The 57,671-nt window shown below is 70.8% G+C and carries 48 protein-coding genes and 1 pseudogene (2 of these 49 running past the window's edge); 26 read left to right on the top strand and 23 right to left on the bottom strand.

What is annotated here, in order from left to right; all coding sequences use genetic code 11:
* The 3 genes from QM779_RS10790 to QM779_RS10780 all read right to left on the bottom strand — a co-directional run.
* On the bottom strand, window positions 1-1,065 hold the 5' portion of the coding sequence (locus QM779_RS10790) for an acetyl-CoA hydrolase/transferase family protein (RefSeq protein ID WP_428535028.1). It extends 447 nt beyond the left edge of the window; the window shows 1,065 of its 1,512 coding nt (coding positions 1-1,065); it begins with the start codon at window positions 1,063-1,065; the stop codon falls past the left edge of the window.
* A gap of 88 nt (window positions 1,066-1,153) precedes the next feature.
* The gene (locus QM779_RS10785; protein WP_428535026.1) at window positions 1,154-1,990 is read right to left on the bottom strand and encodes a D-hexose-6-phosphate mutarotase; all 837 of its coding nucleotides are present in this window, start codon (window positions 1,988-1,990) and stop codon (window positions 1,154-1,156) included.
* A 59-nt stretch (window positions 1,991-2,049) separates the two neighbouring features.
* Window positions 2,050-3,246, bottom strand: coding sequence for a DUF1015 family protein (locus QM779_RS10780; protein ID WP_428535024.1), 1,197 nt, complete (start codon window positions 3,244-3,246; stop codon window positions 2,050-2,052).
* Window positions 3,247-3,338: 92 nt separating this feature from the next.
* Between QM779_RS10780 and QM779_RS10775 the strand changes: the two genes are divergently transcribed.
* Window positions 3,339-5,171, top strand: a complete 1,833-nt coding sequence (locus tag QM779_RS10775; protein ID WP_428535022.1) for a DUF4012 domain-containing protein — start codon at window positions 3,339-3,341, stop codon at window positions 5,169-5,171.
* A gap of 100 nt (window positions 5,172-5,271) precedes the next feature.
* Here the strand turns inward: QM779_RS10775 and QM779_RS10770 are convergent, their stop codons facing one another.
* From QM779_RS10770 to QM779_RS10760, 3 genes are all read right to left on the bottom strand, one after another.
* Complete coding sequence (locus QM779_RS10770; RefSeq protein ID WP_428535020.1) at window positions 5,272-6,627, bottom strand: sugar transferase; 1,356 nt, start codon at window positions 6,625-6,627, stop codon at window positions 5,272-5,274.
* 328 nt (window positions 6,628-6,955) lie between these two features.
* Entirely contained in the window at window positions 6,956-7,993 is a 1,038-nt protein-coding gene (rfbB, locus tag QM779_RS10765; RefSeq protein WP_428535018.1) for a dTDP-glucose 4,6-dehydratase, read from the bottom strand.
* An 8-nt stretch (window positions 7,994-8,001) separates the two neighbouring features.
* Window positions 8,002-8,856: an SMP-30/gluconolactonase/LRE family protein gene (locus QM779_RS10760; RefSeq protein ID WP_428535016.1), complete on the bottom strand. Its 855-nt coding sequence runs from the start codon at window positions 8,854-8,856 to the stop codon at window positions 8,002-8,004.
* 219 nt (window positions 8,857-9,075) lie between these two features.
* Here QM779_RS10760 and ppdK point away from each other — a divergent pair, with 219 nt between their 5' ends.
* Window positions 9,076-11,703, top strand: a complete 2,628-nt coding sequence (gene ppdK, locus QM779_RS10755; protein WP_428535014.1) for a pyruvate, phosphate dikinase — start codon at window positions 9,076-9,078, stop codon at window positions 11,701-11,703.
* A 412-nt stretch (window positions 11,704-12,115) separates the two neighbouring features.
* The gene (locus QM779_RS10750; RefSeq protein ID WP_428535012.1) at window positions 12,116-13,006 is read left to right on the top strand and encodes a hypothetical protein; all 891 of its coding nucleotides are present in this window, start codon (window positions 12,116-12,118) and stop codon (window positions 13,004-13,006) included.
* Between the two features lie 219 nt (window positions 13,007-13,225).
* On the opposite strand, the gene deoC is transcribed toward QM779_RS10750, so the two are convergent.
* The 7 genes from deoC to QM779_RS10715 all read right to left on the bottom strand — a co-directional run bounded on the left by deoC (window position 13,226) and on the right by QM779_RS10715 (window position 25,786).
* The gene (deoC, locus tag QM779_RS10745; RefSeq protein WP_428535010.1) at window positions 13,226-13,897 is read right to left on the bottom strand and encodes a deoxyribose-phosphate aldolase; all 672 of its coding nucleotides are present in this window, start codon (window positions 13,895-13,897) and stop codon (window positions 13,226-13,228) included.
* Between the two features lie 60 nt (window positions 13,898-13,957).
* On the bottom strand, window positions 13,958-18,385 hold the full coding sequence (locus tag QM779_RS10740) for a PKD domain-containing protein (protein WP_428535008.1): 4,428 nt from the start codon (window positions 18,383-18,385) through the stop codon (window positions 13,958-13,960).
* A 325-nt stretch (window positions 18,386-18,710) separates the two neighbouring features.
* Window positions 18,711-19,673 carry a GlxA family transcriptional regulator gene (locus QM779_RS10735; RefSeq protein ID WP_428535006.1) on the bottom strand — a complete coding sequence of 321 codons (963 nt, stop codon included), beginning with the start codon at window positions 19,671-19,673 and terminating at the stop codon, window positions 18,711-18,713.
* Between the two features lie 268 nt (window positions 19,674-19,941).
* Window positions 19,942-21,159 (bottom strand): glycosyltransferase, encoded by a 1,218-nt coding sequence (locus QM779_RS10730; protein WP_428535004.1) that lies wholly within the window; start codon window positions 21,157-21,159, stop codon window positions 19,942-19,944.
* Window positions 21,160-21,169: 10 nt separating this feature from the next.
* Window positions 21,170-23,347, bottom strand: coding sequence for an ArnT family glycosyltransferase (locus QM779_RS10725; protein ID WP_428535002.1), 2,178 nt, complete (start codon window positions 23,345-23,347; stop codon window positions 21,170-21,172).
* Between the two features lie 253 nt (window positions 23,348-23,600).
* Window positions 23,601-25,049 (bottom strand): sensor histidine kinase, encoded by a 1,449-nt coding sequence (locus QM779_RS10720; protein ID WP_428535000.1) that lies wholly within the window; start codon window positions 25,047-25,049, stop codon window positions 23,601-23,603.
* Window positions 25,046-25,786 (bottom strand): response regulator transcription factor, encoded by a 741-nt coding sequence (locus tag QM779_RS10715; RefSeq protein ID WP_428534998.1) that lies wholly within the window; start codon window positions 25,784-25,786, stop codon window positions 25,046-25,048. The genes QM779_RS10720 and QM779_RS10715 overlap by 4 nt, the downstream gene beginning before the upstream one ends.
* A 137-nt stretch (window positions 25,787-25,923) precedes the next feature.
* Between QM779_RS10715 and QM779_RS10710 the strand changes: the two genes are divergently transcribed.
* The 3 genes from QM779_RS10710 to QM779_RS10700 are packed head-to-tail and all read left to right on the top strand — an operon-like array spanning window position 25,924 to window position 27,790.
* Window positions 25,924-26,586 carry a class E sortase gene (locus tag QM779_RS10710; protein ID WP_428534996.1) on the top strand — a complete coding sequence of 221 codons (663 nt, stop codon included), beginning with the start codon at window positions 25,924-25,926 and terminating at the stop codon, window positions 26,584-26,586.
* Window positions 26,586-26,750, top strand: a complete 165-nt coding sequence (locus QM779_RS10705; RefSeq protein WP_428534994.1) for a hypothetical protein — start codon at window positions 26,586-26,588, stop codon at window positions 26,748-26,750. The genes QM779_RS10710 and QM779_RS10705 overlap by 1 nt, the downstream gene beginning before the upstream one ends.
* Window positions 26,751-26,761: 11 nt before the next feature.
* Window positions 26,762-27,790 (top strand): YdcF family protein, encoded by a 1,029-nt coding sequence (locus QM779_RS10700; RefSeq protein WP_428534992.1) that lies wholly within the window; start codon window positions 26,762-26,764, stop codon window positions 27,788-27,790.
* On the opposite strand, the gene QM779_RS10695 is transcribed toward QM779_RS10700, so the two are convergent.
* On the bottom strand, window positions 27,781-28,062 hold the full coding sequence (locus tag QM779_RS10695) for an acylphosphatase (RefSeq protein ID WP_428534990.1): 282 nt from the start codon (window positions 28,060-28,062) through the stop codon (window positions 27,781-27,783). The genes QM779_RS10700 and QM779_RS10695 overlap by 10 nt on opposite strands.
* Before the next feature lie 113 nt (window positions 28,063-28,175).
* On the opposite strand from QM779_RS10695, the gene QM779_RS10690 reads away from it, so the two are divergent.
* Window positions 28,176-28,667 carry a phosphoribosyltransferase gene (locus QM779_RS10690; protein ID WP_428534988.1) on the top strand — a complete coding sequence of 164 codons (492 nt, stop codon included), beginning with the start codon at window positions 28,176-28,178 and terminating at the stop codon, window positions 28,665-28,667.
* A gap of 7 nt (window positions 28,668-28,674) precedes the next feature.
* Here QM779_RS10690 and QM779_RS10685 read toward each other — a convergent pair whose 3' ends face one another.
* Window positions 28,675-29,106, bottom strand: a complete 432-nt coding sequence (locus QM779_RS10685) for a YdeI/OmpD-associated family protein (protein WP_428534986.1) — start codon at window positions 29,104-29,106, stop codon at window positions 28,675-28,677.
* Window positions 29,107-29,597: 491 nt separating this feature from the next.
* Window positions 29,598-30,167, bottom strand: coding sequence for a dihydrofolate reductase family protein (locus tag QM779_RS10680; protein ID WP_428534984.1), 570 nt, complete (start codon window positions 30,165-30,167; stop codon window positions 29,598-29,600).
* A 193-nt stretch (window positions 30,168-30,360) separates the two neighbouring features.
* Here QM779_RS10680 and QM779_RS10675 point away from each other — a divergent pair, with 193 nt between their 5' ends.
* The 5 genes from QM779_RS10675 (at window position 30,361) to QM779_RS10655 (ending at window position 38,045) form a co-directional block, all read left to right on the top strand.
* Window positions 30,361-32,007 carry an amidohydrolase gene (locus QM779_RS10675; protein ID WP_428534982.1) on the top strand — a complete coding sequence of 549 codons (1,647 nt, stop codon included), beginning with the start codon at window positions 30,361-30,363 and terminating at the stop codon, window positions 32,005-32,007.
* Window positions 32,008-32,193: 186 nt separating this feature from the next.
* Window positions 32,194-33,594 carry an NAD(P)/FAD-dependent oxidoreductase gene (locus QM779_RS10670; protein WP_428534980.1) on the top strand — a complete coding sequence of 467 codons (1,401 nt, stop codon included), beginning with the start codon at window positions 32,194-32,196 and terminating at the stop codon, window positions 33,592-33,594.
* A 201-nt stretch (window positions 33,595-33,795) separates the two neighbouring features.
* Entirely contained in the window at window positions 33,796-35,283 is a 1,488-nt protein-coding gene (locus QM779_RS10665; protein WP_428534978.1) for a CoA-acylating methylmalonate-semialdehyde dehydrogenase, read from the top strand.
* A 9-nt stretch (window positions 35,284-35,292) separates the two neighbouring features.
* Window positions 35,293-36,678 (top strand): aspartate aminotransferase family protein, encoded by a 1,386-nt coding sequence (locus tag QM779_RS10660; protein ID WP_428534976.1) that lies wholly within the window; start codon window positions 35,293-35,295, stop codon window positions 36,676-36,678.
* Entirely contained in the window at window positions 36,678-38,045 is a 1,368-nt protein-coding gene (locus QM779_RS10655; RefSeq protein WP_428534974.1) for an NAD-dependent succinate-semialdehyde dehydrogenase, read from the top strand. The genes QM779_RS10660 and QM779_RS10655 overlap by 1 nt, the downstream gene beginning before the upstream one ends.
* Window positions 38,046-38,406: 361 nt before the next feature.
* On the opposite strand, the gene QM779_RS10650 is transcribed toward QM779_RS10655, so the two are convergent.
* From QM779_RS10650 to QM779_RS10640, 3 genes are all read right to left on the bottom strand, one after another.
* Complete coding sequence (locus tag QM779_RS10650) at window positions 38,407-39,813, bottom strand: protealysin inhibitor emfourin (RefSeq protein ID WP_428534972.1); 1,407 nt, start codon at window positions 39,811-39,813, stop codon at window positions 38,407-38,409.
* Between the two features lie 188 nt (window positions 39,814-40,001).
* Window positions 40,002-40,496 carry an aminoacyl-tRNA deacylase gene (locus QM779_RS10645; RefSeq protein WP_428534970.1) on the bottom strand — a complete coding sequence of 165 codons (495 nt, stop codon included), beginning with the start codon at window positions 40,494-40,496 and terminating at the stop codon, window positions 40,002-40,004.
* A 5-nt stretch (window positions 40,497-40,501) separates the two neighbouring features.
* Complete coding sequence (locus tag QM779_RS10640) at window positions 40,502-40,930, bottom strand: CBS domain-containing protein (protein ID WP_428534968.1); 429 nt, start codon at window positions 40,928-40,930, stop codon at window positions 40,502-40,504.
* Between the two features lie 81 nt (window positions 40,931-41,011).
* On the opposite strand from QM779_RS10640, the gene metB reads away from it, so the two are divergent.
* Window positions 41,012-42,169, top strand: a complete 1,158-nt coding sequence (metB, locus tag QM779_RS10635; protein WP_428534966.1) for a cystathionine gamma-synthase — start codon at window positions 41,012-41,014, stop codon at window positions 42,167-42,169.
* A gap of 155 nt (window positions 42,170-42,324) precedes the next feature.
* Here the strand turns inward: metB and QM779_RS10630 are convergent, their stop codons facing one another.
* Both QM779_RS10630 and QM779_RS10625 read right to left on the bottom strand, forming a co-directional pair.
* Entirely contained in the window at window positions 42,325-43,266 is a 942-nt protein-coding gene (locus tag QM779_RS10630) for a proline dehydrogenase family protein (protein WP_428534964.1), read from the bottom strand.
* Window positions 43,263-43,925 (bottom strand): HAD family hydrolase, encoded by a 663-nt coding sequence (locus QM779_RS10625; protein ID WP_428534962.1) that lies wholly within the window; start codon window positions 43,923-43,925, stop codon window positions 43,263-43,265. The genes QM779_RS10630 and QM779_RS10625 overlap by 4 nt, the downstream gene beginning before the upstream one ends.
* An 80-nt stretch (window positions 43,926-44,005) precedes the next feature.
* Between QM779_RS10625 and QM779_RS10620 the strand changes: the two genes are divergently transcribed.
* From QM779_RS10620 to QM779_RS10570, 11 genes and pseudogenes are all read left to right on the top strand, one after another.
* On the top strand, window positions 44,006-44,935 hold the full coding sequence (locus QM779_RS10620) for a hypothetical protein (RefSeq protein WP_428534960.1): 930 nt from the start codon (window positions 44,006-44,008) through the stop codon (window positions 44,933-44,935).
* 130 nt (window positions 44,936-45,065) lie between these two features.
* Entirely contained in the window at window positions 45,066-46,910 is a 1,845-nt protein-coding gene (gene dnaK / locus QM779_RS10615) for a molecular chaperone DnaK (RefSeq protein WP_428534958.1), read from the top strand.
* Window positions 46,907-47,509 (top strand): nucleotide exchange factor GrpE, encoded by a 603-nt coding sequence (locus tag QM779_RS10610; RefSeq protein WP_428534956.1) that lies wholly within the window; start codon window positions 46,907-46,909, stop codon window positions 47,507-47,509. Before dnaK ends, QM779_RS10610 begins: the two co-directional genes overlap by 4 nt.
* A 34-nt stretch (window positions 47,510-47,543) precedes the next feature.
* A complete protein-coding gene (dnaJ, locus tag QM779_RS10605) occupies window positions 47,544-48,683 on the top strand; it encodes a molecular chaperone DnaJ (RefSeq protein WP_428534954.1) in 1,140 nt (379 codons plus the stop codon).
* Window positions 48,683-49,123 carry a heat shock protein transcriptional repressor HspR gene (locus QM779_RS10600; protein WP_428534952.1) on the top strand — a complete coding sequence of 147 codons (441 nt, stop codon included), beginning with the start codon at window positions 48,683-48,685 and terminating at the stop codon, window positions 49,121-49,123. Before dnaJ ends, QM779_RS10600 begins: the two co-directional genes overlap by 1 nt.
* Window positions 49,124-49,634: 511 nt before the next feature.
* Entirely contained in the window at window positions 49,635-50,453 is an 819-nt protein-coding gene (locus QM779_RS10595) for a hydrolase (RefSeq protein ID WP_428534950.1), read from the top strand.
* Between the two features lie 165 nt (window positions 50,454-50,618).
* Window positions 50,619-51,689: an ABC transporter substrate-binding protein gene (locus tag QM779_RS10590; RefSeq protein WP_428534948.1), complete on the top strand. Its 1,071-nt coding sequence runs from the start codon at window positions 50,619-50,621 to the stop codon at window positions 51,687-51,689.
* Entirely contained in the window at window positions 51,686-52,477 is a 792-nt protein-coding gene (locus QM779_RS10585; RefSeq protein ID WP_428534946.1) for an ABC transporter ATP-binding protein, read from the top strand. Before QM779_RS10590 ends, QM779_RS10585 begins: the two co-directional genes overlap by 4 nt.
* The gene (locus QM779_RS10580) at window positions 52,474-53,379 is read left to right on the top strand and encodes an ABC transporter permease (RefSeq protein ID WP_428534944.1); all 906 of its coding nucleotides are present in this window, start codon (window positions 52,474-52,476) and stop codon (window positions 53,377-53,379) included. The genes QM779_RS10585 and QM779_RS10580 overlap by 4 nt, the downstream gene beginning before the upstream one ends.
* 10 nt (window positions 53,380-53,389) lie before the next feature.
* Window positions 53,390-53,638, top strand: a pseudogene (locus tag QM779_RS10575) (RrF2 family transcriptional regulator); the annotation flags it as partial.
* Window positions 53,639-53,720: 82 nt separating this feature from the next.
* Entirely contained in the window at window positions 53,721-53,846 is a 126-nt protein-coding gene (locus QM779_RS10570; RefSeq protein WP_428538513.1) for a hypothetical protein, read from the top strand.
* A gap of 40 nt (window positions 53,847-53,886) precedes the next feature.
* On the opposite strand, the gene QM779_RS10565 is transcribed toward QM779_RS10570, so the two are convergent.
* Window positions 53,887-54,561: a TetR/AcrR family transcriptional regulator gene (locus QM779_RS10565; protein ID WP_428534942.1), complete on the bottom strand. Its 675-nt coding sequence runs from the start codon at window positions 54,559-54,561 to the stop codon at window positions 53,887-53,889.
* Window positions 54,562-54,830: 269 nt separating this feature from the next.
* Entirely contained in the window at window positions 54,831-56,012 is a 1,182-nt protein-coding gene (locus QM779_RS10560; RefSeq protein WP_428534940.1) for a winged helix DNA-binding domain-containing protein, read from the bottom strand.
* Window positions 56,013-56,143: 131 nt separating this feature from the next.
* Here QM779_RS10560 and QM779_RS10555 point away from each other — a divergent pair, with 131 nt between their 5' ends.
* Window positions 56,144-57,361 carry a glycosyltransferase 87 family protein gene (locus tag QM779_RS10555; protein WP_428534938.1) on the top strand — a complete coding sequence of 406 codons (1,218 nt, stop codon included), beginning with the start codon at window positions 56,144-56,146 and terminating at the stop codon, window positions 57,359-57,361.
* A 56-nt stretch (window positions 57,362-57,417) separates the two neighbouring features.
* A protein-coding gene (locus QM779_RS10550) for a DUF4185 domain-containing protein (protein ID WP_428534936.1) crosses the window boundary here: on the top strand, window positions 57,418-57,671 show its 5' end (the start). 1,369 nt of this gene lie beyond the right edge of the window; the window shows 254 of its 1,623 coding nt (coding positions 1-254); it begins with the start codon at window positions 57,418-57,420; its stop codon lies beyond the right edge, outside the window.

The raw sequence follows: 57,671 nt of genomic DNA, 5'->3' as shown, positions 1-57,671 counted from the left end.
GCCGAGGCGGCGGATCATCTCCGGGTGGTTCGAGATCTCCTGCGGGCGCAGGATGATCCGCGAGCGGTAGTCCTTGGCGCGCTCGTTCATCCGGTGCGCGTACTCGGGGCTGAGCGAGAAGGCGGTGGCGGACGCGATCGTCATCTTGCCGGAGTCGATCAGGTCGACCATGCCGTCCTGGATCACCTCGGTGTACGAGGTCAGGTACTCGAACGGACCGTCCAGCAGGCCGGCGAGCACGGCGTTGGCGATGTTGCCCACGCCCGACTGCAGGGGCAGCAGGTTCTTCGGCAGCCGGTGCTGCTTGACCTCGTTGGCGAGGAAGTCGAGGAGGTTCTCCGCGATCGCCCGCGAGTCGTCGTCCAGCGGCTTGAACGGGGTGTTGCGGTCGGCGTCGTCGGTCTCGATGATCGCGACGATCTTCTTCGGGTCGACCCGGAAGTTCCGCTGGCCGATCCGGTCGCCGGGGTGGGTCAGCGGCACCGGCAGCCGGTTCGGGGGCAGCGCGGCCCGGTAGTAGATGTCGTGCATGCCCTCCAGGTCGCGGCTCTGCCAGCTGTTCACCTCGAGGATGATCTGCTCGGCCTCCTGCAGGTACGTCTTGTTGTTCCCGACTGAGGAGGACGGGACGAGCTCGCCGTCCTCGGCGATCGCGGTGACCTCGACGACGGCCATGTCGAGCTTGCCGAGGAAGCCCTCCCACACCATCGGCGCGAGGTGGGACAGGTGGATGTCGGAGTACTCCGAGATGCCGGCGTTGATCTTGGCCCGCATGATCGGGTCGGACTGGTACGGGGTGCGGAAGGAGACACCGTCCACCTCGGCCAGGGCGCCGTCCAGCTCCGGGGCGGTGGACGCGCCCGTCCACATGCCGATCATGAACTCGTCGCCGCGCTCGTGGGCCTCCTTGATCTGCGCGGCGAGTGCGATCGGCACTTCCTTGGGGTAACCGGCGCCGGTGAAGCCGGAGAAGCCGACGTTCATGCCGTGCTTGATCAGCTTCGCCGCCTCCTCCGCCGTGGTGACCTTGCTGCGGAAGGACGGGTTCTCGATGCGCGATGTCATGCCATCTCCTCGACGCTGATGCTGAACAACGGTCAGGCTACCGATTTCTACGTAGCGACGTCACCACGCGGGCGGTCGCGGTCATATGTCAGGCGATGTGCACGGTCTGCGTCAGGATGTGCAGTTCACCCGGCTCGAGGCTGATCGCCGCGTCCCGGACGTTGCCGGCCTCGACGCAGACGAAGCCGGTCCAGTAGCGGCCGACGTCCGCCAACGCGGAGCCCTTCACCGGACCCGGATTCCACACGACGGTGTTCGCCGACCCGTCCTTGGCGACGGTCAGCGTCCGCGCCCAGCCGGGATCGGTGACGACCGCTGAGCCGGTGTGGCGGTAGATCCGGTCCACCTCGTCGTCGAACCGCACCGTGCCGGTCTGGCGCACCTCGTCCGGCCCCGCGCCGTCCGCCTTGTCGAGGTACGCACACCCGTCGAGTCCTTCGACGCTGATCCGGGTCACGTCCGACACGGCGAGGTAGGTGTGCAGGGCCTCCTCGTAGGTGAAGGTGGCGGTCCCGGTGTTGGTGACGGTCAGCGAGGCCGTCAGCGCGTCATGGGTGAACGTGACGTCGACCACGGCCGAGAACGGCGCGCTGTCCAGGCCGGTCTCGTCGAGGGTGTGCCGCACCCGGAGCGTCCCGGTGCTCGAGAGCTCGTTGACGACGTCTCCTCGCCGCCACGCCGCCGTGCGGGCGAATCCGTGGGACGGCGACCGGTCGCCGGAGCTGCCGGAGCCGAACCAGGGGAACACGACGGGGACGCCGCCCCGCACGACGACGCCGGGCTCGAAGTCGGCCACGGGGCTCACCCAGAGGACGGTGTTCTGGCCGGGCGGGCTCCACGAGAGAACCTGGGCGCCGCTGTCGAGGACGGCGTAGTGGCCGCCCCTGTGGCGCAGTTCGATGCCGGGAAAGGGAACGTCGGGCATTCCGGAAGGCTAGCGCGCCCCGCGCTCCCGGGCATCCCCGGGTGGCCGGCCCTCCCGGATCAGGAGCGCGGGGTCGCTGCGGTGGGACGGACGAGCAGGCCGGTGCGCAGCTTCGGGGTGAAGAACGTGGACTTGGGCGGCATCAGGAGGCCCTCGCGCGCGGTCCGCTGGATCTCCTCCAGCGAGGTGGGCCGGATCAGGATCCCCGCCGTCACCTCTCCCGACCCCACCACCGAGAGCAGCTCGTCGAGGCCGTGCTGGTAGGTCACCTCGGCAGCGGAGTCGGCGAGCGCGTGCTCGAGGTACGCCCCGTCGAGCGCCCGGACGCCGTCGAAGGCGCCCGCCTTCGGCACCAGCCACTCGGCGGAACCGTCCGGGGCGACCAGGACGAGGCGACCGAGCCGGACCATCTCCGCGAGCAGGGCCGGCGTCGGGGCCGGGGCGGGCTCGAGGTCGAAGCTGCCGGCGAGGTCCGTCCGCAGCTGCTCGATGGTCGTGCCTGTGTAGACCCGGTGGATCGCCTCGATGCTGAGCTGGTCCGCGACCAGTTCGTTCACGAAGGTGAGGGTGAACTCGGCCTCGGTGTCGTCGCGGCCGGTGGCCGCGCGCACCTCGTCGCGGTAGGTGCGGGAGATTGAGTAGCGGTGGTGACCGTCGGCGATCAGGACGTCGTCGGCGGCGAGGACCTCCGTGATGGCCGCGATCCGCTGCGGGTCGCTGATGCGCTCCACGGTGTGCACGACGCCGTCGAAGCGGACCTCGCCGACCGGCTCACCGGGCTCGGCGAGCGCGGCGGTGAGCCCGCTCGCGAGCGAGAGGCCCCAGACCGGGGACAGGTTGGCGGCCGTCGCCCTGGTGAGGTCGAGGCGGTCGGTGACCGCCTTCGCCGTCGTCCGCTCGTGGGGCAGGACGCCGCCGGCGTCGACGTCGACCACCTCGAGCCCGCACAGGACGCCGACGATCGTCCGGGAGGTTCCGGTCGCGTCCGTGAACGCCATCCGGTAGATCGTGAGGGACGGTGCGGCGTCCTGGACGAGGACGCCGTCGGCCAGCCATTCGGCCAGCGTGCGCGCGGCCACCTCGTAGCGATCAGCGCCGCCGCTGGGCACGTCGACGTGCACGATGTTGTGCGCGTCCAGCGCCGCGAGGTCCGCCACGTCTGCCGGCGAGAGGACGTCGTACGGCGGGGCGATCACTTTCTGGAGGTCGGCGCCGGGAGCGTAGCGGACGGCTCGGAACGGGGCGATGCGCGGCATGCGCCAAAGCTATCGAACCCCGCCGCCCGGAGTCCTGCGCGGGGGGACGCGCCGCCGTCGGAACGGATTGGGTGCCCCGCTATCGTGGCGGCGTGAAGCGTAGGGGGACGTGGACCACTGTCGCCGTGGTCGTGGCCGTGGGAATCGGTGTCGGCTGGTGGGGGTACAGCCAGGCCCGCGAGTTCGCGTCCCTGGCCGGTGCGGGCAAGGCGGACGCGTCCGCGGCGCTGGCGAGCCTCCGGAAGGACGACCCGGCCGCGGCCACCGCGTCCTTCGAGAAGGCCGAGGCAGAGTTCGCGAGCGCGCGGGCACTGCTCGGACCCGAGTGGCTGCACGTGATCCCGCTACTCGGCCACCAACTCGCCGCCGCCGACGACCTCGCCACGATCGGCGCGGAGGGATCGTCCGCGGGGTCCGAACTGACCCGGCTGATGACGGAGGCGGGGGAGGTGACCGGCGACAACCGGCTCACCCGGCTCGTCGCGCTGGCCGGTCCCCGGCTGGAGTCGGCGCTCACCTCGCTGGCCGTGGTGTCCGACCGGCAGTCAGGGCTCTCCCCCGACGGGCTCGTGGCTCCCCTTGCCGACGCGGTCAGCCAGGTGCGAGAACTCGTGGCTCCGTACAGTGGCCTGCTCGGCCGCGCCCCCGCGCTCCTCGAACTCCAGCGCTACCTCTTCTCCGGAGACCACACGTTCCTCGTCGTCGCGCAGAACAGCTCCGAGCTGCGTCCCACGGGCGGCTTCATGGGCACGTTCGGCATGCTGCGGTTCGGTCCGGCAGGCTTCACGCTCGACTCGTTCTCCGACATCTACACCCTGCCCAGGGACACCCTCAACGAGCCACTGCCGGACGGCGGCCAGGTGAACGACAACCACTTCTACTTCCGGAACACCAACTGGTGGATGGACTTCCCCACCAGCACCACGATGATGCTGAAGTTCTGGGAGAACATGCAGCAGCCGAAGGTCGACGGGATCGTCGCCGTCGACATCCCCATGCTCCAGGCGCTGCTGAAGGTGTACGGCCCGGTCACCATTCCGGAGACCAGCACGCCGGTGACGGCGGAGAACGCGATGGCGCTGCTCAACATGGTCGTGCATTTCGAGCACAGCGGGCAGGACGATCGCTCCCTGAGGAAGCTCGCGATCGTCTCGCTCGTGGACAGCCTCTTCGGGCAGGTCTCGGCGCTGCCCGCCGACAAGGCGATCCCGACGCTCGAGGCGTTGGTGGGCGCCGCGAACGGGAAACACATCCAGGTGTACTTCACCGACACCGCCGCACAGGCGGCGATGGTGGACGCGGGGTGGTCCGGTGCGATCGCCCCGCCGGCAGGCACGACAGACCTCCTTGCCGTCAGCAACGGCGTGATCAAGCCGAGCAAGGCGAACTACGGCGTCACCAAGTCGCTCGCCTACCAGGTGGCGCTCGCCGAGGACGGCAGCGCCGACACCACGCTCACGCTCGGCTACACGAAGAGCGACGAGCTCCTCCTCGGCGTCCCGCAGCAGTGGCTGGCCAACTACGTGCGCGTGCATCGGCTCGCCGGCACCGTCGCCGACACGGACTCGGGGTTCGAGTCATTGGTGGACCGGACCGGCCTGCCGACGTTCGGCCAGTACTTCCGGCTCGACCCCGGCGAGTCGCACGAGGTGGCGCTGGACTCGGTCGTCCCGCGGGCCCTGGCAGCGGCGGACGCCTCCGGGCAACGCCACTACGGGTTGCTGGTGGCCAAACAGGCTGACCTGGTCGAGACGGAGGCGTCCGTCACGGTCTCAGCGCCGGCCGGTTGGAAGGTGGTCACGGCGTCGGCCCGGTTCCGGGTCTCGGGCACCGAGGTGCCCGTCGTCAGCACCGGTGCGGGCGTGACGGTGAACACGGCGCTCTCCGAGGACCTCCTGCTGGACGTCACCCTGGCCAGGAACTGACCGACGGGCCCGCTCGCACCGTTGAGGTGTCGAAGGGCCCGCCGGTCAGGAGAAGCACGGTGGTGCCGGGAGGGGATTTCGGACCAGCACCACCGGATGCTCAGTAGGCTCCCGAGGATCCCACGACGGCCCTGGCAGTCTTGGCCAGGATCATCAGGTCCTGCACCATCGACCAGTTGTCGACGTAGTACAGGTCGAGGCGGACCGTGTCGTCCCAGGACAGGTTGGACCGTCCCGAGACCTGCCACAGGCCCGTCAGACCCGGACGGACGTCGAGTCGGCGACGAGTGTCGGAGTCGTACTGAGCAACCTCAGCGGGCAGCGCCGGGCGGGGTCCGACCAGGCTCATGTCACCGCGGAGGGCGTTCCACAGCTGCGGGAGCTCATCGAGGGAGAACCGGCGAATGAACCGGCCCACCCGCGTGATCCGCGGATCGTGCGTCATCTTGAACAGGGGGCCAGCGCCCTCGTTCTGGGCCATCAGTGCCGCGAGACGTGCCTCGGCGTCGGTGCACATGCTGCGGAACTTCAAGCAGTCGAACTCCTCGCCCTTGAGCCCGACCCGGCGCTGGCGGAACATGACCGGGCCGCCGTCCTCCAGCTTGATCGCGAGCGCCACCAGCCCCATCACGGGGGCGGCGAGGAGCAGGATCACCGCGGAGCCGACCACGTCCCAGACGCGCTTGATCCAGCGCGCGGCCTCGATCGCCTGCGGGCGGTCGACGTCCACCAGCGGCAGGCCGGCGACCGGCCGGACGTCGAGCCGCTGGGCGCTGACGTCGGTGAGCGTCGGCACCATGATCATCTGGATGTCCTTCTCCTCCAGCTCCCACGCCATCCTCCGGAAGTCGGCGGGAGTGGCGAAGGAACCCTCGGCGAAGATCACGGTCGCGATGTCGTGCTCCTCGATCACGGCGACCGTCTCGGCCGTCGAGCCCAGGATCGGCAGGCCTCCGGGGGTGGCGGCCGAGCGATCACCGGTCACGGCACCCACGACCCGGTAGCCGAGCCACGACTCGCGGCGCAGGACCTTGGCGATGGCGTCCACGTGGCCGGCGTCCCCCGCGACCGCGACGGGTGTGAGCAGGGCGCCCCTGCGGTGGATGGCGTGCATGAGCTGGCGACGGGCGAAGCGGGACACGATGAGCGCAACGGTGCCGGCGGAGAACAGCAGCACGAAGAGCCCGCGCGGGAACTCGGCCTTGAGGAGGTAGCTGGTGATGCCGACGGTGCCGGCCATGGTGAAGGACGCCATCACCACGCGCTTGTACTCGATCACGCCGGCGCGCTGGTGCCGCAGCTGGTAGCTGCCGAAGCCCCACAGCAGGCCCAGCCAGACCAGCACGAGCAGTGGTCCGACCACCACCATGTGACCGCCGAGCTCGTCCCCGAAGGGCAGCATGCCGCGAGCAAACGTGGCGAGGACGAGAGCGAGAGTCAGCAGGACCCCGTCCATCGCGATCAGGATGGCGTGCTGAGCGGCGGGAGTCGCGGCGCGATGCCTGCGCGACCGTGCCCTGGAATCTGCGTTGCCTGCGAGTGCGTCAAGGTAAGCACTGAATGTGGTCATGATCCCCCCGGCTCTGACCAAAATCCCCCAACGACTGATCCCCCCCGGGTCAGCCGGTCCGACGCCTACTCCCCCAAGTGGTCTGCCAGACGACGTGAAGTTTGCCAGAAGGTGACACCCCTTGCCAACCCGTCTCACAGGCTTCGTACAGGTTCGCTCCGCACCGTGCACCCACGCGCCTCCACCGGACGTGCGGGCGGCGGGGGCGGCCGGGTCAGCCGTGGCGTCCGTGTGCCCTGTCGGCTGCCACCAGCGGACGCCACCAGGCCTCGTTGGCGCGGTACCACTCGATGGTGGTGGCGAGTCCCGAGGCGAAGTCGCGACGCTGCGGTTCCCAGCCCAGTTCGGTGCGGAGCTTGGTCGCATCGATGGCGTAGCGCAGGTCGTGGCCCGGCCGATCTGCGACGTGGTCGTAGGCGTCGTCCGGTTGGCCCATCAGCCTGAGGACGAGCTCGAGCACACTGCGGTTGTCCCGCTCCCCGTCCGCCCCGATCAGGTAGGTCTCGCCGAGCCGCCCCGCCGTGAGGATGGCGAGGACGGCTCGGTTGTGGTCGTCGACGTGGATCCAGTCGCGAACCTGGCGGCCGTCGCCGTAGAGCCGGGGACGGACGCCGTCGAGGATGCGGGTGATCTGGCGCGGGATGAACTTCTCCAGGTGCTGGTAGGGGCCGTAGTTGTTCGAGCAGTTGCTGATCGTCGCGCGGACACCGAACGAGCGCACCCAGGCCCGGACGAGGAGGTCCGAGCCGGCCTTGGTCGCCGAGTACGGGCTGGACGGGTTGTAGGGCGTGGTCTCGGTGAAGCGGGTCAGATCCGCCAGGGACAGCTCGCCGAAGACCTCGTCGGTGGAGACGTGGTGGAAGCGCCGGTCGTGGTTCCGGACAGCCTCCAGCAGGGTGAAGGTGCCGACGAGGTTGGTCTGGACGAACGGCGCCGGGTCGCGGAGCGAGGTGTCGTTGTGCGACTCGGCGGCGAAGTGCACCACGAGGTCGTGGTCGGCCACGATCCGGTCGACGAGGTCGGCGTCGCAGACGGACCCCTCGACGAGAGTGAGCCGGTTCGGGTCGAGTCCGGAGAGGGAACGGCGATGGCCCGCGTAGGTGAGGGAATCCAGGACGGTGACCGACCAGGCTGTGTCGGCGAGCAGGAGGCGCACGAAGTTGGCGCCGATGAAACCGGCACCACCCGTGACCAGCACCCTCGCCGGGTCGGTGCGGGAGAGGGTGGGCTGTCGGTAGTCGTGGGTCGCCACCGTCGCCCTCAGCCGGCGAAGCCCTGTGCAGGCAGCCCGGTCACGCCCGGGCGGACGGCGAACAGCGACCCGGCGTCCGGCTCCGCGTCCTCGGGCAGGTTCTCCCGTGAGGTGGTGACGTAGAGGGTGCCGAGGTCGGAGCCCCCGAAGGTGCAGGCCGTCACCTTCGATGCGCCGGGCACCTCCACCACGGCGTCCACCGCCCCGGACGGGTCGAGCCGCTGCACGCAGCCGCCGTCGTAGCGGGCCACCCACACCCCGCCCTCGGCGTCCACGCACAGCCCGTCGGGGACCCCCGCCCCCGCCCGGGAGAACTCCCGCCGGTTCAGCGGACCCTCCAGCGGGTCGTAGTCGAACGCCCAGGTGACGCCCTCGCCCGAGTCGTTGAGGTACATCACCTGGGTGTCCGGGCTCCAGCCCAGCCCGTTGCTGATCGTCAGCCCCGGCACGACCGGACGCGGACGCAGCGAGCCGGCGTCCAGCTGGTACAGCGTTCCCGCCCCGGCGGCGAACCCGTAGGCCAGCGTGCCGATCCAGAAGCCGCCGTCCGGGTCGCAGCCGCCGTCGTTGCAGCGGAAGCCGGGGTCGGCGTCCACGGTGACGAAGCCGGCCAGGTCGGAGAGGTCGTCCAGGTTGCTGATCGCCAGGTCGTGCTCGCGCGCCACGATCGCGCCGCCGCCCAGCCGCGGCCGGATCACCGCGGCGACCGGCGAGCCCACCGGCGTCCGGGTGACCCGGTCGCCGTCGAGGGTCAGGACGTCGCCGGCGAACATGTCGACGAAACGGAGTTGCCGCGTGCGTTCCCACCAGACCGGGCCCTCGCCGTGGAAACAGACCCGATCGGTGATCCTCTCCGCACGCATGGCGCCATCGTCCGGGCCGGGCCGGGACAGTGTCAACGTCCAGCCCTCGGGAGCCCCGGCCGTGGGGTGAAGGACTTGCCCGGAAACGATAGGTTGGTCCCCGTACGCGCCGAGCGACGGTCAGCTCCGCCGCCGCCGTGGGAGTCAGTGCAGACATGCCAGTGCAGGCACCCACATCCGGCCGATACCGGAGCCCATTGAAGGAGACTCAAAGTCACGATGACTGACAAGTATGTGTACGAGTTCAGCGAGGGCGACGCCTCGATGAAGAACCTGCTGGGTGGCAAGGGCGCCAACCTGGCCGAGATGACCGGGCTGGGCATGCCGGTGCCGCAGGGCTTCACCATCACCACCGAGGCCTGCACCCAGTACTACGCCGACGGCGAGCAGATCAACGACGCCATCCAGGCCGAGATCCTCACCTACGTCGGCAAGCTGGAGGGGATGACCGGCAAGAAGTTCGGCGACCTCGACAACCCGCTGCTGGTCTCGGTCCGCTCGGGCGCCCGCGCGTCCATGCCCGGCATGATGGACACCATCCTGAACCTGGGCATGAACGACGAGGTCGCCGCCCGGTTCGCCGAGAAGACCAACAACCCGCGCTTCGCCTACGACTCCTACCGCCGGTTCATCCAGATGTACTCCGACGTCGTCATGGAGGTCGGCAAGAGCTACTTCGAGAAGCTCATCGACGAGATGAAGGAGGAGCGCGGCGTCAAGCTCGACACCGAGCTCACCGCCGAGGACCTCAAGGAACTCGCCGAGAAGTTCAAGGCCCAGTACAAGGACAAGGTCGGCACCGACTTCCCGTCCGATCCGGTCGAGCAGCTGTTCGGCGCCATCAAGGCCGTGTTCCGCTCCTGGGACAACCCGCGCGCCGTCTACTACCGCCGCATGAACGACATCCCCGGCTCGTGGGGCACCGCCGTCAACGTGCAGTCCATGGTGTTCGGCAACACCGGCGACACCTCCGGCACCGGCGTGGCGTTCTCCCGCAACCCGGCCACCGGTGAGGCCGGCCTGTTCGGCGAGTTCCTGATGAACGCGCAGGGCGAGGACGTCGTCGCCGGCATCCGCACCCCGGAGACCATCGACCAGCTGAAGGACGAGAACCCGGCCGTCTACGCCCAGTTCGCCGACATCGTCTCCAGCCTGGAGAACCACTACGCCGACATGCAGGACATGGAGTTCACCATCGAGGATGGCAAGCTCTTCATGCTGCAGACCCGCAACGGCAAGCGCACCGCCGCCGCGGCGTTCAAGATCGCCTGCGACCTGGTCGACGAGGGCAAGATCACCCCGGAGAAGGCCGTGGCGATGATCGATCCCAAGCAGATCGACGCGCTGCTGCACCCGCAGTTCGACGGCGCTGAGCTGAAGGCAGCCACCCCGATCGGCAAGGGCCTCCCGGCCTCCCCGGGTGCGGCCTGCGGCAAGGTCTCCTTCACCGCCGAGGACGCCGCCGCGCGCGGCAAGACCGGCGAGCCGGTCATCCTCGTCCGCCTGGAGACGACGCCCGAGGACATCGAGGGCATGCACCACTCCCAGGGCATCCTGACCGCCCGTGGCGGCATGACGTCCCACGCGGCCGTGGTCGCCCGCGGCATGGGCACCTGCTGCGTGTCCGGCCTCGGCGACGTCACCTTCGCCGCGGACGGCAAGTCGTTCAGCCTCGGTGGGCAGACGTTCACCGAGAACGACTGGCTCTCCCTCGACGGTTCCACCGGCAACGTGTACGGCCAGCAGATCGCGACCGTCCCCGCCGAGATCGGCGGCTACTTCGGCCGGATCATGGAGTGGGCCGACCAGTACCGCACGATGAACGTCCGCACCAACGCCGACACCCCGGCGGACGCCCGCCAGGCCCGCGAGTTCGGCGCCGAGGGCATCGGGCTGTGCCGCACCGAGCACATGTTCTTCGAGACCGACCGGATCGCGGCCATCCGCGAGATGATCGTCTCCAAGACCGTCGAGCAGCGCGAGGCCGCGCTGGCCAAGCTGCTGCCGATGCAGCGCGGCGACTTCGAGGGCATCTACGAGGCGATGGAGGGCTTCCCTGTCACCATCCGCCTCCTCGACCCGCCGCTGCACGAGTTCCTGCCGACCGACGAGGACGACATCGTCGCCCTCGCCGCCGACATGAACATCTCGGTCGACGAGCTGAAGAACGTGATCGCGTCCCTGCACGAGTTCAACCCGATGATGGGCCACCGCGGCTGCCGCCTCGACGTGACCTACCCCGAGATCGGCGCCATGCAGACCCGGGCGATCATCGAGGCAGCGATCAACGTCCAGAAGGCGCACCCGGAGTGGAAGATCGTGCCGGAGATCATGATCCCGCTGGTGGGCGAGGTGAAGGAGCTGGCCTTCGTCAAGAAGATCATCACCGACACCGCCGATGCGATCATCGCCGATTCGGACGTCGCGCTGGAGTACAAGGTCGGCACGATGATCGAGATCCCGCGCGCGGCCATCACCGCGGACGAGATCGCGAAGGAGGCCGAGTTCTTCTCGTTCGGCACCAACGACCTCACCCAGATGACGTTCGGCTTCAGCCGTGACGACGCCGGGAAGTTCCTGGACGCCTACTACGACAAGAAGATCTACGAGAACGACCCGTTCGCCCGCCTCGACCAGGACGGCGTCGGCAAGCTCGTGAAGACGGCCGTCGAGCTCGGCAAGTCGACTCGCCCCGACATCAAGCTGGGCATCTGCGGCGAGCACGGTGGCGACCCGTCGTCCATCGAGTTCTGCCAGAAGGTCGGCCTGAACTACGTGTCCTGCTCGCCGTTCCGGGTGCCGATCGCGCGCCTGGCCGCCGCGCAGTCCGCGCTGAACAACAAGTGATGCGCTGACATCACTCCAAGGAGGGCCCCGGTCATCTCGACCGGGGCCCTCGTGCGTCTGCTCGACGCACGGTCCGGGGTGCGAGCCACAGGGGAGCGTCACGAAGGGCGTCGACACTGTCGAGGACGAGCTTCCGGCCGGAGAAACCAGTTGCCCGGTGGCATGGCCACCGGGCAACTGGTCAAGGACTTCGGCGTCATCCGCTCTCGCTGCGGGAAAGCCGGGTTGTCCCCCTGAGATCCGGCTGGGCCGGACCGGCCGCCTGTTCCCCCCCGAGAAGTACGGCCACCGACGAGGATACCTGATCGTCCCGGGCCCCACCAGAACCCGATGTCCCCTTCCGGGGGACGGATCCGGCTCGCCCGGCGTGGCCTCTCCGACCTGCCCGGGGGGCTCGGCGAGACTGGCAGGCGTGGACAGACGAGGATTCCTGCTCGGCGTGACGGCCGTCCTGGCAGCAGGGTGTGCCCGGGTACCCCCGGCGGAGGCGGGCGGTTCGCCGTCTGCCGAGCCCACCCTGGCCCCCATGGTGGTGGGGCAGGACGGGACCTCGGCGGAGGCGGTGTTCGCCCAGCTCCTGGTCGCGGCGGTGGCCGCCACAGGACAGCCCGCCGTCACGGGGCCGGTGGAGGACGGCTGGCAGGCCGCGCTCGGACACGGGGACCTCGCCGCGCTGCCGGCGTTCGGGGGCACGCTGTGGGCCTCCCTCAGCCAGGACGACGAGCCGCCGGCTGCCAAGGACCTTCCCGGCGAGGTGGCGGGCCTCCTGGAGCCGGACGTCAGCGTCCTCGAGGCCGGGGGCGTGGACGGAGCACTGGTCTGGCTGGTCACGCAGGAGACCGCGGAGGCCGGCATCACCAGCCTGAGCCGGATCGGCTCCTGGTCGAAGGGCAAGATCGCCGCGATCCCCCCGATGGCCACGTCCCGCGCTGACGGCGTGCCCGGGCTGCGGACGGTCTACGGGGCACAGTTCTCGGTGATGAAGGTGGAGAACCCGGTCGAGCGTGCGTCCCGGCTGGCCAACGGCGACGCGGCGATCGCGGCTTTCCGCCGGACCGACTACACGGGCGCTTCGGGAATGGTCGAGCTCGTGGACACCCAGAAGCTGGCGGTGGTGGACCCCGGGCTGGTGCTCGTGAACACCGCCCTCACCGATTCCGCCCCCGACCAGGTCCTGGCGATGAACCAGGTGGCCCAGGTCGTCACCACGGACATGCTGATCGACCTCCAGGCGCAGGTCGCCGCCGGTGGCACCGTCGCCGACGTCGCGTCCCGCTGGGTGAAGGACCAGGGCATCGGCTGAGCCCCCGAAGCGTCCATGCCTCGCCTGTCATCCCGGGCTTGACCCCGGATCTCGTCGTTCTTCAGGAGTCGACGCGGCGTCTGTCCACGTCAAGGTGGACCGAAACGGGTGACTACACCGCACAAGCGTCCATCTTGTGGTGGAGGGGGGTGGTGTCGGCGTCAAGGTGGACCGAAACGGGCGAGTTCGCCGCAGATGCGTCCACCTTGTGGTGGACGGTCAGTAGCCCTCGGACGTGCCTCCGGCGAGCACGGCAGCGGTGCCGGACAGGCCCAGACGGGTCGCGCCGGCCTCGATCATGGCCACGGCGGTGGCCCAGTCGCGGATGCCACCGGACGCCTTCACGCCGAGCCGGCCACCGACGGTGGCCGCCATCAACTCGACCGCGTGGACGGACGCGCCGCCGGCCGGGTGGTAGCCCGTCGACGTCTTCACGAAGTCGGCGCCGGCGGCTTCGGCGGCCTGGCAGGCCGCGACGATCTCCGCGTCGGTGAGCGCGGCCGACTCGATGATGACCTTCAGCACCTTCGGGGCGGGGACGGCCGCGCGGACGGCGGCGATCTCGGCCTGCGTGGCGTCCGCCCGGCCCTCCTTGAGCAGGCCGAGATCGATCACCATGTCGACCTCGTCGGCGCCGCGCTCCGCGGACTCGGCGGCTTCGGCGGCCTTCGTCGCAGGGGTGTGCTTCCCGGACGGGAACCCGCAGACCGTGGCGACCTTGACCGTCCCCAGCTCCGCGGCCACCGGGAGCATCGACGGTGACACGCAGATCGAGTACGTGCCGAGGCGAGCGGCCTCAGCGGCCAGCGCGGCAACGTCCGCTCCGGTCGCGGTGGGGGACAGCAGGGTGTGGTCGACGAGGTGGGCGAGGTCGGCTGGGGCGATGGTCACCCCATGACGGTACCGCCCGGCCCGCGCGCTGTCAGATGAGCGCACGGGCCGGAGGGCCGCTCAGGCCACGGTCAGCTGCCTGGTCACGGTCGTCGACTTGCCCCACCCGTCGGTCACGGTGAGGGTCACCGTGTAGGTGCCGGCGAGGGCGAAGGTGTGCGAAGGAGCGGTGCTGGTGCTCTGGGGCGTCCCGTCCCCCCACTGCCAGACCCGGCTGATGGTGTCCCCGGTGTTGGGATCCGTCGAGGCCGCGCTGGAGAAGTTGCAGACCCGTCCCGAGCACGCCGGCTCGCTGATCACGGCGTTCGGTGGGACGTTGTCCGTGGGTTCGGTGATCGTCACCGTCCTCGTCGTCGTGCCGACGTTGTTCCACTGGTCCTTCGCGGTCAGGGTGACGGTGAAGGTGCCGGAGGTCGTGTAGGTCTTCGCCGCAGGGACGACGCCCGTCGCGGTGCCCTGGCCCGTGCCGTAGTTCCACGAGTAGGTCACGGAGCCGATCTCCTCATCGGTGGTGGCGCGCGCGTCGAACTCGCAGACGTTGGAGTCGGCCCCCGTCCCGCAGGTGGCCGTGAACGAGGCCACGGGCGGGTTGCTCGCGGGCACCTGCACCGTGATGTTGCCGACGTCGTACGTCGGCGACGTGGTGAACCCGTGGCTGTCCACACCGCGCACCCGCACGGTGTAGACACCGGCAGGGATCACCGGGGTGGTGTAGGAGTAGTTCGACCCTGCCGAGCCCGGGGAGTTCAGGAACCCGGTACGCCAGCTCTCGGCCGTACTGGTGAAGGTCCCGGTGCTGCTCAGGTACTGGCCGACGGAGTTGACCACTGCCACCTGGGCGGTGGCGATCTGGCGGTCATCCTCCAGGCGGCCCGTGACGACGATCTTCCCGTCGGTGAACACCGTCCCCGCCTGGGGCTGCGCCAGCGCCGCCGTCACCGTGGGAGGGAGGTCGCCGGGATAGATCGGGTACCGAGCCGTGGCGCCGCTCAGGGACAGGTCCTGCTGGCCGGCGGTGTCGTACGCGTACGCCGTGACCTGCCAGTTGCCCTCGTTCGGGAAGGTCAGCGGCAGGCTCCACGTCGTGCTCGTCCCGTTCGGCGTCGCGAGGGTGGCGTTGATCGTGGCGAAGGTGGCCGACTGCGAACCATCCGGCTGGAGGTAGCGGTTGGTGTCGCCGTCCAGGGCGGCGATCCGCACGCTCGCCACACCCTTGTCGTCGGTCGCGGTCCCGGTGAGGTTCACCACCAGCGACTGCAGCCCCGTGACCGTGCCGGTGACGCTGAGCAGGCCGTTCGGAGCGTTGTCGCCGGCCACCTGGGCGAGCAGGGTCAGCTTCCCCTGGTTGGTCGAGGACGTGACCAGCCCGGCGTCATCCGTGGCACGGACCGCGAAGCTGTACGAGCCAGGGGTCAGGGTGAACGGCGTGGTGTAGGACCAGGTCGTGCTCGTCCCGCTGAGGTTGATCGAGGTGACCCGGTACCACCCGGTCGCCTGCACGGCCCAGGTGCCGTCCGCGGCAAGGGTCTCGCCCGTGGTGTTGTTGCGCAGGGAGACCTCCACGCTCGCCAGGTCCTCGTCATCGGTCGCAGAGCCGCTGAACGACAGCGGGCTCCCCGGCGTCACCGCGACCGAACCGACCGCCACCGGAGGGTTCATCACCACCGGCGTGACGATCGACACCGAGGGCGCGATCCCGCTGCTGTTGATGATCCAGGTGCGGTCGTAGGTGTCCAGGGACGACTGCCCGGACGTGTCCCGCGGCACGACCTGGAGCTGCCAGGTGTCCTCGTAGGGGACGGTCACCTCGGTCGACCAGGTCGTCGTTGCCGCGTCGACGAGGTCGGGCTGGACAGTGAACGAGTTGTACACGGCCGCAGCGGTGCCGTCGTCCTGCAGGTAACGGTTGCTGGAGTCCCTGAGGGTGTAGCCCACCGCGCGGACGCCGACGTCGTCCGTCGCGGTACCGGTGATCGTGAAGGTCAGCGAGGTGAGCAGGCCGGCAGCCGGCGAGGTGATGGTGGCGGTCGGGGACTGGTCCGACGTCGAGAACGTCTCGAACTTGTTGGTCACCTTGTCCGACGAACTCCCGTTCACCGCGAAGGTCTTGGCCCGGATCTCCAGGTTGAGGGTGGCCGGGATGGTCAGGGTCAGCGACCAGGCAGTGTCCACGGCGTTCGGGCTGGCCAGGGTTGCATTGATCGTGTTGGACGTGACCCAGCTGGTCAGGTCGTCGGCGAGGAAGGCGTTGGTGTCGCGGTTGCGGATCTCGATCTGGACCCGGCTCACCCCGCTGGTGGCGTGGGCGGTACCGGAAACCGTGAAGGGTTGACCGGACTCGACCACTCGGCCCTCGATCGGCGCCCCGATCACGGCCTCGTTCGCCGGTGCCGTCGTCGACGGCAGGCTGTAGACCGCGATCCGACCCACTGTCTGCGACCCCTGGGTGGTGGCGTCCCCTCCGGTCACCAGCCCCTTCGGGGTGACCAGCATGGCCTTGTTGCCCTCGAAGGAGTCGGAGCCGGGGTTGAACTCGACGGCCTTGCCGAGCGCGGGGTCGAGCGCGCCGATGTGGTCGCGCCGAACCACCTCGTCGCCCAGGCCGTAGCCGGACAGGCCCTGCCCGGTGCCGTAGCCGACGTCGTCCAGCCCGGGCCAGGGGTCGCGGGAGGTCTGCGACTCGTTCCAGCTGAAGTGGCCGCCGATGTAGATGGCCTTCTCCGAGATGGCCACGGAGTAGACGGAGTCGAAGCAGCGGGCCACCCAGGTCGGTTCGACGTTGTCCTCGCCGGCGATCGGGAACCGGACGACGGTGTCGTTGATCGGCGGACGGTCTCCTCCGGAACCGCTGGTGACGACGAAGTAGCTCCCGTCCGGGGAGATGTCGGCAGCGAAGGCGCGCTGCACGCCACCGACGAACGCGAGGTTGTCCTCCCACAGGCGGGTCCGCCAGGGCAGCAACGCTCCGGTCTTGAGGTTGATGAGGGCCGCACCGTAGCGGGTCTCGCCGGCAACCTTCCGGCCGGTGTGGATCACGAGCAGCGTGGACTGATCGGGCGTGATCTTCAGCTCCTGCACGGTCAGCTGGCCGTTCGGGCCGATTCCGCCGGAGAGGTCGTTGTTCCAGGTGCCGCCCGGGTTCGCCGCGGTGGCTCCGACGAGAGCACCGGTGGTGGCGTCCACGGCAGCGAGGCCCGACTTGGCCACTCCGTTGATCGTGGTGAACTGGCCGCCGAGGTAGACCGTGGTGTTGGTGGCCTCGACCTCGGAGCCGACCGCGTCGGCCTGGGCGGTGAAGCCGGTGACCGTCGCGCCCGTGGCGGGGTTGATCGAGGCGAACTTGCGCTTCTTCACGCCGTTCACGTTGTTGAACTTGCCTGCGACGAACAGCTTGGTGCCGTCCGGGCTCGCCTCGACGTCGTACACCTCTCCGTCGAAGACCGGACGGAAGGATGCGTCCACGAGGCCGGTCGTCAGGTTGAACGCGGCGAGGTACGGCTGGCTGTAGCTCGTCGTGTTCCCGCTGGCGTTGTTGCGGATGGTGGTGAACCCACCGGCGACATAGACCCGGTTGCCGCTGTACTCGAGGTCGTAGATCTCGCCGGACGTGATGCGGGGGAACGTCGTGGCGACGGTGTCGGAGACGAGGGTCGTGTGGCCGGGTCCCGCGACGGGCGGGTTCAGGACCACGACCTTCACGCTCTGGGTGGCCTGCGCCGTGTTGGTGCCGTCGCTGACGGTCAGCTGGACCGTTCGGGTGCCGGCCGAGCCGTAGGTGTGGACGGGGCTCACTCCGGTCGCGGTGGCGCTGTCGCCGAAGTCCCACGCGTAGGTGAGGGCGCCGGCCTCGGGGTCGGAGGACGTGCCGGCGTTGAAGCTGCAGTCCAGCTCCGTGCAGCTGTAGGTGAACGCCGCGGTGGGTGCGGCGTTCACCGGTGCGGCCGGCGTGATCGCGAGCGCGAACAGGACGCCCTTGCTCACCGTCTCGCTCGTGGTGGCGACCCGGGTTCCGGAGTCCGGTCCCGTCAGGGGACCGGCCGAGTCGGCGAGCACCTGGCTGGTCTTGCCCGAGCCGGAGCCCCCGTCCGTGGTGCGGGAGGTGGTGGTGCCGGGCAGGGTCCAGGTGAGCGCGACGGAGGACTTCTCGCCCCAGATGTTCACGAGCCAGGAGTTCGTGCCGGTCAGGGTGGCCGACGGGGCGGTGTGGGACGTGGTCGACGCGTCGCCGGACGCGCGGGCGTCCGTCACCTGTGCGCGACCCGTCGTGCTGCGGTACGCAGCGATGCTGACCGTCGACTTGACGGTGGTGCTCGTCGTGGCCGCGACGCTGGTCCCGGCGTCCGTGGCCGTGGCCGTCCTCGTCCAGACCCGGCCGAGGATGCCGCTGCCGTCGATCGAACTGGCCGGGTCCCAGCCGCTGGGCTTGGTGACGGTCGTCGTCGACGAGTTCACGGTCATCGCGAACACGAGCAGGTCGCCCGCCTGCACCGTGGCAGGGACGGCGACCGCGTGGCTGGTTCGGTTCCCGGACGTACTCGCGGCGCCGATGAACGAGAGCGAGTCCTCGGCTGCCGAAGCCGGGACCGCGCTGGTTCCGATTCCGAGGATCGCGAGTGCAACCGCGAGAAGCGTGACAAGTCCAGATCGATGAAGAGCCCGCATGATTTCCCCCCGTGCGCGCCAGCACTCCGCCCCCGCGGAATGCCTGACCTCCCCCCAGAGGCCCTGGCGCAAGTTACTCACAGGAATTGCACATTGGCAAGAGTTGGGCGGACTCCAGATATCACCACTTGGTGGAGTGGCGCCCGGGCGGCTACCCGGCGGGGGAGCCGAAGCGCTGCCGGTAGACGGTCGGCGCGAGGCCCGTGGCGCGCCGGAAATGGTCGCGCAGGACGACGGCGGAGTTGAAGCCGACGCGGTCGGCGACCTGCTCCACGGCGAGGTCGCTGCGCTCGAGCAGGTCGCGCGCGGCGAGCACGCGCTGCTGGACAAGCCACTTGTGCGGAGTGGTGCCGGTCTCGGACGCGAAGCGGCGCGCGAACGTCCGCTCGCTCATCGCGGCGCGGCGGGCGAGCGAGGAGATGCTGTGGTCCTCGTCGATGTGGGCCACCGCCCACTCCAGCAGTGCGGCGAACCCGTCGGACGCGCACTCGGGGATCGGCGTGGCGACGAACTGCTGCTGGCCGCCGTCGCGCTGCGGCGGCACCACCATCCGGCGCGCGATCGTGCTCGCTGCTGCGGCGCCGAGCTCCCTGCGGACCAGGTGCAGGCACGCGTCCACGCCGGCGGCGGTGCCCGCGCTCGTGATGATGTCGCCGGCGTCCACGAACAGCACGCTCGGGTCGACCGACGTCGCGGGGAAGCGGCGCCTCATGTCGTCGGCGTACATCCAGTGGGTGGTGCAGGGCCGTCCGTCGAGCAGGCCGGCCGCACCCAGCACGAACGAGCCGGAGCAGAGGCTCAGGATCGTCGAGCCGGCTGCGTGGGCGGCGCGCAGGGTCGCCAGGATCGCCTCGTCGTAGACCGGCTGCGGTGTGGTGGGGGCGACGATCACGAGGTCGCTGCCGATGGCAGCGCTCAGGGGGCTGGTCGGCGTGATCGCCAGCGGGGTGGTGAGCTTGGTCGCGTACGGCGCGTCCGGACGCGTGCCGCAGACCTGGAAGTCGAACTCGATGCCCTCCTGGCTGCGGTCGATGCCGAACACCTCGGCGGCGACCCCGAACTCGAACAACGAGACGGGCTCGATCAGGATCACACTCACGCTGCGCAGTGCCACGCCCTCAGCATAGTGGCACTATTCCTTTGGGGGGCGACGTTTCTGCCACTAGTGGCGGGAATCCGGCGCTGGAAGGATTTCTGCCATGACCGGACTCCTCATCTCCGCAGGCCTCGTGGCCCTCCTCGTTCTCGCCCTCCAGCCGGCGCACGCGCGCTCGTGGCGTCCCGGCTACGACTCCCGGGTCGACCGCGACCGGGCCCGCCTCGCCGACGAACTGGCCCTCCTGGCATCGTTCGACGCCCCGGTCACGGCGACCGGGTCGGGCTCAGGGCCGGCGGTGCATCAGCAGCCGCAGCGAGACGAACCGGAGCAGGGTGGCGGCGGCGTTGGCCGCGACCAGCACCACGACCTCGACCAGCCGACCGGCTCCGGGAGCGAAGGTGGCAAGGGCCTGGAGGGAGCCGCTGGTGAGCGCCAGGGCGACGCCGAACGCCGCCAGGCCGCCTAGGTGGTGGCGCAGTGCGTCGTCGCGTCCGCTGATCCCGAACGTGAACCGGCGGTTCGCCGCCGTGTTCGCCACCGCGGTGACCAGCAGCGCGACGAGGTTCGCCCCCTGGGCGCCCAGCGGACGCAGCAGCAGGTACAGCGCGAAGTACGCCAGCGTGCTGGCCACGCCGACCGCGCCGAAGCGGAGCAGCTGGCCGAGCATGCCGGACGGAACGCCCGGCTCGGTCGAGGGCAGGTCCGGACGCTCCAGCTCCGCCCGCACCCGGTCGAGGGGGATCCGCCGGCCGGCGAAGCCGCGCAGCAGCCGCCAGATGCCGCGCAGGTCCTCCTGCGCCGTCGCCACGATGTCGACCGTGCTGCCGGGATCGTCCACCCAGTCCACCGGCACCTCGTGGATGCGCAGCCCCGCCCGCTCGGCGAGGACCAGCAACTCGGTGTCGAAGAACCAGTTGTTGTCCTCCACGAGCGGCAGGAGCTGCTGCGCGACGTCACGCCGGACGGCCTTGAAGCCGCACTGCGCGTCGGTGAAGGTCGCCCCGAGCGCCGTCCGCAGCAGCAGGTTGTAGCTGCGCGAGATGAACTCCCGCTTGGGGCCGCGGGCCACCCGTGACCCGCGGGCCAGCCGGGTGCCGATCGCGACGTCGGAGTGGCCGCTGACCAGGGGCGCCACCAGGGGGAGCAGCGCCTTCAGGTCGGTGGACAGGTCCACGTCCATGTAGGCGACCACGTCCGCGTCGGACGCGAGCCACGCCTGGCGCAGGGCGCGTCCGCGTCCCTTGGCGTCCAGGTGGACGGCCCAGACGGACCTGTTCCGAGCGGCGAGGCGCTGGGCGACGGCCCAGGTGCCGTCGGTGGAGGCGTTGTCGGCGATCACGATCCGGTAGCCGTACGGGAACCCGTCCGACAAGTACGCGTCCAGCCCCAGCACGGACGCGGCCAGGTCGGCCTCCTCGTTGTACACGGGGATGATCACGTCGACCAGCGCGGTGCGGGGCCGCGCGGCGCTGTCGGCGGCGGGGACGGGGAGGGCACTCACCGCGACCACCTCACTTCGGCTGGGTGAGGTCGTAGACCGTGGTGCTGCCGACGGTGGTGGCCGTGTAGTTCTCCTCCACCCAGGCCGCGATCTGGCTCGCGACGTCGGAACCGCCGTTACTGGCGCCGATCGTGTTCGCGATGTAGTAGTGGATCTTCCCCTGCGCCACGTACTCCTCGAACTGCTCGAGGGTCGGGGACGGGTCGGAGCCGTTGAAGCCACCGATCGCCATCACCGCGCGCTGGGTGGCCAGCTGGTAGCTCGCCGCGTTCTGCGAGCCGGTCGTCGCCGCGACCCACGTGTAGGAGCTGGAGTCCGCCAGCAGCAGGTTGGTGAGTTCCGTGGACGTCGACGCACCGTTCAGCAGGCCGCCCATCCCGCCTCCGCCGCCGCGTCCGCTCGAGGTGGTGCCGTCGGAGGACGATCCGGTTGAGGTGGACGAGGACGAGCCGGTCGAGGTCGAGGTGCCCGAGGACGATCCGGTGGACGTCGGGGAACTTCCCCGGGTCGGCGGCTGCCCGCCACCCGCGCCGCCGGGGCCACCGCCGCCGGGGCCTCCCCCGCCGAAGCCGCCACCGCGTCCACCGCCGCCGAAGCTGTTGCTCGAGACCGGACCGGCCGTGACGATCGACCCGGTGTGCGCGGTGGCAGCGGTGTTGATCGAGTACGCGTAGGGACCGGCGAGGCCGGCGAGGACGCCGACCACCAGGGCCGCGGTCGCCAGCGCCTTCGGCAGCAGGTTCCCCACCGCGAGCGCGATCCCGGACACCGTGGCCAGGCCGAGCACGACCCAGCCGAGGATCGAGTACCACGAGCCCGCCTGCTGCAGCAGTACGAGCGCCCAGACGCCGGTGCCGACCACGGCTGCGGCGAGGACGAGGCGGGCGACGAGGCGTCCGCGATTCGCCCACAGCCCTGCTCCGCCGAGGGCGACGGCCCCGCCGATCGCGGGGGCGAGGGCCACGGTGTAGTAGTCGTGGTAGATGCCCGCCATGAAGCTGAACACCAGCGCGGTCACGACGAGCCAGCCGAGCCAGACGACGATGCCGCCGGCGAGCGCCTGGGAAGGGGTCTGTTGCCGCCTGCCCTCCGCGTCCAGCATCGGCGTGAGCCGGCGGTGTGCGAACGCGTAGCCCAGGGCGCCCACACACAGCAGGAGTGCTGCGGGGATCAGCCAGGACACCATGCCGCCCGAGACGCCCTCGAACATCCGCAGGATGCCGATCTCGCCCCAGCGACTCGAGCTGTTGCCGACCGAGCCGGTCTCGTCCCCGGTGAGGCGGCCGAACCCGTTGTAGCTCAGGATCAGCTCGAGCAGGGAGTTGTTCTGCGAGCCGCCGATGTAGGGCCGCATCGACGCGGGGGTCAGCTCGACCACGGCGATGTACCAGCCGAAGGAGGCGACCATGGTCACGAAGGCGACCAGCAGGTCGACCACCCGCTTCTTCCAGGACGCGGGAGCGGCGATCCAGTACGCCACCACGAGGGCGGGGAGGACGAGGAAGGCCTGCATCATCTTGGTCAGGAAGCCGAAGCCGAGCGCGACGCCGGCCAGCGCGAGCCAGCCGCGGGAGGCGTGCTCACTGGCTCGGACGGTGAAGTAGCTCGCCAGCACCATCGTGAAGACCAGCAGCGCGTCCGGGTTGTTGAACCGGAACATCAGCGTGGCGGCAGGGGTCAGGGCGAACGCGACGGCGCCGACCAGCGCCGCCCAATGGGCGTTGCGCGTGGTCAGCGGGTGGGTTGAGCCGGGGGCGTTGCGCTGCGCGAGGAGGGTGCGGCGGACGGTCGCGTACAGGACGCCGACGCTGGCCACGCCGAGTAGCGCCTCGGGGACGAGGATGCTCCAGGAGCTCAGCCCGAAGAGCCGCACTGAGAGGGCCATCAGCCAGATGGCGGCCGGGGGCTTGTCGACGGTGATGCTGTTGCCACCGTCCAGCGAGCCGAAGAACCAGGCCGTCCAGTTGGTGGAGCCCGCCTGTGCGGCGGCGGAGTAGAACGAGTTCGCGTAGCCGGAGGCGGAGAGGCCCCAGATGTAGAGGAAGCCGGTGGCGACCAGGAGGGCGATCACCGTTCCCCGTGCCACCCAGTCGGGGCGGTCCTCGACGTAGGCGTAGTACCGGCGGGACGGTTCCCCGTCCGTCGGCCCGGCAAGGGGAGCCGGCGCCTGGGTCTCGATCACGGTCATGCGTCAAGGGAAGCCGCTCCGGCTGGCATCCCCATCGGCTGACCCTGTGAGCCTCTTGTGAGCGACGTGGTCAGCGAGGGACGGCCCCCGACCCGACGGCACGATGGGAACCGTCCCCAGCGTGCCGGGCCCGGGGATCACCACTCTGCGCGTGAGAGTGCCACTCTGCGCGCGAAAGATCGGGCGCAGAGTGGCTTTTGGGGGCGCAGAGTGGCAGTCCCGGGGCACGCGAGGGCGGCGGCCGGTGCGGGCTTCAGGCCAGGGGGACGCGGAGCGAGAACGTGGTGCGGCCGGGCTCGCTCTCGAGCGCGACCTGCCCGCCGTGGGCGTGGACGACCGCCGACACGATCGCCAGGCCGAGGCCGGTGGACGAGCCGCCGGCCTTGCGGACCCTGCTCACGTCGGCGCGGGTGAACCGCTCGAACACCGAGCCCTGGATCTCCGGCGGCACGCCCGGGCCGTTGTCCGTGACCGAGATCACCGCCCAGCCGTCCTCTGCGCGCAGCGCCGTCTGCACACGCGTCCCCGCCGGGGTGTGGGTGCGGGCGTTCGCGAGCAGGTTCGCCACAACCTGGTGCAGGCCGTGCGCGTCCGCGAGGGCCGTCACCGGCTCGTCGGGAAGGTCGAGCGTCCAGCTGTGCTCCGGACTGGCCGCGCGCGCGTCACTGACAGCGTTCAGCACGATCTCGGTGAGGTCGGTCGGACGGATGTCCAGGGTCGGTTCCGAGTCGAGCCGGGCCAGCAGCAGCAGGTCCTGGACGAGGGCCGACATCCGCTCGGACTCGGCCTCGATCCGGCCCAGCGCGTGGGCGGCGTCCTCGGGGAGCTCCTCGCTGCCGCGTCGCGTCAGTTCGGCGTAGCCACGGATGGACGCGAGCGGGTTGCGCAGCTCGTGGGACGCGTCCGCGACGAATTGGCGCACCTTCGTCTCGCTCTGGTGACGCGCAGCGAGGGCGTGCTCGACGTTGTCGAGCATGTGGTTGAAGGCCAGCCCCACGCGGCCCACCTCGGAGGCGGGGTTGGCGTCGCCCGGCGCGACGCGGATGGGGACGTGGCCCTCGCCGCTCTCCAGCGGCAGGTTGGACACCTGGGTGGCGGTCGCCGCCAGCCGGGTGAGCGGACGCAGGCTCTGCTCGACCACGCGCCGGGCGGCGACGTAGGAGATCAGGATCGCGCCGGACGTGAGCAGCCCGGCCATCACCAGCACGTTCGTCATCGGCCCGGTGACGGCGGAGTACGGCAGGCCGACCAAGCGGGTCGAGTCGCCACCCTCCGCGAGTATCACCCGGTAGAGGCCGGCCCCCTCGACGGTGACCGTCGACGGACGGGCGGTGGCGGCGCTGACCAGGTCGGCGGCCGCCTCCTTCGTGACGCCGTCGGGAAGGTTCAGCCACCACGTGCCGTTGATCAGGTCCATCCGGATCAGGCCCGCCCCGGAAGGGTCGACCGGGCCCGCGCCGCCGGTACCGCCGGTGCCGGAGCCGGTGCCCGTCCGCCAGGGCGGACGCGACGCGGCCGCCTGGAGTTGCTCGTCCAGCTGGTTCTGCAGGATCTGGAAGATCGCCAGCGCCGTGAACAGGCTCAGCCCGACCGTGACCAGCGCGACGAGGGCTGTCGTGCGCAACACCAGCTGCCGGCTCAGCGTCCCCTTGCCCATCGGCGAGGGAGCCGTGGCCGCCGCAGGCAGCGCGGGCACCGTCATTCGGCCGCCGGCTTGAGCACGTACCCGGCCCCGCGCATCGTGTGGATCATCGGGGGGCGCCCTGCGTCGATCTTCTTGCGCAGGTAGGAGATGTACAGCTCGACGACGTTGGCCTGGCCGCCGAAGTCGTAGTTCCACACCCGGTCGAGGATCTGGGCCTTGCTCAGCACGCGGCGCGGGTTGCGCATCAGGTAGCGCAGCAGTTCGAACTCGGTGGCGGTCAGGTTGATCACCTCGCCGCCGCGGGTCACCTCGTGGCTGTCCTCGTCGAGGGTCAGGTCGCCGACCACCAGCTGCGACTCGTTGCGCAGCGTGGTTGCGCCGGAGCGGCGCAGCAGCGCCCGCAGCCGGGCGACGAGCTCCTCCAGGCTGAACGGCTTGGTCACGTAGTCGTCGCCGCCGGCGGTCAGTCCGCCGATCCGGTCGTCGAGGGCGTCCTTCGCCGTGAGGAAGATCACGGGCACGTCGGGCTGCTCGGCCCGGATCCGGCGCATCACCTCGAGGCCGTCGAAATCGGGCAGCATCATGTCGAGCACGATGGCGTCCGGACGCACCTCACGCGCGGTCTTGACCGCGGACAATCCCGACTCGGCGGTCGAGACCTCCCAGCCCTCGTAGCGCAGCGCCATGCTGAGCAGCTCGGTGAGGCTGGTCTCGTCATCGACGGTCAGCACCCGGATCGCGGTGCCGTCCGGGCGGGTGAGGGCTTCCTGTCCACTTCGTGCGGTGATGGCCATGGCCTGACTCTCTCAGCGTCGGGTGAGGAACCGCTGGCAGTTTCCTGTGAGAACACTATGACTCATCCCCGGGGTGGGCGGCAGGTAGCCTGTGGACGAGCCGGGCGGACGCCCTGCGGGCGGAGGGGAGGGACGGCATGCGGGTGCTCCGTGGTGTCGCCGGTCTCCTCGGCGAGCTGTTGGTCACCCTCGGTGCCGTACTGCTGCTGTTCGTGGGTTGGCAGTTGTGGTGGACGGACGTGACCTCGGACGCGGACGCCGCCCAGGTGGTCGACACCCTCCAGGCCGGGTTCGACAGCCCCGACTGGGTGCAGCCCAAGCAGGTGAAGATCGGGGACGCGTACGCGATCGTCCGGATCCCGCGGTTCGGCGCCTCGTATGCGCGGCCCTTGTATGAGGGGACGACGGCGGCGGTGCTGGATCGGGGTGTGGGCCACTACGTGGGGACCGCGTTGCCGGGCGAGGTGGGCAATTTCGCGATGGCGGGGCACCGGACCACGTATGGGAAGCCGTTCAACCGGATCGCGGAGCTGAAGAAGGGCGACGTGGTCCTGGTGGAGACCGGTGAGTCGTGGTTCGTGTACCGGGTGACGGGGCACGAGGTCGTGGCGCCCACGCAGGTGTCGGTGTTGTTGCCGGTGCCGAATGAGCCGGGTGTGGTGGCGAGCGAGGCGACGTTGACGATGACGAGTTGTCATCCCGAGTTCAGCGCCAGGCAGCGGTACGTGGTCCACGCCGTCCTGGAGGCGACCTACCCGCACGCCGACGGCGTCCCCGCCACCGTCCTCCAGGTGACGTGATGTCGTTCTACGGGTGGGTGTGGCGCGTCCTTCCCGGCCCCGTGCCGGTGAAGGTGGTCGAGGCGGCGGTTCTCGTCCTGGCCGTGGTGGCGGTGCTGTTCGTCTGGGTGTTCCCACAGGTCGCGCCGTTCATGCCGTTCAACAACACGACCGTCGGACAGTAGGGGCTGGTCGGGTGCCGCTCACCGAGCTGCTGCCGCTGGCCGTCTTCCTGGTCAGCTACGCACTCGACCCCCGGAAGTTCCGGACGGCGCTGTACCTCCTCGGCGCGGTGCTCTGGGGCCTCGGCGTCAGCGTGACCGCAGCCGTGGGCTCCCTCGCCGTCGCAGGGGAACTTCCCCCGGTGGTGTTCCTGCTGGTCGTGATCGTGCTCGTGCTCGCCACGGTGGTCGGGCTGGCGGTCTTCCTGCTGGTCAGCGGCGTGACCCTGCTGCGGAAGGAGGGGTTCGGGGTCTCCCGGCTGCTCGGGATCGGCGTCGGCCTGGTCCTGCTCGCCTATGTCGCCGGCGTCGTCGCGGTGGTGGTGACCAACTCTCTGGTCGGATTCGTCTGGCTCCTGCTCCTCGGTCTTCCCGCGGCCTACCTCGGCTTCGCCTTCGTGGCGTTCCTGCTCTACGGGAGCCTCTATCCCGCGTTGATGGCCCGCAGGGGGGCGCCGGTGGACGCTGTCGTCGTGCTCGGATCGGGGCTCATCGGCGGGCAGGTTCCGCCCCTGTTGGCCGGCCGGCTGCGCAGGGGACGGCAGGTGTTCGACCGGCTCACCGCGCGCGGCGTCCCGCCCCGGGCGATGGTGACCTCCGGAGGGCAGGGTCCGGACGAGCCGGTCGCGGAGGCCACGGCCATGGCGTCGTTCCTGGTCGCGGACGGACTGCCCGCCGACCGCGTCCTGACCGAGGACCGCTCGCGGAACACCGAGGAGAACCTGGCGAACACGGCGACAGTCCTCGCCGAACGGGGGATCACCGGCCCGATCGCGGTGGTCACCAGCGACTTCCACGCGTTCCGGGCCGCGCTGCTGATGCGTCGCCACGGAATGGAGGGGTACGCGGTCGGCGCGCCGACCGCCCGGTACTACTGGCCTCCCGCGGTGATCCGGGAGTTCATCGCCGTCCTGCGCGACCACCTCTGGCTGAACGCCGTGCTGCTGGTGGCTTCGCTGCTCCCGCTGCTGTTCACCGTCGCAGGGATGCTCGGTCAGCGGTAGCCGAAGGCCCTCGCGCCGGGGACCACGTCCACCCAGCGCAGGTCGTAGTCGTCGACGCGTCCGGGCCGGGCCGTGGTGGACGGGTTCTCCGCGACCAGCCGGATCATCCTCCCCACCGCGTCGTCGTCGCCCTGCGCGCGGATCTCCACAGTCCCGTCCGCCTTGTTCTCCGCGTAGCCGGACAGGCCGAGGTAGCGGGCCTCGCCCATCACCCACCAGCGGAACCCGACCCCCTGGACGCGGCCCCTGACGGTGATCTGCACGGCGATCATGGGCACCCATTGAAGCCGCTCGCGGCGATGACCGCGAGCCGGCGGCCAGCCGGGCGGTTCCAGCGGCTGGGCCGCCGGGGCGGAACCGCGTCCACGTCTGGGAGGATGCGCGCATGAGTGAACCGGTCCGCGAAGTACTCACCTGGCAGACCTTCGGCTCGGCCTCGCGTGAACTCGCCCAGCAGGTGGTCGACTCCGGCTTTCGGCCCGACCTGATCCTCTCGATCACCCGCGGCGGCATGCTCCCGGCCGGAGCGATGAGCTACGCCATGGGGATCAAGAACCTCCACATCATCAACGTGGAGTTCTACACCGGCGTCGACACCCGGCTGCCGCTGCCCGTCCTGCTGCCGCCCGTCCCTGCCGCCGTGGACCTGTCCGACAAGCGCGCCCTGATCGTGGACGACGTCGCCGACACCGGCGAGACGCTGCGAATGGTGCGCGACTTCTGCGCGGAGCACGTCGCCGAGACCCGCACCGCGGTGCTGTACGAGAAGTCGCACTCGGTCGTGAAGTGCGACTACGTGTGGAAGCGGACCGACGAGTGGATCGCCTTCCCGTGGTCGAGCGAGCCCCCGCTGGTGGGGTCGTCGACCGACAACTGAGCGACGATCAGGCCAGGGATTCGACGACCTTCGCGATCCGGCGTCGCCTGGTCTCCTCGGCCTTCGCCTCGGTGACCGCGCGGACGTGCTCCTTGCGCCGGGACGGGGCGAGGGCGTCGAAGGCGTCTCGCACGCCTTCGGCAGCGAGGGCGTCGGCCAGGTCGACGGGGACGGGGGTGTCCCTGCTGGACGCGTCGTGGACGAGCGTCACCTCATGCGTCTCGCCTCCCGCGACCCCGGCCGCGGCACGATGGGCCGCCGACAGCGGGATCAGGTAGTGCCCGCCCATCACCGCGATCGTGGACGGGTAGCTGTACCCCGCGATCGTGACCTGGACGGGCACCCGCTTACCTGCCGCGAACCCTGCAACGACGTCCTCGGGCACCTCGATCCCGACGTTGTTGCCCATCTGGTGCAGGGTCGTGGTGAAAGTTGGCATCGTCGCTCCCGTCGCTCGGCTGTCGGCTCAACAGCACCCCGCGTCCGGATTGTTCCCGCTTGAGTCCACTTCGTGGTGGACGGATCGTGGCGAGTTTGCCGCAGGAGCGTCCACTTTGTGGTGGACGGTGCCGCGCTGGTTGTCATCCCGGCTTAACCCGGGATCTCGGTGTGGGTGGTGGCGGGTGTGTCGTCGGGATCCCGGCTTCCGCCGGGATGGCGGGGTATGTCCACTTTGTGGTGGACGGATCGTGGCGAGTTTGCCGCAGGAGCGTCCACTTTGTGGTGGACGGGCGCCGCGCTGGTTGTCATCCCGGGCTTGACCCGGGATCTCCGCGTAGGTGGTGGCGGGTGTGTCGCCGGGTTGGCCGCGGTGGTGTTTGGCGGGTCGTGTCCTCGTCAAGGTGGACGGTTTGTCGTGAGTTCGCCGCAGGAGCGTCCACTTTGTGGTGGACGGGGCGCCGCCGCCGGTCCCACCCCGTGGCTCGCAGCTCAGTCGTGGCGGAAGCGGTAGTCGAGGATCAGGGTGCCGAGGTCGGAGTGGGCGACGGACGCCAGCAGCAGGCGGCGCGGGGACGGGAGGCCGCCGAACAGGCCGGTGCCGGTGCCCAGCAGGAGCGGGTGGACGACGAGGGTCAGCCGATCGACCAGGTCGTGTGCCATCAGGAACCGCGCCAGCTGGCCGCTGCCCAGCAGGGTGATCACGCCCTCGCCCTCCGACTTCAGCCAGGCCACCGAGCCCGCCACGTCGTCGGCGATCACCGTCGTCGGCTGCCAGGTCGGCGTCGGCACCGTCCGGCTGACCAGGTACTTCGGGGTCGCGTTCAGGTGCGCGGCCATCGGGTTGTCGTCGGGCTGGGTGGGCCAGAACGCTGCGAGCTCCTCGTAGGTGCGCCGCCCGAACAGGTAGGCGGTGGTCGCGTTCGCCGCGCCGGGCTCGCTCGGCGGCTGCACCGGGTAGTCCATGCCCCAGCCCGGGTGGGCGAAGTCGCCGTCGGGGTTCGCCAGCCCCTGCATCACCCCGTCGACGGACAGGAACTCGACCAGCCTCAGCTCTCGCATGCTGCCTCCTTCACCGGACACCACTCTCGTTACCCGATCCGCCGAACACCACCCCGGTCATCCCGGCGGAAGCCGGGATCTCGACGTCACACCCGCCACCACCGACGCGGAGATCCCGGGTCAAGCCCGGGATGATGGAGAACCCGGCCCCGGACAGTTCGCGCCGCGGGCACGTCCCGTCCCTAGGCTGGCGGTGCCCGGCCAGACCGTGCACATCGGAGAGAGGGTGGTCCGCGTGGGTGCCGACCTGCTGTTCACCAACGGCCCGGTGTGGCTCGGCCCGGGGCTCCGAACCGACGCCCTCGCCGTCACCGCCGGACGGATCAGCGCGCTCGGCGCGGACGCCACGGCTGCCGGAGCGACCGAGGTCGTCGACCTCGACGGCGGGCTGCTCCTGCCCGCGTTCTCCGACGGGCACTGCCACCCGCCGCAGGCCGGCATGGAGAAGCTCGGGCCGTCCATCTCGGACCTGGATTCGGTCGAGGCGATCGTCGCCGAGGTCGGCCGGTACGCCGCCGCGCACCCCGAGCTGGGCTGGATCGTCGGCGGCAGCTACGAGCCCGCGCTGGCGCCGGGCGGCTCCTTCCACGCCGCCTGGCTGGACGCGGTCGTCGCCGACCGGCCCGTCCTGCTCCGGGCCCACGACTACCACACGGTCTGGTGCAACTCGCGGGCGCTCGAGGTCGCCGGGGTGGACGCCTCCACGCCGCAGCCGGCCACGGGCCTGATCGACCGGTTCGCCGACGGCCGGCCGGTCGGCACGCTCCGCGAACCGGAGGCCTACACCCTCGTCGACCGGTTCGCCCCCTCACCCACCCCCGCGGTGTGGGCGGACGCGCTGCGCCTGGCCTGCGCCGACATGGCGGCGGTCGGCGTGACCTGGATGCAGGACGCCTGGGTGGACGAGGGCGGCCACCGGCCCTACCTCGCGCTGCTGGGACGCGGCGAACTGGGCGTCCGCACCAACCTGGCCTGGCTGGCCGAGCCGGACTGCTGGCGCGACCAGCTGGCCGTGTTCGTCGCCCAGCGCGAGGAGGTCGCGGCCGCCGGCGCGCCGCGGCTGCTCACCGGCGACACGGTGAAGTTCTTCGCCGACGGCGTGATCGAGTCGGCCACGGCCGAGATGCTGGAGCCCTACCTCGACACCCACGACCACGGCAGGGCGGTGTGGCCACCGGATGAACTCGCGCGGGCGGTGGCCGCGATCGACGCGCTCGGCTTCCAGACCCACATCCACGCGATCGGGGACGCGGCCGTCCGGCACGCCCTGGACGCGATCGAGCACGCGACGCGGACCAACCCCGACCGGGACCGCCGTCCGGTGATCACCCACGTCCAGCTCGCCGAGGCGTCCGACCTGGCCCGGTTCGCGCCCCTCGGCGTGGTCGCAGCCATGCAGACCTACTGGGCCCAGCACGACGCGCTGATGGACGAACTGACCGCCCCACGGCTGGGGCCCGACCGCACCGACCGCCAGTACCCGGTGGCGACCCTGCTCGGCCTCGGCGCGCGGGTGTCGATCGCGAGCGACTGGCCGGTGTCGACGAACTCCCCGCTCGAGGCGCTGACGGTCGCCGCCACCCGCCAGAACGACGCCGGCCTCCCCGTGGGTGGCTGGATGCCGCACGAGCGCCTGCCGCTCGAAGCGGGCCTGCTCGCCGCGACTGCGACCGGCGCGTACCAGGGCTTCACCGACGCATTCCGGGGCTCGCTCACCGTCGGCAGGGACGCCGACCTGGTCCAGCTGGACCGGGACGTGACGGCGGCCGACCCCGCGCTCGCCCGCACCGCTGAGGTCCGGGGGACATGGCTCGCCGGCACGGCAACGCACCAGAGGTGAGCACGGCGCGTCCGGCGCGCTCACGATGAATTTTCCGCCGAGGATCCCCGGCATCTCCACGGTATTCGTCGTCGTTGGGCGATCTTTCGTCGTATTCCGTAACGCAATCGACGTACGGGTCCGCTAGGTTGGTCCCGAAATGGACGGCGCGGGGCCCGCGCGAGCGGGCGCCGGGGAGGTGAACCAGTGCAGCGCACCACGGCATTCGAGCGCGGCCGTCCGCCCGCCCGAACGGTGTCGCAGGCGCTCGCCGCGAGCCGTCCCGCCGTGTTCTGGCTGGACGGCCTCGATCGGACCGCGCACCCCGCCCTCGTCGGCGGCCGCGAGGCCGACCTGGTCATCGTCGGCGGTGGCTACGCCGGGTTGTGGACGGCGATCCGCGCCAAGGAGCGCGACCCGTCCCGCGACGTCGTGCTGCTGGAGGCCCACGAGGTCGGCTGGGCCGCGTCCGGCCGCAACGGCGGCTTCTGCGAGGCCAGCCTCACCCACGGCGAGGAGAACGGGCGGCAGCGCTGGCCCGACGAACTCGACCAGCTCGACCGGCTCGGCAGGGAGAACCTGGCCGGCATCGAGGACACGATCCGCCGCTACGGGATGGACGTCGAGTTCGAGCGCACCGGCCAGCTGAGCGTCGCCGTCGAACCCCACCAGCTGGCCTGGATCGAGGCGGAGGACGGGTTCCTCGACCAGGCGGCGGTGCGCGCGGAAGTGAACTCACCGACCTACCTGGGCGGGCTGTGGAGCCGGGACGACGCCGCGCTGGTGAACCCCGGCCGGCTGGCCCTCGAACTCGCCCGCGTCGCGAGCGAGCTGGGAGTGGTGATCCACGAGCACTCCGAGGTGCGGGCGATCGGGGGCGGCGGGCCGGTCACCGTCACCACGGCGCGCGGCTGGGTGAAGGCCCGTTCGGTCGCGCTGGCGACCAACGTCTTCCCTTCCCTGCTGCGCCGCAACCGGCTGCTGACCGTGCCGGTCTACGACTACGCGATCGTCACCGAGCCGCTGGACGCCGACCAGCTCGCCTCGATCGGCTGGCGGAACCGGCAGGGTCTGGCCGACCTGGCCAACCAGTTCCACTACTACCGGCTGACCGCGGACAACCGGATCCTCTTCGGCGGCTACGACGCGGTCTACCACTACGGCGGCAGGGTACGGCCCGGCTACGAGGAGCGGCCGGCCACCTACCGGCGCCTGGCCGAGCACTTCTTCGTCACCTTCCCGCAGCTGGACGGGCTGCGGTTCAGCCACCGCTGGGCGGGCACGATCGACACCTGCACGCGGTTCTGCGCGTTCTACGGCCTCGCCCGCGGGGGGCGGGTCGCGTACGCGGCGGGCTTCACCGGCCTGGGCGTCGGGGCGACCCGCTTCGCTGCCGACGTCATGCTCGACCTGCTGGCCGGCGAGGAGACCGAGCGGACGTCGCTGCGGATGGTGCGGGAGCGTCCGCTGCCGTTCCCGCCCGAGCCTGCCGCGTCCCTCGGCATCGCCGTCACGAAGTGGTCGCTGGACCGCGCCGACCACACGGAGGGCAGGCGCAACGCCGTCCTGCGCTCACTGGACGCTCTGGGCCTGGGGTTCGACTCGTGACGCGCATCCCGGTGCGTCGCTCGATCGGACGGCGCGTCGTTCGTGTTGCAGCTGCGGGGTGGGAACAGTCTCGGACTCTGTAGGCAAACGCCGGCTCTTCTCCGTAATCTTGATCGTGAGGCGAGAGCAGGCAACGAAATCCTCAGCACTGAGGCTTTGGGGCCACGATTATCGAATGTTGGGCGAAGGGAGAGGCAGGACATGGGAGTGATCCCGCACGTGATCGCCGGAGCCGAGGTCACCGACGACGTCCGCACCGGGCCGGTGTTCAACCCGGCGACCGGGGAGCGGATCGCCGAGGTCGGCTTCGCGGACGAGGCGCGGGTGGCCGAGGCGGTCGCCGCCGCGAAGGCCGCACTGCCCGGCTGGCGGGGGACGGGGCTGGTGAAGCGGGCCGACGTGTTCTTCCGGCTGCGCCAACTGCTGCTCGAACGCTCCGGTGAGCTGGCTGCGATCGTCACCCGCGAGCACGGCAAGGTGCTCGCGGACGCCGCCGGTGAGGTCAGCCGCGGGCTGGAGAACGTCGAGTTCGCCGCCGGGCTGGTTCACCTGCTCAAGGGCGAGTACGCCGAGCAGGTCTCCCGTGGCGTGGACGTCCACTCCGTCAAGCAGCCCGTCGGGGTGGTGGCCTGCATCACCCCGTTCAACTTCCCGATCATGGTGCCGCTGTGGATGACCGCCTCGGCGATCGCCTGCGGCAACACCGTCGTCCTCAAGCCCAGCGAGAAGGACCCGTCCGCCTCGCTCTTCCTGGCCAGGCTGTTCGCCGAGGCCGGGCTGCCCGACGGCGTGCTGAACGTCGTCCACGGCGACAAGGTGGCCGTCGACGCCCTGCTCGACCACCCGGACGTGAAGGCGGTCAGCTTCGTCGGCTCCACCCCGATCGCGAAGGCGATCTACACCCGGGCCTCGGCCAACGGCAAGCGCGTACAGGCCCTCGGCGGCGCCAAGAACCACATGGTCGTGATGCCGGACGCAGATCTGGACGCGGCGGCGGACGCTGCGGTCTCGGCCTCGTACGGCGCGGCCGGCGAGCGCTGCATGGCGATCTCCGTCCTCGTCTGTGTCGGGGACGCGACCGCGGACGCGCTGATCGGCAAGATCACCGAGCGCATCGCCAGACTCAAGATCGGGGACGGCACGGACCCGGCGTCCGAGATGGGTCCGCTGATCACCGCCGAGCACCGGGCGAAGGTCGCGGGCTATGTCACCGGCGCGGCCGCCGAGGGCGCGAAGGTCGTTGTGGACGGCACATCACAGGCCTTCGACGGTGACGGGTTCTTCATCGGGGTCAGCCTCGTCGACGGCGTCCGTCCGGGCATGAAGGTGTACGACGAGGAGATCTTCGGGCCGGTGCTGTCGGTCGTCCGCGTCGCGTCCTACGACGAGGCGGTCGCGCTGATCAACGCCAACCGGTTCGCCAATGGCACCGCGATCTTCACCCGGGACGGCGGCACCGCCCGGGCCTTCGAGGCGGAGGCCGAGGTCGGCATGGTCGGCGTGAACGTGCCGATCCCGGTGCCGGTCGGCGCCTTCAGCTTCGGCGGCTGGCGCGACTCCCTGTTCGGGGACAGCCACATCTACGGGCCCGAGTCGATCCACTTCTACACCCGCAGCAAGGTGGTCACCTCGCGGTGGCCCGACCCGTCCGAGTCGCAGGTCAACCTCGGCTTCCCGTCCAACCACTGAGGAATCTCCATGACCGATTACGTCGCCCTCGACGGGACGACCCGTCCGCTGCCTGATCCGGACGCCGGAGCCGCGGTGTTGGCCGACGACCGCGCCCACGTGTTCCACTCCTGGAGCGCCCAGGCTGCGCTCGCGCCCGTCCCGGTGGCGGGCGGTTCGGGGGCCACGTTCTGGGACTACGACGGCAAGAGCTACCTCGACTTCAGCTCCCAGCTGGTGAACCTGAACCTCGGCCACCAGCACCCCGACCTGATCGCCGCGATCCACCGGCAGGCCGACCGGCTGGCGACCATCCAGCCGTCCATGGCCAACGACGTGCGCGGCATTCTCGCCCGCGAGATCGTCGAGGTGGCCGGCGAGTCGTTCAGCAAGGTGTTCTTCACCAACGGCGGCGTGGACGCGAACGAGTACGCGGTGCGGCTGGCCCGGCACACCACCGGACGGGCGAAGGTGCTGGCGACCTACCGCAGCTACCACGGCGGCATGGGGACGCCGATCGCGCTGACCGGCGACCCGCGGCGCTGGGCGAACGAGACCCAGGGACACGTCGTCCACTTCTTCGGGCCGTACCCGTACCGCTCGGCGTTCCACTCGTCCACACCGGAGGAGGAGACCGCCCGCGCGCTCGAGCACCTGGAGAGCGTGATCGTGCTGGAGGGGGCCGCGACGATCGCGGCGATCATCCTCGAGACTATCGTGGGGACGAACGGGATCCTGGTGCCCCCGCCCGGCTACCTCGCCGGGGTACGCGAGCTGTGCGACCGGTACGGCATCGTGCTGATCGCCGACGAGGTGATGGCCGGCTTCGGCCGCGCCGGGGAGTGGTTCGCGTTCCAGGGCTTCGGGATCGTCCCCGACCTGGTCACGTTCGCGAAAGGCGTGAACTCCGGGTACGTGCCGCTGGGCGGAGTCGTGATCTCGGACGCGATCGCGCACGCGTTCGACGATCGGGTGTTCTTCGGCGGGCTCACCTATTCCGGGCACCCGCTGGGCTGTGCGGTCGGGGTGGCGACGTTCGAGGTGTTCCGCCGCGACGGCATCCTCGAACACGTCCGTGACCTGGGCGAACGTGTCGTCGGGCCGCGGCTGGCGTCCTGGCTGGAGACGCACCCGTCCGTCGGCGAGGTGCGCGGACGGGGGCTGTTCTGGGCGGTCGAGCTCGTCCGCGACCGCGAGACCCGAGAGCCGCTGGTGCCGTACAACGCGGCCGGGGCGGCGAACGCACCGATGACCGCGTTCGCGTCCGCGTGCAAGGCTGGCGGCGTGTGGCCCTTCACCCACTTCAACCGGACGCACATCTGTCCGCCCCTGGTGATCAGCGAGGACGAGTTGAACCGCGGCCTCGACGTGATCGACGAAGCACTGACCACGACCGACCAACTGATGGGAGCATGATGAGCACGTACGCCGTGACCAACCCCGCCACCGGGGAGGTCGTCGACACCTACCCGCAGATCACCGACGCCGAGCTGGCGGACGCGATCGCGCGCGCGAACTCCGTCACCCGCGGTTGGGGACGCACCAGTTCGGTCGAGGAGCGGGCTGCGATCGTAAGCCGGATCGGCGACCTGCACGAGGAGCGCCGCGACGAGTTGGCCCACGCGCTGGTCGAGGAGATGGGCAAGCCGCTCGCGCAGGCGTACGGCGAGGTCGACTTCGCCGCGGACATCTACCGCTACCACGCAGAGATCGCCCCCGCGGAACTGGCCGACACGCCGATCGAGCTGCGGGCGGGTACCGGTTCTGCCGTCATTCGCAATGCGCCGCTGGGCGTCATCCTCGGCGTGATGCCGTGGAACTTCCCGTTCTACCAGGTGGCCCGGTTCGCGGGACCGAACCTGGCGATCGGCAACAGCGTCCTGCTGAAGCCGGCGTCCCAGTGCCCGCACACCGGACGGCTGATCCAGCAGATCTACACCGACGCCGGAGCGCCCGAGGGGGCGTTCGAGATGATCTTCGCCGATTCAGCGCAGATCGCGACGGTGATCGCCGACCCGCGGGTGCAGGGGGTGTCGCTGACCGGCTCGGAGCGGGCCGGGATCGCGGTGGCCGAGCAGGCCGCCCGGCACCTGAAGAAGGTCGTGCTGGAGCTGGGTGGGGCGGACCCGTTCATCGTCCTGTCGACGGACGACCTGGCCGCCGTGGTCACCGACCTGGTGAACGGTCGGCTGGACAACAACGGTCAGTCCTGCAACGCGCCGAAGCGGGCGATTGTGGCGTCCGGGTTGTACCAGGAGTTCACGGAGAAGCTGGTCGCGGCGCTCGGCGTGGTGCAGGCGACCGACCCGTTGTCGGACGGCGCCGAGCTCGGCCCGGTGTCGTCGCTTGCCGCTGCGGAGAACCTGGAGGCCCAGGTGAAGCGGGCCGTTGCCGCGGGCGGGCAGCTGCTGTTGGGCGGGACGCGTGAAGGGGCGTTCTTCGCCCCGACGGTGATCGCGGGCATCCCGCGGGATTCCGACGTGTTCCAGGAGGAGATGTTCGGACCGGTCGCGCTGGTCTACGAGGCCGCCGACGAGGACGAGGCGGTCGCCATCGCGAACGACACACCGTTCGGGCTGGGCTCCTACCTGTACTCGACCGACCCGGAGCAGATCCAGCGGGTGGCGAACCAGATCGACGCCGGCATGGTGTTCGTGAACTGCGTCCTCGCCGACGGTGCCGAGCTCCCCTTCGGCGGCGTCAAGCGCTCCGGCTTCGGCCGCGAGATGGGCACTCTCGGCGCCACCGAGTTCGTCAACAAGAAGCTGATCCGCATCGTCTGACCCGGTTGGGAACGGCCCGGTGCCGTGTCTGTGCGCGTCGGTGGCGGTGGGTCGTCGAGATCCCGGCTTTCGCCGGGATGACGTCTGGGGTTGGTCATCCCGGCCCTGGCCCGGAATCTCGATGATCCCCGGAGCTCTGTCATCCCGGGCTTGACCCGGGATCTGCGGGTCGGGTCGCTGGCGGTCGTGGTGTGGAGTGGGGCGACGTGCGTCGGGTCGGCTGTCATCCCGGGCTTGACCCGGGATCTCCGTGTTGCTGGCGTCCAGCTCGTCATCGAGATCCCGGCTTTCGCCGGGATGACGTGGACCGGGGCGAGCGCGGGCGGATCCGGTGTCCCGCTCCTGGACGTCCATGGCCGGATCACGTCACGTCGGCCAGGAACCGCTCGAACAGCTGCCTGATCCGCGCCGGCAGGCCCGCCTCGGCCAGCTCCACGTCGACGTCGGCCTGCGGGCAGACCACGCCGTAGCAGTACGCGTCCGGCTTCGGCGTGCCGCCCGCGGCCAGCCTCGGCAGGGTCTCCCCGGCCAACAACCCGGTCCACGCCTCCCTGTCGTCCCCGTCCAGGTCGGCGAGGGCGCTCTGCCGCTCGCGGGTGAGCCCGGCGAAGCCTCCGGTGCGGCGCAGCAGCAGCTGGGCGTTCGGGTCGACCTGCTCTCCGCCGGAAGGGGCGGGCTCCTCCGTTTCCGCACCGACGCCGACGGTCTGCCACGCCTGACGGATGGCCGTGGCCTCCGCGCCGTCGCCGAATCGTGCCACGGCCGCGGCGACGGTGAGCTCGGCGAACGTCGCGAAGTCGCAGTCGGCGGTGATCGCGTCGCCGGTGAGGACGTCGTACCAGACCTGTCCGGCCTTCTCCCACGCGTGGCCGCCGATCGTGGTGGCAGCGAGGGCGAACGCGCGGTTGGGAATCCCGGAGTTGTAGTGGACGCCGCCGTTGTCACTGGTGGTCTTCACGTAGCCACTCATGTCGGCGGGCTGCGGGTCCTTGCCCAGCCGGGGGTCGTCGTAGGCGGTGCCCGGGTGCAGCATGTTGCGCAGGGCCGTCCCGTCCACGCCGGGGAGCAGCAGCTTCGCGCCGACCAGCCAGTCGGCCTGGTCGGCGGTCTGGCCGGCGGCGTACTGGGCGACGAGGACGCCGAACACGTCGGAGATCGACTCGTTCAGCGCGCCCGACTGGTTGCGGTAGGTGAGGTTGGCGGTGTGCTCGGTGACGCCGTGGGTGAGCTCGTGGCCGATCACGTCCAGGCTGGCGGTGAAGCGTCCGAAGATGACGCCGTCCCCGTCGCCGAAGACCATCCGCTCGCCGTCCCAGAACGCGTTCTGGTAGCCCTCGCCGTAGTGGACGCTGCCGAGCAGCCGCAGGCCGGCGCCGTCGATCGAGTTGCGTCCGTAGACCTCGTCGTACAGCTTCCAGGTGGCACCGAAGCCGTCGTAGGCCTCGTCGGCGGCCGGGTCGCCGGTGGGCGCCGCGCCCTCCGTGCGTACCGACGCGCCCGGCAGGTCCTCGGTGTTGTGGGCGTCGAAGATCTCCCGGGACGGCCCGGTCGCGGCCTGTGCCTGTGGCGCCCGCGCCGACGGGTGGCCGCCCGCCTCCCGGGCCTTCCGCTTGCCGCGGTCGGCGACGAGGGTCGCGCGAGCGAGTTCGGCGATGGGCTCCGACCCCTCGGCGAGGTGCTGCAGCAGGTACGGCGGGACGATGTGCCGTCGTGGCGGCGGGAGGAGCTGCCCAGTGGGGAGCGGGATGCCAGCTGTGGGGTGGTTCATGCCACCAGCATGCTCCCCGCGTCCGACACCGCCACCCCCGGCCCGACGCCCTTCTCTCGGCGTCTTCCCCCAGTCAGCCACAAACGCTCCCGAAACTCGCAGAAGCTCCCGAAATTTCGGGAGCGTTTGCGCGTTTCGGGAGCGTTTGTGAGGAGGGACGGGGGGCGGTGGTCGACGCCGCGCCGGCGTCAGCTCGGGTCGCTGATGTCGACGACGGCGGCGGACAGTGCGGCCAGGGCCGCGTCCGCGTCCAGCAGGACGGTGGCGCCGTGCTCGCCGGCGCCCAGCGAGATCGTGCGGCCGGCGATCGTGGCGTCCGCCACCACCGGCCAGGCTACCCGGGAGCCGAAGGGGGTGATCGTGCCCCGCTCGTAGCCGGTCGCTGCGAAGGCGGTGGCCGCGTCCGGCATCGACAGCCTGCTCACGCCGAGGTGGGCGCGCAGCTTCGGCCAGGCGATCTCGCGGTCGCCGGGGACCAGGACGAACAGGTAGTCGTCCTCGCCCCTGCGCACGACGAGCGTCTTGATGATGTCGGCCGGGGCGACGCCGCGCAGCGCGGCCGCCTCGGCCAGCGACCCGACCCGACGGTGCCGGACAACCCGGTAGGAGATCCCCGCCGCGCGCAGCGCCGCCTCGGCGGGAGCCTCGTGCGGCTCGGCCGCCGGCGCCTCGGGCTCAGCCATCCGGCTCAGGCGTGCAGGTACTCGAGCAGGTGGTTGCGCTCGTCGGTGAGCTGGTCGATGCGGTACTTCACCACGTCGCCGATGGAGATGATGCCGGTGAGCTTGCCGTCCTTGACGACCGGCAGGTGGCGGATGCGCGAGTAGGTCATCGTGTGACCGGTGTCCTCCAGGCTGTCCTCGGTGGAGCAGGTCAGCACGTCGGCGGTCATGATCGCCGAGACCGGCTGGGCGAGCACGTCCGAGCCGTTCTTGGCGAGTCGGCGCACCACGTCGCGCTCGCTCACGATGCCGGTGATCGTTTCGCCGTCCTCGCTGACCACGACCGCGCCGATGTTGTACTTGGCGAGGAAGTCCACGAGCTCGGCGACGGTGGCGGCGGGGGCGATGGTGACCACGTCCGCGCCCTTTTTGCGGATGATGTCCTCGATCTTCATGATCGGGACGCTACCCCGAGCCGGTGCCCAGCACCAGAGCCCGCGCGGTGTGGCAACTGCCGCTTGGTAAGGTCTGCGGTCATGACCGAGCAGCACCCTCGCACCCAGGCAGTGAGGGCAGGGATCGCCACCGATCCGGCCCACAGCGCGGTGGTCCCCCCGGTCTTCATGTCGACGACCTACGCGTTCTCCGGCTTCGCCGAGCCGGGGGAGTTCGACTACAGCCGGTCCGGCAACCCCACCCGTTCGACGCTCGCCTCGGCCATCGCCGACCTGGAGGGCGGGGCGGGCGGGGTGGTCACCGCGTCCGGCATGGCGGCCATCACGGCGACCGTCCACGCCCTGCTGCCCCCGGGCGGGACGCTGGTCGCGCCGTTCGACGCCTACGGCGGCTCGTGGCGCCTGTTCGACGCGCTCGAGCGCAGCGGACGGTTGCGGTTGCGGCTGGCCGACTTCAGCGACCCGGCGGCCAGGGACGACCTCGACGGCGCCGACCTGGTCTGGCTGGAGACGCCCTCCAACCCGCTGTTGCGGGTCACCGACATCGCGGCGGTCAGCGAGGCCGCGCACGCCGCCGGGGCGCTGGTCGTGGCCGACAACACGTTCGCCAGTCCTGTCGTGCAGCGTCCGCTCGAGCAGGGGGCGGACGTGGTCGTCCACTCGGCGACCAAGTACCTCAACGGGCACAGCGACGTGGTCGCGGGAGCGATCGTCGCCGCGTCGGAGGAACGGGTCGCGCACCTGGCGTGGTGGGCGAACACCCTCGGCGTGACCGGCGGTGCGCTGGACGCCTACCTCACCTTGCGCGGACTGCGGACGCTGCACCTGCGGATGGCCGCGGCCCAGGCCAACGCGGCCGCCGTGGTCGACCTGCTCACGTCCCATCCCGCCGTGAGCGCCGTGCACTACCCGGGGCTGGCGTCCCACCCGCAGCACGAGCTCGCCGCGCGCACGATGGACGGCTTCGGCGCGATCGTCACCTTCGACCTGGGCAGCGAGAGCGCTGTCCGGGCCCTGGTGGACGGCCTGGACTGCTTCTGCCTCGCCGAGAGCCTGGGCGGGGTCGAGTCGCTCGTGTCGCACCCGGCCACGATGACCCACGCCGCGATGCCGCCGGAGGTCCAGGCCGCCGCCGGCATCACGCCGGGCATGCTGCGGCTGAGCCTGGGTGTCGAGGACGCGTCCGACCTGGTCGTGGACCTGCGGGCGGGCTTGGATCGCGCGGCGCGAGTCCAGTAGCTGCCTGCTTCATCACCCCACAACGTCAGGTGGTGCTGCGCCCGCGCTGAGCCCTGTTCGTGCGGAATTGCGCAGTCGATGGTCTGCCGAGGGCGATTTCAAGCCTTTCGGGAGGTCGACTGTGCAGATCCGCCACGCCCTGCGCTGAGGAGAGGTCAGCGGCCGAACAGCGCGCGGAGGAAGAACACCAGGTTGGCCGGACGCTCGGCGAGGCGGCGGACGAAGTAGCCCCACCAGTCGGTGCCGAACGGGACGTAGACCCGGACGGTCTCGCCGGCCGCAGCCAGCCGGCGCTGCTCGTCGGAGCGGATGCCGTAGAGCATCTGGAACTCGTAGGTGCCCTGGCCCCTGCCGAAGCGGGTGGCCAGCTCGCCGACCGCGGCGATCATCTCCGGGTCGTGCGTGGCCAGCATCGGGTAGCCGTCCCCGGCCAGCAGGACGCGCGCGCACGCCACGTAGGACGCCGACACCTCCTCGCGGGTCTGGTGGGCGACCTCGGCGGGCTCTGCGTACGCGCCCTTGCACAGCCGGATCCGCGACCCCTCGCCGGCGAGGAGCCCGCAGTCGTCCGGCGTCCGGTGCAGGTACGCCTGCAGCACCCCGCCCGTGGTCGGGTAGTCGCGGCGCATCTCGGCGAGGACGGCCAGGGTCCGGTCGGTGGCGGTGTGGTCCTCCATGTCGACGGTGACGGTGGTCCCTGCCGCGCTCGCGGCCGCGCAGATGTCCCTGGCGTGCCCGAGCGCGAGGTCGTGGCCGCCGGGCAGCCCGAGGCCGAGCGCGGTCAGCTTGACCGACACCTCCGCCACGCCGGTCAACCCCGCCTCCGCCAACTGGTCCAGCACCTCGAGGTAGCCGTCGCGGACGGCCTGCGCCTGCGCGGGGTTCGTCGTGTCCTCACCGAGGAAGTCGATGCTCGCGTACAGCCCGTCCGCGGCCAGGGAGCGGACGGCGGCCAGGCAGTCGGCCACCGTCTCGCCCGGCACGAACCGCGCCACGACGGACGCGGTCAGCGGGAGCCGGACGGCCAGCGCCTTCACCCGCTCACTGCGGGCGAGGGCGAGCAGACCGGTGCGCAGCAGCGCATCCAGGGATTTCATCGGTTCTCCATCAGGTGTTCGACCAGGTCGGTGGTGAGTTCGTCCAGCGAGGTCAGGACGGCCCCGGCCAGCGCGAGGGTCGCGTCGGAGGGCGGGTTGAAGTGCGGTGGCACGGCCACCACGGCCAGTCCGGCGGCGTGCGCGGAGCGGATGCCCGCGCTCGCGTCCTCGACGGCCACGCTGGCGCGCGGGTCGGCGCCCAGACGCCGGCACACCTCGAGGTAGACGTCCGGGGCGGGCTTGCCCGCGCTGAGCTCCTCCGTGCTGACGGTGGCGCCGAAGACGTCGTCCAGCCCCATCGCGTGGACGCCACTGTCGATCAGCACCCTGGGGGACGAACTGGCCAGCCCGACCGGCCACCGCGCGGCCATCCGGCGCACCGCCGGCACCGCTCCGGGAAGCAGCTCGATGCCCTCTGAGTGGTGGGCGGCCATGGCCTCGATCGTGCGCCGGGCCGCGTCCTGAGGTGTGCCGGAGAGCCCGACCTCCTCGCTCAGGTACGTCGACCACTCCTGCGTCGCCATGCCCATCATCGCCCGCGTCGCCGCGTCCGGCCAGGGCAGGCCCTCCGCGGCCGCGAGCCCGCGGCGGACCACGTCCCACAGGTGCTCGGTGTCGGTCAGGGTTCCGTCCATGTCGAAGACGACCGCGCTCACCATGGCTGCCATTCTTCACCCGCCGGAGGGGTGCTCCGAACACGCGACCGCCCCGGGCACCCTCCCGCCACTACCATCGGGACGTGCCCGCAGCCGTCCGTCCGCAACTCACCCTGAGCTTCGAGTGGCGGCTGGCCCGGCGGCGTCCGCCGATCGAGGTCGTGAAGCACACGCTGCGTCCCGGCGGAGGGCTGGCCACGCTGGACGCGCTGGTCGCGACTCCGCCCGAGCCGAAGGGCGTGCTGGTCTACTTCCCCGGTTTCAACACCCCGCTCGGTCCGTGGGAGACCGCGAAGTGCCAGTACCTGGCCGACGCCACGTCCATGCACGTCGTGCTGTCCGAGATCCCGGGGATGAGCAGGTACGGCCACCCGATCCCGAAGGCCGTCCGCTCGGACATGCTGCGCAAGCGGCCCGAACCGTGGGCCGAACTGAACCTCGCCTACATCGCCGCCGCGCTGGAGGCGGGCGGGATCACCGAGACCGAGCACATGCAGGCGCTGGGCTACTCGACGGGGTGCTCGCTGGCCGCCGCCGCGCTGCCCGCCCTGGCCGAGTGGGGGCCGATCGAGGGCCTGAACCTGGTCGAGCCGGTCGCGATCAGCAAGCGGAACCTCGCGTCCCTGCACGCCCACAACATGGCCGACTTCGGACGCATGCCCGTCGCGCTGGCGACCAACCTCGGCCACGACTGGGTGATGAGCGCCTACCGCGGCCAGCGGCGCGAGCCGAACGTGAAGTACTCGGCCACCGACCTGCTCGCGATCGCCACGGTCCTGGCCAGCGAGGAGCTGGGCCGGCGCATGGACGAGGTGGAGCTCGCCCGCTGCGCGCTCGCCCGCGGGTCGCGCAGCTCGCTGTGCCGGCGCAAGGACTTCGATGCGATGGACGCGTCCCTGGCCGGCCACGGCGTGCCCGGTCCCACGATCACGGTGGACGGGCTGGGCCACCAGCTGTGGCACTCGTTCCCCGCCCTGACCCAGCTGATCGACGCCATGCTGGTGGGGCCGTGAACCGCCGCGAACTCGGGGGAGAATCCGGGAATACCGACAGCTGACCCATAGTTGAGTCTGGTGAACTCAAGCTTCGGAGTTGAGCCTGCTAAGCTCAACTCGTCCAAGACTCAACCGGAGGTAGCAAACAATGGCACGAGCAGTCGGTATCGACCTCGGCACCACCAACTCTGTCGTCGCCGTCCTCGAGGGCGGCGAGCCCACCGTCATCCCCAACGCCGAGGGGTCGCGGACCACTCCGTCCGTCGTCGCCTTCGCGAAGGGTGGCGAGGTCCTCGTCGGCGAGGTCGCCAAGCGCCAGGCCGTCACGAACGTCGACCGGACGATCCGCTCGGTGAAGCGCCACATGGGCACGAGCTGGACCGTCGACATCGACGGCAAGGCGTACACGCCGCAGGAGATCAGCGCGCGCGTCCTGATGAAGCTGAAGCGGGACGCGGAGGCGTACCTGGGCGAGCCGGTCACCAACGCGGTGATCACCGTCCCGGCGTACTTCGGTGACGCCGAGCGCCAGGCGACCAAGGAGGCCGGCGAGATCGCGGGCCTGACCGTCGACCGGATCATCAACGAGCCCACCGCCGCGGCCCTGGCCTACGGCCTCGACAAGGGCGGCGCCGAGCAGACCGTCCTCGTCTTCGACCTCGGTGGCGGCACGTTCGACGTGTCCCTGCTGGAGATCGCCGACGGCGTTTTCGAGGTGAAGGCCACCAAGGGTGACGCGCGCCTCGGCGGCGACGACTGGGACCAGCGGGTCGTCGACTGGCTGGTCAAGCAGTTCAAGAACGCCAACGGCATCGACCTGAGCAAGGACAAGATGGCCCGCCAGCGCCTCCAGGAGGCCGCCGAGCGCGCCAAGATCGAGCTGTCCAGCACCCAGGAGACGGCGATCAACCTGCCCTACATCACGGCCGGCGCCGAGGGCCCGCTGCACCTGGACGAGAAGCTCACCCGGGCCGAGTTCCAGCGGCTGACCCAGGACCTGCTGGACCGCTGCCGCGCGCCGTTCAACGCGGTGATCTCGGACGCGAACACCTCGATCGGCAAGATCGACCACGTGATCCTCGTCGGCGGCTCCACCCGGATGCCGGCCGTCGTCGATCTGGTCAAGGAGCTGACCGGAGGCAAGGAGCCCAACAAGGGCGTGAACCCGGACGAGGTCGTGGCCCTGGGCGCGTCCCTGCAGGCCGGTGTGCTGAAGGGCGAGGTGAAGGACGTGCTGCTGCTCGACGTCACCCCGCTGAGCCTCGGCATCGAAACCAAGGGTGGCGTGATGACCAAGATCATCGAGCGCAACACCACGATCCCGACCCGTCGTTCCGAGGTGTTCACCACCGCGGAGGACAGCCAGCCGTCGGTGATGATCCAGGTGTACCAGGGCGAGCGTGACTTCGCCCGGGACAACAAGAGCCTGGGCAACTTCGAGCTGACCGGCCTGATGCCCGCCCCGCGCGGCGTCCCGCAGATCGAGGTCGCGTTCGACATCGACGCCAACGGCATCGTCCACGTCCACGCCAAGGATCTGGCCACGGGCAAGGAGCAGTCCATGACCGTGACCGGCGGCTCCGCGCTGGGCAAGGACGACATCGACCGCATGGTGAAGGAGGCCGAGGCGCACGCCGCCGAGGACCACCAGCGCCGTGAGGCCGTGGAGATGCGCAACGAAGCGGACGGGCTGGCCTTCCGCACCGAGAAGCTGCTCGCCGACAACGCCGAGACGCTGCCCGAGGACACCAAGGCTCCCGTCGTGGAGGCGCTGGAGAAGCTGAAGGAAGCGCTCAAGACCGACGACAACGACGCGGTGAAGGCGGCCATGGACGACCTGAACACCAAGGCCGCCACCATGGGCCAGGCGATGTACGCCGCAGCCCAGGCCGCGCAGCAGGCCGAGGCCGCAGCCCCGTCCGACGCCGGCCAGGCCGGTGGCGATGACGACGTCGTGGACGCCGAGATCGTGGACGAGGACAAGGACAAGTGACGGACGCAGCGAGCACGTCCCCGGAGGAGCCCGCGAGCGGGCGTCCCGACGGGTACGGCGAGCCGGTCGACCTCCCCGAGGGCTTCGTGCCCGAGGGGGAGGCCGGCGGCGACGGCGCCGAGGAGCCGCTGGAGGCCAAGTCGGCCTCCGGTGCCGTCCTCGACGCGAAGGTCGCCGAGCTGCAGGAGCTGGCGGACGAACGCACCGCCGACCTGCAGCGGCTCCACGCCGAGTACGCGAACTACAAGAAGCGGGTGGACCGCGACCGGGCGCTGTCCCGGCAGGGCGGGGTGGAGCAGGTCGTGCTCGACCTGCTGCCCGTCCTCGACAGCGTCGAGGCCGCGCGCGAGCACGACGAGCTCACCGGCGGCTTCAAGCTCGTCGCCGACGAACTGGAGCGGATCACGGCCAAGTACGGCCTGGTCGCCTTCGGTGAGGTCGGCGAGGAGTTCGACCCGCAGGTCCACGAGGCGCTGATGCAGATGTCGCACAGCGAGCCGGTCGAGGTCGCCACAATCTCCGCGGTGATGCAGCGCGGCGTGAAACTGAACGACCGGGTCCTGCGACCCGCCCGCGTGGGGGTCGCCAACCCGGAGTGAAGCGAGAGCCCATGATGGAACGAGAGGAGGCGTGGTGAGTACCAAGGACTACCTGGAGAAGGACTACTACAAGGTGCTCGGCGTCTCCAAGGACGCCAAGCCGGAAGAGATCAAGAAGGCGTTCCGCAAGCTGGCCAGGGAGTACCACCCCGACCAGAACAAGACGAACGCCGACGCGGAGGCGAAGTTCAAGGAGATCTCCGAGGCGAACTCGATCCTCTCCGACCCGGCCAAGCGCAAGGAGTACGACGAGGCGCGCAGCCTGTTCGGCGGGGGCGGGTTCCGGTTCCCCGGCGCAGGCCAGGGCGGGGGTCCGTCCATGGACGACCTGTTCCGCGGGGCCGGCGACTCCGGGCTCGGCGACCTTCTCGGCGGCCTGTTCGGCGGCGGGGCGACGACCCGGCGCGCCAGCAGGGGGCCGCGGCGCGGCTCCGACATCGAGGGTGAGGTGACGATCGACTTCGCCGACGCGCTCGCGGGGTCGACCGTCAGCCTCCAGACCACCTCGGACGCGGCGTGCGCGACCTGCCACGGCACGGGCGCCCGTCCGGGCACCCAGCCGAAGGTGTGCCCGGTCTGCCAGGGCAGTGGCATGCAGACCTCGACGTCCGGCGGCGTGTTCGCGGTCAGCGAGCCGTGCCGGGAGTGCCGCGGTCGCGGCATGATCGTCGAGGACCCGTGCCCGACCTGCCACGGCAGCGGACGCGGCACCTCCACCCGGACCATGCAGGTGCGGATCCCCGCCGGCGTCACCGACGGCCAGCGGATCCGGATCAAGGGCAAGGGCGGCGCGGGGGAGAACTCCGGGGCCGCCGGTGACCTGTACGTGCTCGTCCACGTCCGTCCGCACAAGCTGTTCGGGCGCAAGGGCGACCACCTCACGCTGACCGTGCCGGTCACGTTCGCCGAGGCCGCGCTGGGCGCCGACATCCAGGTGCCGACACTGGACGGTGGCCCGGTGCGGCTGAAGATCCCGGCCGGCACGCCGAACGGGCGGACGTTCCGCGTCCGTAGCCGAGGGGTGAAGGGCGGCGCGGCCGAGGGCGACATGCTGGTCACCGTCTCGGTTGAGGTGCCCACCCGCCTGTCCGACGAGGCGAAGGCGGCGCTCGTCGACTTCCAGTCGCTGGCCGGCGGGCCCGACCCGCGGGCGGCCATGCTGGGCGGTGCGTGATGAGCGACCACCTGCCCGACCGGATGGACGCCGACGCCCCGATCTTTGTGATCTCCGTGGCCGCGCAGCTCGCCGACATGCACCCCCAGACCCTGCGCGGCTATGACCGCCTGGGCCTGGTGGTGCCCGGACGCGCGCGGGGCCGCGGCCGGCGCTACTCGCTGCGCGACATCGCCCGGCTGCGGCACATCCAGCACCTCTCGCAGGACGAGGGAATCAACCTGGAGGGCATCCGGCGGATCCTCGCGCTGGAGTCGGAGCTCGACCAGGCCCGCCAGCAGCTCTCCCGGATCTCGGAGGTGCTGCAGCAGCTCCAGCTGTTCCCCGAGGCCGCGCGGTTGTTCACGGCCGAGCAGTCCGGCCAGGTCCACCTCGGCCGGGTCCGGCGGCTGCGTCCGCTCGCCATCGCGCCGGCCCCGAGGGCCGACGAGGGGGAGTGACACCCTCGGCCGCTGCCGGGAAATCGGGGCGTCGGCGGAAGGGTGCGCCCAAGCACCCCACCTACCTGTCATCCGACACCGCCCTCCCCTGTCATCCCGGCGAAGGCCGGGATCTCGGCGTCCGTGCGGTCAGCCTCGTCCCGGAGATGCCGGGTCAGGCCCGGCATGACAGTGCGCCCAAGCACCCCACCTACCTGTCATCCGGGCGTTGGCCGGGATCTCGGTGTCCGTGCGGTCAGCGTCGTCCCGGAGATGCCGGGTCAGGCCCGGCATGACAGTGCGCCCAAGCACCCCACCTACCTGCCATCCGGGCGTTGGCCGGGTTCTCGGTGTCCGTGCGGTCAGCCTCGTCCCGGACATGTCGGGTCAGGCCCGGCATGACAGTGCGCCCAAGCACCCCACCTACCTGCCATCCGGGCGTTGGCCGGGTTCTCGGTGTCCGTGCGGTCAGCCTCGTCCCGGAGATGTCGGGTCAAGCCCGGCATGACAGTGCGCCGGGTTAGGCTCACCCATGATCTGGATCTGCGCGGCCTGTGGCGTGGAGACCGCGGACGCTGCGTCCCCGCCGGCCACGTGTGCGATCTGCGAGGACGAGCGGCAGTGGGTGCCCGAATCGGGGCAGGCATGGACGACGCTCGCCGAGCTCGCGCAGCGGGGGACCGTGACCGACTGGTTCGAGGTCGAGCCGGACCTGTTCGGTGTGACGGCCCACCCGGGCGTGGGGATCGGCCAGCAGACCATGATCGTTCGTACCGCGGCGGGGGTGCTCGTGTTCGACCCGCTGGGTTTCATCGACGCGCAGGTCGTCGACCGGGTCCGCTCGCTGGGGCCGGTGCTCGCCGTCGCCGCCAGCCATCCGCACATGTACGGCTGCGGGACCGAGTGGGCGGCCGCCCTCGACACCGACTTCCTGCTCAACGGGCATGACCGTGAGTGGTGCCGTCGCGACGACCGCGTCCACTTCTTCGATGATGCGATCGACGTCGGACCCGACCTGACCCTGCACCGCGTCGGGGGCCACTTCCGCGGCCAGACCGTGGCGGAGTGGCGGACGGGGAACGCAGGGCGGGGCGTCCTACTCGCCGGGGACGCGGTGTTCCCGAACCCCGATCGCCGGACCGTGAGCTTCCAGCGCAGCTTCCCGAACCGTTTGCCCTTGTCCGGCGCGGTCGTGCAGCGGATCGCCGCGCAGCTGGACGGCCTGCACTTCGACCGCCTCTACAACAACTTCGGCGCTGTCGTCCCCGCCGGTGCGAAAGCCGTGGTCCGCGCATCGGCGGACCGCCACGCCGCGTGGGCCGACGGCCGCCACGACGACGAGACCTGGTGACCACCCCGCCGCGGGGAACGCGGCGATGGTTCTCTCGTGGGTACGGAAGAACCGTCCCCGCGTGCCGGGTGAGGCTTGTAGCAGGCGTGAGGGGTTCTCCCGGCGTGTCCCAGATCGGCGTGGTGGACTTGCAAGCGGTCTAATCCCACTGATTTACTAGGAGACATGGCATTCATGGGAAAGTCCTGGACGGCTCTGGGACGACGGACGGCGGCGGTGGTCGCGCTTTCTTTGTTCGCTTCGCTGGGGCTCAGTGCCTGCAGCAGCACGGGCGGGTCGGCCGCGTCCGGTGCGAGCAGCACCGTGACCATCGGGTACTTCCCCAACCTCACCCACGCGCCCGCCCTCGTCGGCGTGAGCAAGGGGTACTTCGCCAAGGCCCTGGGCGATGGCGTCGAGTTGAAGACCGCGACCTTCAATGCGGGTCCCGCCGCACTGGAGGCGCTGAACGCCGGCTCCCTCGACATCGCGTTCATCGGCCCGAACCCGACGATCACCGGCTACACGCAGTCGAAGGGCCAGTCGCTCCGGGTGATCGCCGGTGCCGCGGCCAACGGCGCCTCGCTGGTGGTGAGCAAGGACATCACGTCCGTCGAGCAGTTGAAGGGCGCCAAGATCGCCTCCCCGCAGCTCGGCAACACCCAGGACGTGGCCCTGCGCTACTGGCTGAAGGAGCAGGGCTTCGAGACCACGACGGAGGGCGGCGGCGACGTGAGCATCATGCCGCAGGAGAACGCGACCGCCCTGCAGTCCTTCACGAGCGGTGACATCGCCGGCGCCTGGGTGCCTGAGCCCTGGGCGACCCGCCTGGTGAACGCCGGCGGCCACGTCCTGGTCAACGAGGCCGACCTGTGGCCGAACAAGCAGTTCATCGTGACCAACGTGATCGTCCGGACGCAGTTCCTCACCGACCACCCCGACGAGGTGAAGGAGGTCCTCTCCGGCCTGCTCGACTCGCTGGACTACATCAAGCAGAACCCCGACGACGCCAAGAAGACGGTCAACGACGCGCTCGCCGACCTCACCGGCAAGGGGCTGGACGAGGCGGTGCTCGACACGGCATGGAAGAACGTCGTGTTCACCTACGACCCGCTGTCCAGCACCCTCAAGAGCGGCGCCGACCACGCGGTGGCCGTCGGCCTGCTGGAGCAGCCCGACCTGAGCGGCCTGTACTCCCTGGACACCCTCAACGCCCTCCTCAAGGAGCGGGGCGAGCAGGAGGTCAGCGATTCATGAGCAACATCCCAGCGAGCGTCACCTCCATCGCCCATCCGGCGATCTCCGTCAACTCCGTCACCAAGGTCTTCACCGACGCCGGACGGTCCACGGTCGCACTCGACTCCGCCAACCTCGAGATCGCGGACCGCGAGTTCGTCTGCCTGCTCGGCCGCTCGGGCTGCGGCAAGAGCACCCTCCTTTCGATCATCGCCGGTCTCGCTCGGCCCACCTCCGGCAGCGTGGACCTCCACGGCCTGCGGGTCGGGATGATGTTCCAGGACGCGAACCTGTTCCCCTGGCTGACCGTGCGCGGCAACATCGAACTCGCGCTGCGGCTGTCGGGGGTCCCGAAGCGGGACTGGCCGGACCGGGTGGCGGAACTCCTCTCGATCGTCCAGTTGCCCCACGCCGGCGACAAGCGTCCCCACCAGCTGTCCGGTGGCATGCGCCAGCGCGTCGCACTGGCACGGGCGCTCGCGCAGGAGTGCAAGGTCCTGCTGATGGACGAGCCGTTCGGTGCCCTCGACGCGATCACCCGCGATGCGCTGCACGAGGAGATCGAGAGGGTCTGGGCGGAGCGCGGACTCACCATCGTGTTCGTCACCCACAACGTGCGCGAGGCGGCCCGCCTCGGCGACCGGGTGGTCGTGATGTCACCGACCCCCGGCCGGATCGTCGACGAGGTCCGGGTCGGTCTGCCCCGTCCGCGGCAGATGGCGGACGCCGCTGTGGCGGAGCTCTCCGGAACGCTCCACGACCTGCTCGACCGTCATGACGTGACGGTCGAGGAACGGAAGGCGTCATGACCACGGTGCTGCGAGCCGAACCTGCCACACCGGGCACGACCCGGGAGGAGCCGGTGGTGGATGCCGAACGCATGGAAGAGGCCGAACCCGTCCTTCCGGTGGGCGAACGCCGCTGGACGGCGCGCCGGGTGTGGTCGGCCGTCTGGCCCGGCCTGCTGGCTGTCGCGCTCGTCGTGATCGGCTGGGAACTGGTCTTCCTCTCGGGCTGGAAGCCCGACTACGTGCTGCCGTCCCCTGCGGAGGTGGGAGCCCAGCTGGCTGCCTTCCTCGGCCAGGCCAAGTTCTGGCAGGCGATCGGCAACACCCTGGTGCGGGCGGTGCTCGGGTTCGGCCTCGCCCTGGTGATCGGGACGGTGCTGGGCATCGCGGTGTCGGCCTCCAAGGTCCTGCGAACGGCCTTCGGCTCGATGCTGACCGGCCTGCAGACGATGCCGTCCATCGCGTGGTTCCCCTTCGCGATCCTCCTGTTCGGGCTCACAGAGAACGCGATCACCTTCGTGGTGGTGCTGGGTGCGGCCCCGTCCATCGCCAACGGCCTGATCTCGGGGATCGACGACGTGCCGCCGCCCCTCCTCCGGACGGCGCAGGTGCTGGGTGCGAAGGGCGTCACGCTGTACCGCTGGGTGATCCTGCCGTCCGCGCTGCCGACCTACGTGGCCGGGCTCAAGCAGGGCTGGGCGTTCGCGTGGCGCTCGCTGATGGCCGGCGAGCTGCTGGTGATCATCGCGAACAAGCCGTCGCTGGGCGTGCAGCTGCAGTACTACCGCGAGTTCGCCAACGCCTCGGCGCTGATCGCTACGATGATCGTGGTGCTGGTCCTCGGAATGGTCTTCGACAAGCTGTTCAGCAAGCTCTCCGACATCGTGAGGGTGAATCGTGGGCTCGGGGCCACGTTGCTCTGAGGGAGGTCGCATGCAGGTCACGGCACGCGTGGAGTACGCCCTGCGCGCCGTCGCCGAGCTGGCCGCCGACCCGGGTCGCTCCTACTCGCGGAACGAACTCGCCACGGCCCAGGACCTGCCGGGGAAGTTCCTCGAGTCGATCCTTCGGGACCTCGTCCGCGAAGGCGTGCTTGTGTCCCGCCGCGGCGCGGGGGGCGGGTTCCAGTTGGCCGTCCCGGCGTCCGAACTGACCCTCGCGGAGGTGGTCCGTGCCGTTGACGGTCCCCTCGCCGCCGTGCGCGGGATCGCTCCGGAGGGGGCGACGTACGAAGGCCCGGCCGCAGCGCTCACCGAGATTCTGGGTGGCCGTGCGCGCCGCGGTCCGCACCATCCTGGAGGGAACGACGGTCGCCGACCTGATCTCCGGCGAGCTGCCGCAGCACGTCCGCGACCTGATCTCGTCCGACGAGGCCTGGCACCGCCGCTGAGGCCGCCCGACGGTCGGACGCGACCGCGTCCTGCGTCCGATCAGCGGTCGCCGAGGACGAGGATCTCCGTCGCGGAGACCATCGCCGCGTAGTAGGCCTCCGGGTCCATGAGTTCGGAGCCGGCGAGCTGGAGGAGCTCGGTGTAGAGCACCCCGTCCAGCAGGTGCCAGCCGGCGAGCCCCGCCAGCACGGTCTGCTCCGACACGTGGGCGCCGCTGGCGGTGAGCAGGTCGGGCAGCCCCGGCATGACCGGCTTCTCGGTCGGAGCACAGACGGACGGGTGCAGCCCCGCGGCCTCGGCGTCGGCGCCGAGCTTCAGCAGGAGCCAGTGCAGCCGGAAGGTGTGTTCACCGAAGGGCCGGGGCCCGGACACCACGCTGCGCTGGATGAGCAGCCACTCGTGGCGGTGCGCCAGCGACCACCCGCGCAGCGTGAAGGCGAAGGCGCGCCAGCGGCCGACGATGTCCTCGCACGGCACGGCGTCATGGGCGGCCTGGATGGTGTCGGCGAGGTCCGAGTACGCGTGGGTGAGCAGCAGGGAGAGCAGGTCCTCGCGGTTAGTGACGTAGCGGTACAACGCGGAGGGCACCAGGTGCAGTTCGCGCGCGAGGCCACGGACGGTGAGTTCTTCCGCACCGCCCTCGGCGAGCAATCGCAGTCCTGCGCTGACGATCGCGGCCTCCGTGGTGTCCCTGTGCTGCGACCGTGTCGCCACCGTACCTCCGCCAAGTTCAGTGAACAGTGTTCTTGCATTCTCTCACGCGGAGTGGTTTTCTTGGAGGGCAATTGGAGAACGCTGTTCGCACGGTGCATCGCGGGGGAGGTGCGCGGACGGGTCGGACCGGTGTCGCTGAGGGGAGGCGCCGGTCACCGGACGAAGCCGTGGAGGGGGGACGGCAACTCTGATCCGCAGACAGGTCGCGAGGCTCCCCGAAGGTCTCGCGGCCTGTTCCAATTCCCGGGCGCACGGCGGTGCCCCCGCGTTCAGCGCAGCTTCTCGCCCCGCATCTGGGGCGAGGCGTACACCGAAGCCAGCACCTGCCCGGCCAGGAAGGCGGTCAGCCGCTCGGCCTCCCGCTCGAGCGCCGCGCGCCCCTCGGTCCCCGGGTCGGTGCGGAGCACGACCCGGACGCTCGCCGTGGCGTCCTGGACCCAGCATCCGACGACGCGTCCGTCCCACCACGCCGTCGTCCCGGCGTTGCCCGCCGAGTCGAACAGGTAGGGGGCATCGGCGGGGTCGAGGTAGAACGCGCGCTGTTTCCAGCCCATCGTCGTGGGGTCGAGGGTGGGCAGCAGCGCCGCCCACGGCGTGACCGCCGGCTCCGGCTCCTCGTCGCCGGGCAGGACCCAGCCGATCTCACCGGAGTCGAGTTCGACCCGGGTCGCCGCCACGTCGGCGAGCGCCCGGCGGGCCGCGGTCCGGGTCGACCCGAGCCACCAGACCAGGTCGGTCTCGGTGCCGGGCCCGAACGTCCACAGCCAGCGCCGGACGAGCGCGGCGTACCCGGCGGCCTCCTCCAGCGGCGCGGGGTCCTCGCCCAGCCAGGCCCGGGCCGGCGTCCACCGGGGGCGTGACGTCCGCCAGGTGCCGCCGTTGCGGCCCCGGAACACCAACCCGCGGGCGCCGAGGACGGTGAGGACGCGCGGCGCGACCGGCGCCTCCTGCGTCCACTTCCCCGACCCGAAGACGATCCGCTCTGCGAGGGCGGGGACGCGCTCGCGTAAGGCCGCGGTCTCCGCCGCGCCGTCCGCACCCAGCGCGGCGAGCACGGCCGCCGCCGCGTCCTCCACCCACGCGGCGCCGTCGGTGGCGACGCCCGCGCGCTCGACGTCGGCCGCGAGGCGGCGGAGCTCCGCCGCGGCCACCCGCGCCGAGGCGCTGCCCAGCACGGCGGGCAGCAGGTCGGGGGTGACGCCGAACAGTGTCCGCCGCATGGCCAGCTGCTTGACGATCGAGCGGCGGTCGTTCAACTCCGCCTCGACCGCGTCGATGTCCAGCCCGTCGACCCGCGCGTGCAGCGAGAGGTGGACGGTCGCCGGCTCGGTGGCGTGAAGCGCCGTCATGGCCCGCGCGGCGGCGGTCGGGTCGGGATGCCGGTGGTCGGGATGGAGGCCGTGCCGGACCGCGAGGCGCGTCCGGCGCTGCGCATCGGTGAAGCGGAGCACCGCCCCATCCTGCTGGGAACCCCGTCCGCTGACCAGCCCGGACGGCCCAACTGTCCCCGCACGGGGAACAGACGGGGGACCGGGCCGGGGCCTAGGCTCGTTCGGGCATCACCAACGAAAGGGCCGGACGAGTGGCGAAACCGATCGCGGACGACCGCGTCCGGCTGCTCGCGTTCGGGCTCGTCGGCCTGGCCGTCGCCGAGGCCTTCGTCCTGATCTGGGGACTCACCGCGACGACCGGAGTGGCCGGCCTGCTGGGAGACCTCGACATCTACCGCGGCGCCGTGTCCTGGGCGCTGGCCGGCAACGACCTGTACACGTACGCCTACACGCATCCGACCGTGCACGGGCTGGGCTTCACCTACCCGCCGTTCGCTGCGCTGGTGCTGCTGCCGTTCGCGCTGATGGCGTCCCTGCCCGCCAAGATCGTGTGGACGGTGCTGACCTTCGTCGTGGTGGTGGGCTGCGTCCACCTCCTGGTCCGGCACGCCCGGCGCGACCCGGGGAGCCGGCTGGCCGCCGGCGCGCCCCGACACGCGACGACCGCCTGGGTCGCAGGACTGTCGATCCCCGTGATGGCGACCTACCCGTTCCTGCACAACCTGATCGTCGGCCAGGTGAGCCTGTTCGTCGTGGCGCTCGCCCTGTGCGACCAGCTGCTGCCGCGTCGCTGGCAGGGAGTGCTGGTGGGGCTGTCCGGCGCGATCAAGCTCACCCCGCTGGTGTTCCTGCCCTACTACCTCCTCACCCGGCAGTGGCGGCAGGCCGCACTCTGCGGGGGGACGTTCGCCGCGGCGACCGGCCTCGCGTTCCTGGTGCTCCCCCGTGCGTCGGTGGAGTACTGGAGGACCATGCTGTGGCAGACCGGACGCGTCGGGCGCACCGACTCCACCGTGAACAAGTCGCTGCTCGGCCTGCTCTCCCGCCAGTTGCCGGACGGTGCCCCCGTGCACGTCGTCTGGATGGTCGTCGCGCTCGCCGTGGCGGCGCTGGCCTACTGGAGGGCGTCGCGGTCCTTCGCCGAGGGCGACCTGCTGGCGGCCACGCTCGTCGTCGGAGCGCTCTCCGTCGCGCTGTCGCCGATCTCCTGGCCGCACCACCAGCTGTGGCTGGTGTTCGCCGCCGCGTTCTACCTCCTGCAGCGCGGACGCGTCCCGCTGGTGCTGGGGGCGGGTCTGTTCGCGATCTTCTTCGGCTACCCGTGGTTCGGCGACTACCCGGCCGGGACGGTCGGGCCCCTGCTCGGTGCCGGCGTCGAACTCCCCGCCCTGGCTGTCCTGGTCGTGCTCGGGTTCGGTGTGCGGCCGGGGCGGCGGTCGGTGCCGGCGGCCGCCGTGGTCCCGGCCTGACCACACCCTGCCCGCGGGCCCGGTTCGGCGTGGGTCGGCTGCCGTAGGGTCGTCGGGTGACGATCGGGCCGGGCTGCGCGCTGTGGTCCCGGCGGCTGCCGGCCCCGGGGCGCCTGGACGCGCTCGTGCTCGGCCCCACGGGCCTGGACCACTACGAACGACTGCTCGACCGTCCCGATCGTCCGTGGCGGCGGCGGGCAACGGTGAGTGCGATGGCGACGGGCCCGGGTCGGCTCGTCCGGCACGGCCGATCGCTCCTCGCCCTGGTCCCCGAGGGTGACCGCGTCGTCGAGTACCTCCTGAGCTCCGG

The organism is Propionicimonas sp., from assembly GCF_049840635.1.
Taxonomy (GTDB): Bacteria; Actinomycetota; Actinomycetes; order Propionibacteriales; family Propionibacteriaceae; genus Propionicimonas.
This window is presented reverse-complemented; position numbering and strand designations above follow the sequence as displayed.

What these genes read in the sequence shown, in the direction of transcription:
- QM779_RS10785 (WP_428535026.1), bottom strand. Translation starts at nt 1,990, where the DNA reads ATGCCCGACGTTCCCTTTCCCGGCATCGAACTGCGCCACAGGGGCGGC.
- QM779_RS10780 (WP_428535024.1), bottom strand. Translation starts at nt 3,246, where the DNA reads ATGCCGCGCATCGCCCCGTTCCGAGCCGTCCGCTACGCTCCCGGCGCC.
- QM779_RS10770 (WP_428535020.1), bottom strand. Translation starts at nt 6,627, where the DNA reads ATGGACGGGGTCCTGCTGACTCTCGCTCTCGTCCTCGCCACGTTTGCT.
- QM779_RS10760 (WP_428535016.1), bottom strand. Translation starts at nt 8,856, where the DNA reads ATGCGTGCGGAGAGGATCACCGATCGGGTCTGTTTCCACGGCGAGGGC.
- ppdK (WP_428535014.1), top strand. Translation starts at nt 9,076, where the DNA reads ATGACTGACAAGTATGTGTACGAGTTCAGCGAGGGCGACGCCTCGATG.
- QM779_RS10725 (WP_428535002.1), bottom strand. Translation starts at nt 23,347, where the DNA reads ATGACCGTGATCGAGACCCAGGCGCCGGCTCCCCTTGCCGGGCCGACG.
- QM779_RS10720 (WP_428535000.1), bottom strand. Translation starts at nt 25,049, where the DNA reads ATGACGGTGCCCGCGCTGCCTGCGGCGGCCACGGCTCCCTCGCCGATG.
- QM779_RS10715 (WP_428534998.1), bottom strand. Translation starts at nt 25,786, where the DNA reads ATGGCCATCACCGCACGAAGTGGACAGGAAGCCCTCACCCGCCCGGAC.
- QM779_RS10710 (WP_428534996.1), top strand. Translation starts at nt 25,924, where the DNA reads ATGCGGGTGCTCCGTGGTGTCGCCGGTCTCCTCGGCGAGCTGTTGGTC.
- QM779_RS10705 (WP_428534994.1), top strand. Translation starts at nt 26,586, where the DNA reads ATGTCGTTCTACGGGTGGGTGTGGCGCGTCCTTCCCGGCCCCGTGCCG.
- QM779_RS10695 (WP_428534990.1), bottom strand. Translation starts at nt 28,062, where the DNA reads ATGATCGCCGTGCAGATCACCGTCAGGGGCCGCGTCCAGGGGGTCGGG.
- QM779_RS10690 (WP_428534988.1), top strand. Translation starts at nt 28,176, where the DNA reads ATGAGTGAACCGGTCCGCGAAGTACTCACCTGGCAGACCTTCGGCTCG.
- QM779_RS10685 (WP_428534986.1), bottom strand. Translation starts at nt 29,106, where the DNA reads ATGCCAACTTTCACCACGACCCTGCACCAGATGGGCAACAACGTCGGG.
- QM779_RS10680 (WP_428534984.1), bottom strand. Translation starts at nt 30,167, where the DNA reads ATGCGAGAGCTGAGGCTGGTCGAGTTCCTGTCCGTCGACGGGGTGATG.
- QM779_RS10665 (WP_428534978.1), top strand. Translation starts at nt 33,796, where the DNA reads ATGGGAGTGATCCCGCACGTGATCGCCGGAGCCGAGGTCACCGACGAC.
- QM779_RS10660 (WP_428534976.1), top strand. Translation starts at nt 35,293, where the DNA reads ATGACCGATTACGTCGCCCTCGACGGGACGACCCGTCCGCTGCCTGAT.
- QM779_RS10655 (WP_428534974.1), top strand. Translation starts at nt 36,678, where the DNA reads ATGAGCACGTACGCCGTGACCAACCCCGCCACCGGGGAGGTCGTCGAC.
- QM779_RS10650 (WP_428534972.1), bottom strand. Translation starts at nt 39,813, where the DNA reads ATGAACCACCCCACAGCTGGCATCCCGCTCCCCACTGGGCAGCTCCTC.
- QM779_RS10645 (WP_428534970.1), bottom strand. Translation starts at nt 40,496, where the DNA reads ATGGCTGAGCCCGAGGCGCCGGCGGCCGAGCCGCACGAGGCTCCCGCC.
- QM779_RS10640 (WP_428534968.1), bottom strand. Translation starts at nt 40,930, where the DNA reads ATGAAGATCGAGGACATCATCCGCAAAAAGGGCGCGGACGTGGTCACC.
- metB (WP_428534966.1), top strand. Translation starts at nt 41,012, where the DNA reads ATGACCGAGCAGCACCCTCGCACCCAGGCAGTGAGGGCAGGGATCGCC.
- QM779_RS10630 (WP_428534964.1), bottom strand. Translation starts at nt 43,266, where the DNA reads ATGAAATCCCTGGATGCGCTGCTGCGCACCGGTCTGCTCGCCCTCGCC.
- QM779_RS10625 (WP_428534962.1), bottom strand. Translation starts at nt 43,925, where the DNA reads ATGGTGAGCGCGGTCGTCTTCGACATGGACGGAACCCTGACCGACACC.
- dnaK (WP_428534958.1), top strand. Translation starts at nt 45,066, where the DNA reads ATGGCACGAGCAGTCGGTATCGACCTCGGCACCACCAACTCTGTCGTC.
- QM779_RS10600 (WP_428534952.1), top strand. Translation starts at nt 48,683, where the DNA reads ATGAGCGACCACCTGCCCGACCGGATGGACGCCGACGCCCCGATCTTT.
- QM779_RS10595 (WP_428534950.1), top strand. Translation starts at nt 49,635, where the DNA reads ATGATCTGGATCTGCGCGGCCTGTGGCGTGGAGACCGCGGACGCTGCG.
- QM779_RS10590 (WP_428534948.1), top strand. Translation starts at nt 50,619, where the DNA reads ATGGCATTCATGGGAAAGTCCTGGACGGCTCTGGGACGACGGACGGCG.
- QM779_RS10585 (WP_428534946.1), top strand. Translation starts at nt 51,686, where the DNA reads ATGAGCAACATCCCAGCGAGCGTCACCTCCATCGCCCATCCGGCGATC.
- QM779_RS10580 (WP_428534944.1), top strand. Translation starts at nt 52,474, where the DNA reads ATGACCACGGTGCTGCGAGCCGAACCTGCCACACCGGGCACGACCCGG.